Source organism: Paenarthrobacter sp. NPDC057355, from assembly GCF_042667405.1.
Classification (GTDB): Bacteria; Actinomycetota; Actinomycetes; order Actinomycetales; family Micrococcaceae; genus Arthrobacter.
This window is the reverse complement of record NZ_JBHVAL010000007.1, coordinates 54,642-110,094: the sequence shown is the minus strand read 5'-3', so window position 1 is coordinate 110,094 and position 55,453 is coordinate 54,642. Positions and strand designations below refer to the sequence as shown.

54 protein-coding genes (2 of these 54 only partly in view) are annotated in these 55,453 nt (G+C 63.0%); 29 read left to right on the top strand and 25 right to left on the bottom strand.

Annotated features, from left to right (window positions below; all coding sequences use genetic code 11):
• From ACFUOZ_RS10460 to ACFUOZ_RS10450, 3 genes are all read left to right on the top strand, one after another.
• Positions 1 to 1,159, top strand: the 3' portion of a protein-coding gene (locus ACFUOZ_RS10460; RefSeq protein WP_377547635.1) for a sigma-70 family RNA polymerase sigma factor. The gene continues 416 nt to the left of window position 1, outside the view; only the last 1,159 of its 1,575 coding nucleotides appear in the window; its start codon lies off the left edge, out of view; it ends in the stop codon at positions 1,157 to 1,159.
• A gap of 321 nt (positions 1,160 to 1,480) precedes the next feature.
• Positions 1,481 to 7,525, top strand: coding sequence for a hypothetical protein (locus ACFUOZ_RS10455; RefSeq protein ID WP_377547633.1), 6,045 nt, complete (start codon positions 1,481 to 1,483; stop codon positions 7,523 to 7,525).
• 93 nt (positions 7,526 to 7,618) lie between these two features.
• A complete protein-coding gene (locus ACFUOZ_RS10450; protein ID WP_377547631.1) occupies positions 7,619 to 8,047 on the top strand; it encodes a hypothetical protein in 429 nt (142 codons plus the stop codon).
• Between the two features lie 51 nt (positions 8,048 to 8,098).
• On the opposite strand, the gene ACFUOZ_RS10445 is transcribed toward ACFUOZ_RS10450, so the two are convergent.
• Entirely contained in the window at positions 8,099 to 8,464 is a 366-nt protein-coding gene (locus tag ACFUOZ_RS10445) for a hypothetical protein (protein WP_377547629.1), read from the bottom strand.
• A gap of 276 nt (positions 8,465 to 8,740) precedes the next feature.
• On the opposite strand from ACFUOZ_RS10445, the gene ACFUOZ_RS10440 reads away from it, so the two are divergent.
• From ACFUOZ_RS10440 to ACFUOZ_RS10420, 5 genes are all read left to right on the top strand, one after another.
• Positions 8,741 to 10,303 carry a pyridoxal phosphate-dependent decarboxylase family protein gene (locus ACFUOZ_RS10440; RefSeq protein WP_377547627.1) on the top strand — a complete coding sequence of 521 codons (1,563 nt, stop codon included), beginning with the start codon at positions 8,741 to 8,743 and terminating at the stop codon, positions 10,301 to 10,303.
• The gene (locus tag ACFUOZ_RS10435; RefSeq protein WP_377547625.1) at positions 10,300 to 11,634 is read left to right on the top strand and encodes a lysine N(6)-hydroxylase/L-ornithine N(5)-oxygenase family protein; all 1,335 of its coding nucleotides are present in this window, start codon (positions 10,300 to 10,302) and stop codon (positions 11,632 to 11,634) included. Before ACFUOZ_RS10440 ends, ACFUOZ_RS10435 begins: the two co-directional genes overlap by 4 nt.
• Positions 11,631 to 12,221 carry a GNAT family N-acetyltransferase gene (locus tag ACFUOZ_RS10430; protein WP_377547623.1) on the top strand — a complete coding sequence of 197 codons (591 nt, stop codon included), beginning with the start codon at positions 11,631 to 11,633 and terminating at the stop codon, positions 12,219 to 12,221. Before ACFUOZ_RS10435 ends, ACFUOZ_RS10430 begins: the two co-directional genes overlap by 4 nt.
• The gene (locus tag ACFUOZ_RS10425) at positions 12,218 to 14,056 is read left to right on the top strand and encodes an IucA/IucC family protein (protein WP_377547621.1); all 1,839 of its coding nucleotides are present in this window, start codon (positions 12,218 to 12,220) and stop codon (positions 14,054 to 14,056) included. Before ACFUOZ_RS10430 ends, ACFUOZ_RS10425 begins: the two co-directional genes overlap by 4 nt.
• Before the next feature lie 147 nt (positions 14,057 to 14,203).
• Positions 14,204 to 14,983 (top strand): SDR family NAD(P)-dependent oxidoreductase, encoded by a 780-nt coding sequence (locus tag ACFUOZ_RS10420; RefSeq protein ID WP_377547619.1) that lies wholly within the window; start codon positions 14,204 to 14,206, stop codon positions 14,981 to 14,983.
• On the opposite strand, the gene ACFUOZ_RS10415 is transcribed toward ACFUOZ_RS10420, so the two are convergent.
• Positions 14,980 to 15,534 (bottom strand): TOPRIM nucleotidyl transferase/hydrolase domain-containing protein, encoded by a 555-nt coding sequence (locus ACFUOZ_RS10415; protein ID WP_377547617.1) that lies wholly within the window; start codon positions 15,532 to 15,534, stop codon positions 14,980 to 14,982. The two genes, ACFUOZ_RS10420 and ACFUOZ_RS10415, sit on opposite strands and share 4 nt — an antisense overlap.
• Before the next feature lie 37 nt (positions 15,535 to 15,571).
• Complete coding sequence (locus tag ACFUOZ_RS10410; RefSeq protein ID WP_377547830.1) at positions 15,572 to 16,600, bottom strand: FUSC family protein; 1,029 nt, start codon at positions 16,598 to 16,600, stop codon at positions 15,572 to 15,574.
• Between the two features lie 149 nt (positions 16,601 to 16,749).
• Here ACFUOZ_RS10410 and ACFUOZ_RS10405 point away from each other — a divergent pair, with 149 nt between their 5' ends.
• Positions 16,750 to 17,220, top strand: coding sequence for an SRPBCC family protein (locus tag ACFUOZ_RS10405; protein WP_377547615.1), 471 nt, complete (start codon positions 16,750 to 16,752; stop codon positions 17,218 to 17,220).
• The gene (locus tag ACFUOZ_RS10400) at positions 17,217 to 17,732 is read left to right on the top strand and encodes a GNAT family N-acetyltransferase (protein WP_377547613.1); all 516 of its coding nucleotides are present in this window, start codon (positions 17,217 to 17,219) and stop codon (positions 17,730 to 17,732) included. Before ACFUOZ_RS10405 ends, ACFUOZ_RS10400 begins: the two co-directional genes overlap by 4 nt.
• Before the next feature lie 14 nt (positions 17,733 to 17,746).
• Here the strand turns inward: ACFUOZ_RS10400 and ACFUOZ_RS10395 are convergent, their stop codons facing one another.
• From ACFUOZ_RS10395 to ACFUOZ_RS10385, 3 genes are read right to left on the bottom strand one after another with little or no spacing between them, the layout of a single operon-like run.
• Positions 17,747 to 18,166, bottom strand: a complete 420-nt coding sequence (locus ACFUOZ_RS10395) for a VOC family protein (protein WP_377547611.1) — start codon at positions 18,164 to 18,166, stop codon at positions 17,747 to 17,749.
• 9 nt (positions 18,167 to 18,175) lie between these two features.
• Positions 18,176 to 18,799, bottom strand: coding sequence for an FMN-binding negative transcriptional regulator (locus ACFUOZ_RS10390; RefSeq protein ID WP_377547609.1), 624 nt, complete (start codon positions 18,797 to 18,799; stop codon positions 18,176 to 18,178).
• A 24-nt stretch (positions 18,800 to 18,823) separates the two neighbouring features.
• Positions 18,824 to 19,756 (bottom strand): DMT family transporter, encoded by a 933-nt coding sequence (locus tag ACFUOZ_RS10385; RefSeq protein ID WP_377547607.1) that lies wholly within the window; start codon positions 19,754 to 19,756, stop codon positions 18,824 to 18,826.
• Here ACFUOZ_RS10385 and ACFUOZ_RS10380 point away from each other — a divergent pair.
• On the top strand, positions 19,755 to 21,170 hold the full coding sequence (locus ACFUOZ_RS10380) for a PLP-dependent aminotransferase family protein (RefSeq protein WP_377547605.1): 1,416 nt from the start codon (positions 19,755 to 19,757) through the stop codon (positions 21,168 to 21,170). The two genes, ACFUOZ_RS10385 and ACFUOZ_RS10380, sit on opposite strands and share 2 nt — an antisense overlap.
• A gap of 127 nt (positions 21,171 to 21,297) precedes the next feature.
• Here the strand turns inward: ACFUOZ_RS10380 and ACFUOZ_RS10375 are convergent, their stop codons facing one another.
• The gene (locus tag ACFUOZ_RS10375) at positions 21,298 to 22,923 is read right to left on the bottom strand and encodes an MFS transporter (RefSeq protein ID WP_377547603.1); all 1,626 of its coding nucleotides are present in this window, start codon (positions 22,921 to 22,923) and stop codon (positions 21,298 to 21,300) included.
• A 279-nt stretch (positions 22,924 to 23,202) separates the two neighbouring features.
• On the bottom strand, positions 23,203 to 23,991 hold the full coding sequence (locus ACFUOZ_RS10370; RefSeq protein ID WP_377547601.1) for a putative protein N(5)-glutamine methyltransferase: 789 nt from the start codon (positions 23,989 to 23,991) through the stop codon (positions 23,203 to 23,205).
• Between the two features lie 239 nt (positions 23,992 to 24,230).
• Here ACFUOZ_RS10370 and ACFUOZ_RS10365 point away from each other — a divergent pair, with 239 nt between their 5' ends.
• Positions 24,231 to 24,431: a hypothetical protein gene (locus ACFUOZ_RS10365; protein ID WP_377547599.1), complete on the top strand. Its 201-nt coding sequence runs from the start codon at positions 24,231 to 24,233 to the stop codon at positions 24,429 to 24,431.
• 50 nt (positions 24,432 to 24,481) lie between these two features.
• A complete protein-coding gene (locus tag ACFUOZ_RS10360) occupies positions 24,482 to 24,742 on the top strand; it encodes a hypothetical protein (RefSeq protein ID WP_377547597.1) in 261 nt (86 codons plus the stop codon).
• A gap of 91 nt (positions 24,743 to 24,833) precedes the next feature.
• Here ACFUOZ_RS10360 and ACFUOZ_RS10355 read toward each other — a convergent pair whose 3' ends face one another.
• On the bottom strand, positions 24,834 to 27,371 hold the full coding sequence (locus tag ACFUOZ_RS10355; protein ID WP_377547595.1) for an ATP-dependent DNA ligase: 2,538 nt from the start codon (positions 27,369 to 27,371) through the stop codon (positions 24,834 to 24,836).
• 38 nt (positions 27,372 to 27,409) lie between these two features.
• Between ACFUOZ_RS10355 and ACFUOZ_RS10350 the strand changes: the two genes are divergently transcribed.
• The gene (locus ACFUOZ_RS10350) at positions 27,410 to 28,276 is read left to right on the top strand and encodes a Ku protein (RefSeq protein WP_377547593.1); all 867 of its coding nucleotides are present in this window, start codon (positions 27,410 to 27,412) and stop codon (positions 28,274 to 28,276) included.
• A 45-nt stretch (positions 28,277 to 28,321) separates the two neighbouring features.
• On the opposite strand, the gene ACFUOZ_RS10345 is transcribed toward ACFUOZ_RS10350, so the two are convergent.
• The 4 genes from ACFUOZ_RS10345 to ACFUOZ_RS10330 are packed head-to-tail and all read right to left on the bottom strand — an operon-like array spanning position 28,322 to position 32,671.
• The gene (locus tag ACFUOZ_RS10345) at positions 28,322 to 29,158 is read right to left on the bottom strand and encodes a carbohydrate ABC transporter permease (protein ID WP_377547591.1); all 837 of its coding nucleotides are present in this window, start codon (positions 29,156 to 29,158) and stop codon (positions 28,322 to 28,324) included.
• Complete coding sequence (locus tag ACFUOZ_RS10340; RefSeq protein WP_377547589.1) at positions 29,155 to 30,126, bottom strand: carbohydrate ABC transporter permease; 972 nt, start codon at positions 30,124 to 30,126, stop codon at positions 29,155 to 29,157. The genes ACFUOZ_RS10345 and ACFUOZ_RS10340 overlap by 4 nt, the downstream gene beginning before the upstream one ends.
• A 6-nt stretch (positions 30,127 to 30,132) precedes the next feature.
• Positions 30,133 to 31,431, bottom strand: coding sequence for an ABC transporter substrate-binding protein (locus ACFUOZ_RS10335; protein ID WP_377547587.1), 1,299 nt, complete (start codon positions 31,429 to 31,431; stop codon positions 30,133 to 30,135).
• A gap of 58 nt (positions 31,432 to 31,489) precedes the next feature.
• Positions 31,490 to 32,671 carry an aminotransferase class V-fold PLP-dependent enzyme gene (locus tag ACFUOZ_RS10330; RefSeq protein ID WP_377547585.1) on the bottom strand — a complete coding sequence of 394 codons (1,182 nt, stop codon included), beginning with the start codon at positions 32,669 to 32,671 and terminating at the stop codon, positions 31,490 to 31,492.
• A gap of 280 nt (positions 32,672 to 32,951) precedes the next feature.
• Between ACFUOZ_RS10330 and ACFUOZ_RS10325 the strand changes: the two genes are divergently transcribed.
• Positions 32,952 to 33,638, top strand: a complete 687-nt coding sequence (locus tag ACFUOZ_RS10325) for a FadR/GntR family transcriptional regulator (RefSeq protein WP_377547583.1) — start codon at positions 32,952 to 32,954, stop codon at positions 33,636 to 33,638.
• A 14-nt stretch (positions 33,639 to 33,652) separates the two neighbouring features.
• Here ACFUOZ_RS10325 and ACFUOZ_RS10320 read toward each other — a convergent pair whose 3' ends face one another.
• Together ACFUOZ_RS10320 and ACFUOZ_RS10315 are read right to left on the bottom strand one after the other, a co-directional pair.
• Positions 33,653 to 34,384 carry a DUF6766 family protein gene (locus tag ACFUOZ_RS10320; RefSeq protein WP_377547581.1) on the bottom strand — a complete coding sequence of 244 codons (732 nt, stop codon included), beginning with the start codon at positions 34,382 to 34,384 and terminating at the stop codon, positions 33,653 to 33,655.
• A 2-nt stretch (positions 34,385 to 34,386) separates the two neighbouring features.
• The gene (locus tag ACFUOZ_RS10315) at positions 34,387 to 34,899 is read right to left on the bottom strand and encodes a DUF6328 family protein (protein WP_377547579.1); all 513 of its coding nucleotides are present in this window, start codon (positions 34,897 to 34,899) and stop codon (positions 34,387 to 34,389) included.
• A 111-nt stretch (positions 34,900 to 35,010) separates the two neighbouring features.
• Here ACFUOZ_RS10315 and ACFUOZ_RS10310 point away from each other — a divergent pair, with 111 nt between their 5' ends.
• The gene (locus ACFUOZ_RS10310) at positions 35,011 to 35,232 is read left to right on the top strand and encodes a hypothetical protein (RefSeq protein WP_262276945.1); all 222 of its coding nucleotides are present in this window, start codon (positions 35,011 to 35,013) and stop codon (positions 35,230 to 35,232) included.
• Positions 35,233 to 35,315: 83 nt separating this feature from the next.
• On the opposite strand, the gene ACFUOZ_RS10305 is transcribed toward ACFUOZ_RS10310, so the two are convergent.
• Positions 35,316 to 35,486 carry a hypothetical protein gene (locus tag ACFUOZ_RS10305; RefSeq protein ID WP_377547577.1) on the bottom strand — a complete coding sequence of 57 codons (171 nt, stop codon included), beginning with the start codon at positions 35,484 to 35,486 and terminating at the stop codon, positions 35,316 to 35,318.
• A 310-nt stretch (positions 35,487 to 35,796) separates the two neighbouring features.
• On the opposite strand from ACFUOZ_RS10305, the gene ACFUOZ_RS10300 reads away from it, so the two are divergent.
• The 4 genes from ACFUOZ_RS10300 to ACFUOZ_RS10285 all read left to right on the top strand — a co-directional run bounded on the left by ACFUOZ_RS10300 (position 35,797) and on the right by ACFUOZ_RS10285 (position 38,505).
• Positions 35,797 to 36,276 (top strand): Dps family protein, encoded by a 480-nt coding sequence (locus ACFUOZ_RS10300; protein ID WP_274259215.1) that lies wholly within the window; start codon positions 35,797 to 35,799, stop codon positions 36,274 to 36,276.
• Positions 36,277 to 36,315: 39 nt separating this feature from the next.
• The gene (locus ACFUOZ_RS10295; protein WP_377547575.1) at positions 36,316 to 37,275 is read left to right on the top strand and encodes a DNA topoisomerase IB; all 960 of its coding nucleotides are present in this window, start codon (positions 36,316 to 36,318) and stop codon (positions 37,273 to 37,275) included.
• An 80-nt stretch (positions 37,276 to 37,355) separates the two neighbouring features.
• Positions 37,356 to 37,913 (top strand): hypothetical protein, encoded by a 558-nt coding sequence (locus ACFUOZ_RS10290; RefSeq protein WP_377547573.1) that lies wholly within the window; start codon positions 37,356 to 37,358, stop codon positions 37,911 to 37,913.
• A 4-nt stretch (positions 37,914 to 37,917) separates the two neighbouring features.
• The gene (locus ACFUOZ_RS10285; RefSeq protein ID WP_377547571.1) at positions 37,918 to 38,505 is read left to right on the top strand and encodes a TetR/AcrR family transcriptional regulator; all 588 of its coding nucleotides are present in this window, start codon (positions 37,918 to 37,920) and stop codon (positions 38,503 to 38,505) included.
• Between the two features lie 79 nt (positions 38,506 to 38,584).
• On the opposite strand, the gene ACFUOZ_RS10280 is transcribed toward ACFUOZ_RS10285, so the two are convergent.
• The 5 genes from ACFUOZ_RS10280 to ACFUOZ_RS10260 all read right to left on the bottom strand — a co-directional run bounded on the left by ACFUOZ_RS10280 (position 38,585) and on the right by ACFUOZ_RS10260 (position 43,770).
• Positions 38,585 to 38,863 carry an HPr family phosphocarrier protein gene (locus ACFUOZ_RS10280; protein WP_377547569.1) on the bottom strand — a complete coding sequence of 93 codons (279 nt, stop codon included), beginning with the start codon at positions 38,861 to 38,863 and terminating at the stop codon, positions 38,585 to 38,587.
• Positions 38,864 to 38,903: 40 nt separating this feature from the next.
• A complete protein-coding gene (locus ACFUOZ_RS10275) occupies positions 38,904 to 40,940 on the bottom strand; it encodes a fructose-specific PTS transporter subunit EIIC (RefSeq protein ID WP_377547567.1) in 2,037 nt (678 codons plus the stop codon).
• Positions 40,941 to 40,942: 2 nt separating this feature from the next.
• The gene (locus tag ACFUOZ_RS10270; protein ID WP_377547565.1) at positions 40,943 to 41,929 is read right to left on the bottom strand and encodes a 1-phosphofructokinase family hexose kinase; all 987 of its coding nucleotides are present in this window, start codon (positions 41,927 to 41,929) and stop codon (positions 40,943 to 40,945) included.
• Positions 41,926 to 42,717 (bottom strand): DeoR/GlpR family DNA-binding transcription regulator, encoded by a 792-nt coding sequence (locus tag ACFUOZ_RS10265; RefSeq protein ID WP_377547563.1) that lies wholly within the window; start codon positions 42,715 to 42,717, stop codon positions 41,926 to 41,928. Before ACFUOZ_RS10265 ends, ACFUOZ_RS10270 begins: the two co-directional genes overlap by 4 nt.
• 720 nt (positions 42,718 to 43,437) lie before the next feature.
• Entirely contained in the window at positions 43,438 to 43,770 is a 333-nt protein-coding gene (locus ACFUOZ_RS10260) for a hypothetical protein (RefSeq protein WP_377547561.1), read from the bottom strand.
• A 277-nt stretch (positions 43,771 to 44,047) separates the two neighbouring features.
• Between ACFUOZ_RS10260 and ACFUOZ_RS10255 the strand changes: the two genes are divergently transcribed.
• The 3 genes from ACFUOZ_RS10255 to ACFUOZ_RS10245 all read left to right on the top strand — a co-directional run bounded on the left by ACFUOZ_RS10255 (position 44,048) and on the right by ACFUOZ_RS10245 (position 46,664).
• Entirely contained in the window at positions 44,048 to 44,821 is a 774-nt protein-coding gene (locus ACFUOZ_RS10255; RefSeq protein ID WP_377547558.1) for an ANTAR domain-containing protein, read from the top strand.
• Positions 44,822 to 45,036: 215 nt separating this feature from the next.
• Positions 45,037 to 45,492: a hypothetical protein gene (locus ACFUOZ_RS10250; RefSeq protein ID WP_377547556.1), complete on the top strand. Its 456-nt coding sequence runs from the start codon at positions 45,037 to 45,039 to the stop codon at positions 45,490 to 45,492.
• A 38-nt stretch (positions 45,493 to 45,530) separates the two neighbouring features.
• Entirely contained in the window at positions 45,531 to 46,664 is a 1,134-nt protein-coding gene (locus ACFUOZ_RS10245; protein WP_377547553.1) for a glutamate--cysteine ligase, read from the top strand.
• 70 nt (positions 46,665 to 46,734) lie between these two features.
• On the opposite strand, the gene ACFUOZ_RS10240 is transcribed toward ACFUOZ_RS10245, so the two are convergent.
• Together ACFUOZ_RS10240 and ACFUOZ_RS10235 are read right to left on the bottom strand one after the other, a co-directional pair.
• Entirely contained in the window at positions 46,735 to 47,136 is a 402-nt protein-coding gene (locus tag ACFUOZ_RS10240) for a VOC family protein (RefSeq protein WP_026267320.1), read from the bottom strand.
• A 10-nt stretch (positions 47,137 to 47,146) separates the two neighbouring features.
• Positions 47,147 to 47,596, bottom strand: a complete 450-nt coding sequence (locus tag ACFUOZ_RS10235; RefSeq protein WP_377547549.1) for a helix-turn-helix transcriptional regulator — start codon at positions 47,594 to 47,596, stop codon at positions 47,147 to 47,149.
• A 26-nt stretch (positions 47,597 to 47,622) separates the two neighbouring features.
• Here ACFUOZ_RS10235 and ACFUOZ_RS10230 point away from each other — a divergent pair, with 26 nt between their 5' ends.
• From ACFUOZ_RS10230 to ACFUOZ_RS10215, 4 genes are all read left to right on the top strand, one after another.
• Positions 47,623 to 48,240 carry an alpha/beta hydrolase gene (locus tag ACFUOZ_RS10230; protein ID WP_377547547.1) on the top strand — a complete coding sequence of 206 codons (618 nt, stop codon included), beginning with the start codon at positions 47,623 to 47,625 and terminating at the stop codon, positions 48,238 to 48,240.
• 185 nt (positions 48,241 to 48,425) lie between these two features.
• A complete protein-coding gene (locus ACFUOZ_RS10225; protein ID WP_377547544.1) occupies positions 48,426 to 49,442 on the top strand; it encodes a LacI family DNA-binding transcriptional regulator in 1,017 nt (338 codons plus the stop codon).
• Between the two features lie 8 nt (positions 49,443 to 49,450).
• Complete coding sequence (locus ACFUOZ_RS10220) at positions 49,451 to 50,182, top strand: HAD family hydrolase (protein WP_377547542.1); 732 nt, start codon at positions 49,451 to 49,453, stop codon at positions 50,180 to 50,182.
• A gap of 30 nt (positions 50,183 to 50,212) precedes the next feature.
• On the top strand, positions 50,213 to 52,567 hold the full coding sequence (locus ACFUOZ_RS10215; RefSeq protein WP_377547540.1) for a glycoside hydrolase family 65 protein: 2,355 nt from the start codon (positions 50,213 to 50,215) through the stop codon (positions 52,565 to 52,567).
• A 10-nt stretch (positions 52,568 to 52,577) separates the two neighbouring features.
• Here ACFUOZ_RS10215 and ACFUOZ_RS10210 read toward each other — a convergent pair whose 3' ends face one another.
• The gene (locus ACFUOZ_RS10210; RefSeq protein WP_377547537.1) at positions 52,578 to 52,970 is read right to left on the bottom strand and encodes a hypothetical protein; all 393 of its coding nucleotides are present in this window, start codon (positions 52,968 to 52,970) and stop codon (positions 52,578 to 52,580) included.
• 198 nt (positions 52,971 to 53,168) lie between these two features.
• Between ACFUOZ_RS10210 and ACFUOZ_RS10205 the strand changes: the two genes are divergently transcribed.
• Positions 53,169 to 53,504: a hypothetical protein gene (locus tag ACFUOZ_RS10205; RefSeq protein WP_377547535.1), complete on the top strand. Its 336-nt coding sequence runs from the start codon at positions 53,169 to 53,171 to the stop codon at positions 53,502 to 53,504.
• Between the two features lie 119 nt (positions 53,505 to 53,623).
• Here ACFUOZ_RS10205 and ACFUOZ_RS10200 read toward each other — a convergent pair whose 3' ends face one another.
• Positions 53,624 to 55,006, bottom strand: coding sequence for an HNH endonuclease (locus ACFUOZ_RS10200; protein ID WP_377547828.1), 1,383 nt, complete (start codon positions 55,004 to 55,006; stop codon positions 53,624 to 53,626).
• 390 nt (positions 55,007 to 55,396) lie between these two features.
• Here ACFUOZ_RS10200 and ACFUOZ_RS10195 point away from each other — a divergent pair, with 390 nt between their 5' ends.
• Positions 55,397 to 55,453, top strand: the start of a protein-coding gene (locus tag ACFUOZ_RS10195; protein WP_377547533.1) for a MarR family winged helix-turn-helix transcriptional regulator. 465 nt of this gene lie beyond the right edge of the window; 57 of the gene's 522 nt are visible here — the first part of the coding sequence; its start codon is at positions 55,397 to 55,399; the stop codon falls past the right edge of the window.

Sequence of the window (55,453 nt, the reverse complement as noted above, 5' to 3'; positions counted from 1 at the left end):
CAAGGCCTTCAAGTCCCTGCCGGAACGATGCCAGGCCGTGCTGTTCCACCTCGACATCGAAGGGTTGAAGCCGGCCGCCGTAGCACCGTTGGTTGGGCTTACCCCGAATGGTGTGTCCTCGTTGGCCATCCGTGCAAGGGAGGGACTGCGCCAGGCTTATCTGCAGCACCACATCAGCCGAAGCGTTGATGAGGCATGTGACGAGTTCGCCGGCCAGCTCGGCAAGTACGTGCGCGATGCCCTCAAACGCACGTCCAGGGAAAAAGTGGATGCCCACTTGGCAGGCTGTTCCAAGTGCACCGCTTTGCTGATGGAACTGAACGACGTCCAAGGCGGCATGCGTGCCATCCTCTTTCCGTTGGTTGCGGGCGTCGTGTTCACCCCGGCGGCAGCCGCCTCCGTGGGGTGGTCGGGTGCCGGAGCCGCAGCAACTTCGGGAAAGGCCGCGGTTCTTGGCCTCCACGGAATCAGCTGGAAACTCGCGGCGGCAGTTGTGGTCGGCGTCGGGACTGTGGCTGGGGCCCTCACGTTGCTGCCGCAGCCGAACGATGGGCCCGGTGCCGCGATCGCGGAAGCTCCGGTGAGTGTTCCAGCAGTCAAGGAACCAGCGTCACCTGCAGCGCCGGTCGAAAGCGCGGCGCCCCTGCCAAGCGCCACGCCGGTACCGCCACCAGCCCCCGTAAGTCAACCTCCCGCCGTCGTGATTCCGCCCGAAGAACCGCTGCGAAGGAGCGCTGTCGTTGTGGATCCCGGTGTTGTCTCATCGACGACGGCGCCACAGACTGACGCTGCAGCGGCACCTCTGACTCGCACGGTTGAGGCGACGTTCTCGGCAGGCAAGGGCTCGGAACCCCTCGAGAGGGAATTGCACATCCAGTTCACCCTGGATGGTGACGGTTCGCCGGCATCGGGCGAAGCTATCTTCACTTTGCCCGATGGCGCTGCTTTCGTGGAGGGGAAAAACGTGGCGCCTGCGGGCTGGGATTGCAGCGCTTCCGAGGCGCAGCAAATCCGCTGCGTCTCCGATGATCTGGACCAAAACCAGCTTGCTTTCCACCTCACTGTGTTCCTGCCCGGGGACGCGGAGAGTGGAACGCTGGAGTACCAGTTCAGCGGGCAGGGGATCGTTCCCAAGACCTTCATCAATACTTTCCACTAAGCGCTCTCTTCCTAAAGCCTCAAAAGTTTTTCTCGATTTCGCGTCACGAATCGGGAACTTCCCCCACTAAGTGGTTGGACTCGTCTATGCCTTGGCCGGTCCGCGAAAAATATCGAAATTCTGCGTCATGAATCGCTATAGAGATGCACATGTTCACTGGCAGCAGCCTTTCGCATCCACAGCATCACGCGGGGAATTCCGTGCTTGACCGGTCCCGGGTGATCCAAACAGGCAAGAGAGCCCATGAGATATTCACGTCCACGAAAGCTGTTAGCGGGTGTACTCGCTACAGCGATAATTTCCCTGGGGGTGGGCGGTGCCTTGGCGCCACCATCCCTGGCCACAGTTCCCGGGACACCAGGAGTTACGCAGCCTGGAACGGTCGTCTTCACCGAAGACTTTGAAAACGGGACCGACAACACCGCCCTCGGCGCGCAGTCATACTCGGCGGCGGGTTCCACCACGTACGTAGGTGCCACCGGGCAGACGTACACAGGGTCGCCGAGCTGGATCAACGGTATCCGTTGCAATGGCGTCATCCTGAGCTATGACAACACCGACACTCCGCCGTGGGCTATCTCCGGCGCCGGAGGATCCGGTACCGACAACCGCTGCGCCGACGTCGACACACGTCGCAGCTACCAGCATCTTCGCATGCTGGCCCTGGGCATGGGACAACAGTTCACCCCAAGCTCACCCGACACGAACCACGTCACCAGCTCCTTTACGGAGTGCCTCTCCAACAATACGGCTGGCGGCTTCTGCGCCATTCTCCCCGCCGGACCCAATAACGGCGTGATGTTCAAGACGGCCAATCCGCTTGCCACCACCGCCGGCCACTACTACACCTTCGGTGTGGACACGGCTTTCATGAACTGCATGGCAGTCAGTGCCGATCCGTCGTACCAATTCGCCCGCATTGACGCGGACGGAACCGTGACTCCCATCGGTGACCCGGTGAACGGCTGCCAGGCGACGTCCGATCCCAACGTCCAGGCCTATCAGCAGCAGGTTACAAGCGACGTCGGCGGTGTCTTTGGCACGATCACCAAGACGATCAACATCAATTCCATGCTGACCAACCAGGCTTTCCAGTCAACGGGCGCCTCTTTGGGACTTGAGATGTGGAACAACAACGGCACCTCCAACGGCAACGACGGTGCTTTTGACAATGTGCGCCTGGTGGACGTAACGCCCCAGTTGGACAAGTCGTTCTCGCCGGCGCTGGTTGGCCCGGGGCAGTCTTCCACGCTGACGCTGACCGTGACGAACACCAGCGAACTCAACGCCAAGGACGACTGGTCCATCACTGACACCCTGCCTGCCGGACTTAAAGTAGCCGGCACGCCGAACATCGGCGGCACATGTGTCCAGTCTGCGGGTAACCCGTTGGCCACCACCGCGGCCGCGGGAAGCAACGTCATTGCCGTTACCGGCGGAGACCTGGCCAAGGGCATGGCATCCTGCACCATTACCGTGGATGTCACCGCAGATGCCGAGGGTACCTACGTTAATGGTCCTGCGAACATCGAGACCAACCTCAACCCGCCGGCAGACGCCACTCTGGTGGTGAAGGCTCCGCGCATTGAGTTGAGCAAGTCCCTGAACTCCCCCCGTCTGGTTGATTCGGACCAGTTCACCATGGCGATCCACGCCGGTTCGGCTACCGGAGCAGTGGTCAACAACACGGCCAATTCCACCACTGCTGGAACGGGCTCCACGGTTAACGCGGGTACTGGCGTTACCGGCAAATATGTTGCCGACACCGCCACCACGTACTACCTGACGGAATCTGCCTCCAACCTGGCTGATTACGATCAATCGATCACCTGCACGGACGCCAATGGCCTCCAGCAGGGGCTTCCCTCCGGGGCCGCTTTCGACCAGTCCTTCGCGTTGACCCCAGTTGCCGGTGCGGACATCAGCTGTGTGCTGACCAACACGGCCCTGCCGGTTTCGCGGATGGAGTTCAGCAAGTCTGCGGATGCCTCCGCCGTCCAGTCGCCAGCGCAGGTAGGGGACGTCATCACATACACGTTCTCGGCGAAGAACACCGGAAACGTCACCCTCACGGGTGTTGCCATCAACGATCCCCTGGCAGGGCTTTCACCGCTGGCATACACCTGGCCGGGTACTCCGGGCACGTTGCTTCCTGGCGAGACAGTCACTGCGATGGCCACATATGCCACCACGCAAGCGGATATCGATGCAGGTCACGTAGCCAACGCAGCCACCACCTCGGGTAATCCTCCGACCGGCCCACCAGTCACACCTCCGCCTGGCACTACCGACACTCCGTTGACCCCTGGCCCCGCCATGGAATTCAGCAAGTCTGCAGATGCTTCCGGAATCAAGAACCCGTCTGCTGTTGGCGACATCATCACCTACACGTTCACGTCCAAGAACACCGGCAACGTGAAGCTGACCAACGTTTCCATCAACGATCCCTTGGCAGGCCTCTCAGCGTTGACCTACAACTGGCCGGGTGCCGCAGGTGAACTGCTTCCGGGCCAGACTGTAACCGCTACGGCAACATACGCGGTAACGCAGGCTGATATCAATGCCGGTCATGTCGCCAACGCGGCTACCACCACGGGCACTCCGCCCACTGGTCCTGCCGTAACGCCTCCTCCGGGAACAACGGATACTCCGTTGACTCCCGGTCCGGCCATGGAATTCAGCAAGTCAGCTGACGCCTCCGCTGTCGGGAACCCCTCCAAGGTTGGTGACGTGATCACATACACGTTCACGGCCAAGAACACGGGCAACGTCACGCTGAGCAACGTTTCCATCACGGATCCGCTGGCTGGTCTGTCTGCCTTGGCATACACCTGGCCGGGCACCGCAGGAACCCTCCTGCCCGGACAGACCGTTACTGCCACTGCCACCTACGCAGTCACCCAGGCGGATATCGACGCCGGTCATGTCGCCAACAGCGCGACCACCACGGGTACTCCGCCCACTGGTCCTGTTGTGACGCCTCCTCCGGGAACCACGGACACTCCGTTGACCCCGGCTTCGGCAATGACATTCACCAAGTCGGCAGATGCTTCCGGTATCCAGAACCCGTCAGTTGTAGGTGACCGCATCACCTACACCTTCACGGCAAAGAACACCGGCAACGTCACGTTGAAGAATGTTTCCATCACCGATCCTCTGGCAGGCCTCTCGGCGCTGGCTTACACCTGGCCCGGTACTGCAGGAGAGCTGCTGCCCGGTCAGACCGTCACGGCTACGGCGACATACGCCATCACGCAGGCGGATATCGACGCCGGTCATGTTGCCAACACCGCAACAACCACGGGCACTCCGCCCACGGGTCCTGCGGTTACGCCTCCGCCGGGAACCACGGACACCCCGTTGACCCCTGGTCCGGCGATGGTATTCACCAAGTCCGCCGACTCCTCGGCGATCCACGATCCGTCGGTGGTCGGTGACATCATCACCTACACCTTCACCGCGAAGAACACCGGCAACGTCACGCTGAAGAACGTTTCCATCACCGACCCGCTGGCTGGTCTGTCTGCCTTGGCATACACCTGGCCGGGCACGGCGGGCGAACTGCTGCCGGGCCAGACCGTGACTGCTACGGCTACGTACGCCATCACCCAGGCCGACATCAACGCCGGCCATGTTGCCAACTCGGCCACCACCACGGGTACTCCGCCCACTGGTCCTGCCGTGACGCCTCCTCCGGGAACGACGGACACCCCGTTGACCCCGACTCCGGCAATGCAGTTCACCAAGACGGCCGACGCTTCTGCCATCAAGGATCCTTCGACGGTGGGTGACATCATCACGTACACCTTCACCGCGAAGAACACCGGCAACGTGGACTTGACCAACGTTTCCATCACGGATCCGCTGGCCGGTTTGTCCGCCTTGAACTACACGTGGCCGGGAACCCCGGGCACGCTGCTTCCGGGCGAGACCGTGACTGCCACGGCAACGTACGCCATCACGCAGGCGGATATCGACGCCGGTCACGTGGCCAACAGCGCGACCACCACGGGCACTCCGCCCACTGGTCCTGCCGTAACGCCTCCTCCGGGAACAACGGATACTCCGTTGACCCCCAAACCGGCCATGGAGTTCAGCAAGACTGCCGATGCTTCGGCGGTCCAGAACCCCACCAAGGTGGGCGACGTGATCACGTACTCGTTCTCCGCGAAGAACACGGGCAACGTCACGCTGACCAACGTTTCCATCGCGGATCCGCTGGCTGGCCTGTCTGCCTTGGCGTACACCTGGCCGGGCACCGCAGGAACCCTGCTTCCGGGCCAGACCGTGACGGCTACGGCCACGTATGCGGTTACCCAGGCGGATATCGAGTCCGGCCATGTCGCCAACTCGGCAACCACCACGGGTACTCCGCCTACCGGTCCTGCGGTAACGCCTCCTCCGGGAACCACGGATACTCCGTTGACTCCGGCTCCGGCGATGGAGTTCACCAAGACGGCTGATGCTTCGGCGGTCCAGAACCCCACGAAGGTGGGCGACGTTATCACGTACACGTTCGCGGCCAAGAACACCGGAAACGTGTCGCTGAAGAACGTAACCATCACCGATCCGTTGGCTGGCCTCTCGGCATTGAGCTACGTCTGGCCCGGCGCTGCAGGAACCCTGCTGCCCGGCGAGACCGTGACGGCTACTGCCACGTACGCGGTTACGCAGGCGGATATCGACGCCGGTCATGTTGCCAACAGTGCGACCACCACGGGTACTCCTCCCACTGGTCCTGCTGTGACGCCTCCTCCGGGAACGACGGACACTCCGCTGACTCCGGCTCCGGCCATGGAGTTCACCAAGACGGCTGATGCTTCGGCCATCCAGATCCCCACCATGTCCGGCGACAAGATCACGTACACGTTCACGGCCAAGAACACCGGTAACGTCACGCTGAAGAATGTCACCATCACGGATCCGCTGGCTGGTCTTTCAGCCCTGGCGTACACCTGGCCGGGCACCCCCGGCGAGCTGCTTCCGGGCCAGACGGTGACTGCTACGGCAACGTATGCAGTGACCCAGGCGGACATCGACGCCGGCCACGTGGCCAACAGCGCGACCACCACGGGCACTCCGCCCACTGGTCCTGCCGTAACGCCTCCTCCGGGAACGACGGACACCCCGTTGACCCCGGCCCCGGCGATGACGTTTACCAAGTCGGCAGACGCCTCGGCACTCCAGGATCCGTCAAAGGCAGGCGACAAGATCACCTACACGTTGACGGCCAAGAACACCGGAAACGTCACGCTGACCAACGTCATCATCGACGACCCCCTGGCGGGCCTCTCGGCTTTGACCTACGTCTGGCCTGGTGCTGCAGGAACCCTGCTGCCCGGTGAGACCGTGACGGCTACGGCAACGTACGCCATCACCCAGGCGGATATCGACGCCGGTCACGTTGCCAACAGCGCAACCACCACGGGCACCCCGCCTACCGGTCCTGCGGTCACGCCTCCTCCGGGCGAAACGGACACCCCGTTGACCCCAGCACCGGGCATGGAGTTCACCAAGACAGCTGACGCGTCCGCGGTTCATTCCCCGTCCAAGGTAGGCGACCAGATCACCTACACGTTCACGGCCAAGAACACCGGAAACGTCACGCTGACCAATGTCACCATCGACGACCCTCTGGCTGGTCTGTCGGCACTGAGCTACACCTGGCCCGGTGCTGCGGGAACCCTGCTGCCCGGACAGATGGTGACGGCTACGGCAACGTACGCCATCACCCAGTCGGACATCGAGGCCGGCCATGTGGCCAACTCGGCGACCACTACGGGAACTCCTCCTACCGGTCCTTCGGTCACGCCGCCTCCGGGAACCACGGATACCCCGTTGACCCCTGCAGCTGGACTGGAGTTCACCAAGAAGGCTGACGCTTCAGCGGTTGGCGATCCCGCCCACGTGGGCGATCTGATCACCTACAACTTCACGGTAAAGAACACCGGGAATGTGGCGCTGAGGGACGTTGAGGTCAAGGATCGTATGCCTGGTCTGTCCGCCTTGGTCTACACCTGGCCCGGAACCGCGGGTACCTTGCTGCCCGGCCAGTCAGTGACGGCTTCGGCAACGTACGCCATCACCCAGGCCGACATCAACGCAGGCAAGGTCGCCAACACGGCAATTGCGACGGGTGTTCCGCCGAAGGGACCTTCGGTAGAGACGCCACCTGCAACCGCTGTGGTGACCCTTCCGCCGGCTGATGACTCAGTACAGGGCGGCTCCGGAGGGTCACAGGTTGGCTCCGGAGGGTCGCTGGCCAGCACTGGTGTTGTTCTCACCGTCCTGCCCATCAGCCTGCTGGTGGTTGGTGCGGGTGTCTTCCTGTTCCTCGTCGGACGCCGCAAGCGTTCTGAGGTCTAGGTAGCAGAGTGCGCGGTAGCCGGGTTCAACCGCCCGGTTACCGCGCATTCGTCCGTTCATTTCCACATCACGAAAGATCCAGGGAGCCATCACATGAAGAAACCAGTCGTGTGCTTCGTTGGCGTGCTGGTGGCAGCTTCAGCACTCTCCGCTTGCTCTTCGCCGGAGAGCAATCAAGCGGGGAACCCGCCGTCGACGACCACAACACAGGCCGCCACAACAGGCGAGGCAAAACCGGCCAACCCGGGCACGGGCATCATCCAGGCCACCACCATGACCTCTTGCGACACCGCACCTGGAAAGGTCGCCGCCAAGGGTACGGTGACTCCTCCAGCAGGCACCAAGGGGGCAGTCAAGATCACTGTCAGTTGGGTCGACCCGAGTACTTCAGCCGTGCTTGCCCACGGCGAGCAGACCTTCAAGGATGTACAGGCCGGCAAGTCGCTGGATTGGACGGCCACCGCAGAAGTGACCAAACCGGCCAAGGACATCAAATGCGTTCTTGGTGCTGCTGTGCTCTAGCTGCAAGGCACGCCCCGCACGCACAACAGAGAAGCGGCTCACCAGGAACAACTACCTGATGAGCCGCTTCTTTTGCCACTGATTCGCATGCCAGAACAGCAGGGCTGCCGTCATGAGAACAGCCGCCAAAAGGGCATAAGGCGCATTCGAGAGCATCATGTAGGTAAATTGCGCCGACTCGGCAGACTGGTAGGGCTGCGGACCCATCATGCCGCCCGCCGCCGTCGATATGGCCCACAGGCCCAACCACATCAACGATGCGTCCAGAACCCAGAGGGCAATGATGAACGGGTTCACGACCAGGCGTGCCCGGGGCGGGTCGGCGACCTCGGGAACGTGGGGGCTCACTGCTGGGATGGCGTTGCCCTGCTCATCGATTTCGCGGAAGCCGATCCGTTCGTGGACGTGGTCTTTCAAAGGGTCCCCCAACCGTTGACGGGTTTGTCCTAGCACTCTACTCCTCGGCTCCGCCGGGTTCCCGTCTGGCCGAAACCGGACAGTCTGTGGCCAAAAAGGGACGGTATTTTCCACCTAACTTGGCCGCAAAGAAAGTCAATGACGCAGGATTGGGCAGCAGAACCGCGAGAAACCGCCTTCCAAGCGAAATAGGTCACAAAAGTTTGACGGAAAGGGTTACCTAAGTAAGGCTTGCCTTGCTAATAAGCGCCCCAACGCAAACGGAAGGAAGCTGACGTGACATCACCCAGTGTCGAAGAGCGGATAGCTCAGGAGCCGGATTTTGGTTCCAAAGTGGAGCTGGCCCTCGCTGCCACCAACCAGCTGTTCAACGCACGGAATTCGCCCAGCTACGTGGCGCAGGTCCTTCAGGGAGTCAATGCCGTCTCCACGAAGGTTCAGCGGACCGCCCAGCCGTTCACCGGCGTCGGGCATGCAGAGCTCAAGGCGAAGGTCGGCGCTGTGGACCTCGAACGTCCGCTGCCAGACACTGCCGCCGCCCTGGAGGAGCTTGACGAGCTCTATCTCAAGGACTCCATCTACTTCCATGATTCCCGCTACGCGGCGCACCTGAATTGCCCGGTGGTCATCCCGGCTCTGGTCGGCGAGGCCGTGCTCTCCGCAGTGAACTCCTCCATGGACACTTGGGACCAGAGTGCCGGAGCCACCATGATCGAACGCCGGCTCATCGACTGGACAGCGGAGCGCATCGGCTTCACGGCAGAGGCTGACGGCGTCTTCACTTCGGGCGGCAGCCAGTCCAACTTCCAGGCGCTGCTGATCGCCCGCAACCATGCAGTGGCCAAACTCCGCGCAGGAAACCCGGAAGCCCGCCTGCCGCACCTGCTGGACCGGCTCCGCATTTTCACTTCCATGGACAGCCACTTCAGCATCCAGAAGTCCGCATCGATGCTGGGCCTTGGCTTCGACGCCGTGATTGCGGTCCCCACCGCCGAAGACCACCGCATGGACCCCACCGCGCTCGCGGCTGCTTTGGCTGAAGCGCACGACGCCGGACTGGTGCCGATGGCGGTTGTGGCCACCGCCGGGACCACGGACTTCGGTTCAGTGGATCCGCTGTCCGAGCTCGCGGCACTGGTCCGCGCCTACGATTCCTGGCTCCATGTGGATGCAGCCTACGGCGGAGGCCTGTTGGTATCGGGCCGGTACCGCCATCTGTTGGACGGCATCCACTTGGCCGACTCCGTAACCGTCGACTTCCACAAAACGTTCTTCCAGCCGGTCAGCTCCAGCGCGGTGCTGGTCCGGCAGGGTGCCATGCTGGGCCACGTCACCTACTACGCCGACTACCTGAACCCGGAAAGCGCAGCCAAGGCCGAGATCCCCAACCAGGTGGACAAGAGCATCCAGACCACCCGTCGCTTCGATGCCCTCAAACTGTGGCTCACTCTGCGCATCATGGGTGCCGATGCCATAGGCGCACTCTTCGACGAAGCGATCGACCTGACGGGCCGCGTGGGCTCGCTGCTTGCTGAGGACGCAGAGTTTGAGCTTGCCGCAGCGCCCCAGCTGAGCACCCTGGTGTTCCGCTACCGGCCTCTGGTTGACGGTTCAAAGCTCGACGCCGCCGCCGCAGATGCCCTCAACCCCGCCATCCGCTCCGCCATCTTCGCCTCCGGCGAGGCTGTGGTGGCCGGCACCAAAGTGGCCGGACGCCATTACCTCAAATTCACCCTCCTCAACGCCGAGGCCTCCCTGAGGGACATTCAGGAAATCATCGAACTTATCCGCAGGACCGGCGCCAGCCTCCTTGCAAACACTACGGAGGCCGCAGCATGAGCACCCCCAGCAACGGCAGGATCTACGACGTCGCGGGCATCGGCGTCGGGCCCTTCAATCTTGGGCTTGCCGCGCTGAGCGAGCCGCTGGAAAACCTGGATTGCGTGTTCCTTGACCGCCGCGAATCCTTCGACTGGCACCCCGGCATGATGCTTGAGCCGGCGCACTTGCAGGTTCCGTTCATGGCGGACCTCGTGACCCTGGCAGATCCGACGTCGCCCTTCTCGTTCCTGAACTTCCTGAAGCAGACCGGCCGCTTGTACCGCTTCTATATCCGCGAGAACTTCTACCCGCTGCGCGCCGAGTACAACCAGTACTGCCAGTGGGTGGCCGGCCAGCTGGAATCGGTCCGTTTTAGCACGGATGTGCTGGATGTAAGCTACGACGACGGCGTGTACCGGCTTTCGGTGCAGGGCCCGGATGGTGCTGAGGTGCTTCACGCCCGCAAGTTGGTCCTGGGCACCGGCACGTCTCCGTATGTTCCGGACTCCTGTGCAGGGATAGTCGAGGCCGGGGGACTGGTCCTCCACAACGCCGACTACCTGTCGAGGAAGAGTGAGCTGCAGTCCAAGCGCAGCATCACAATTGTGGGCAGCGGACAGAGCGCGGCCGAGCTCTACTACGAACTCCTTCAGGAGATCGACGTCTACGGTTACCAGCTCAACTGGGTCACCCGCTCCGGCCGCTTCTTCCCTCTGGAGTACACCAAACTCACGCTCGAGATGACGTCGCCGGAGTACGTCGACTACTTCCACTCGCTCCCGGGCGAGCAGCGCGATTCCCTGATCAAGAGCCAGAAGAACCTGTACAAGGGCATCAACTCGGACCTGATCGATGACATCTACGATCTCCTCTACACCAAGAGCCTCTCCGGCATGGTGGACACGCAGCTGCACACGCACTCGTCATTGACCGCTGCTGATTGGGACCCGGCCACGGGCAACCACACCCTGCAACTGCACCACGAGGAACACGGCCGTGATTACAGCCTGGAGTCCGAGGCCGTGGTCCTGGCTACCGGCTACAGCTACAAAGAGCCAGCCTTCCTGGCCGGCATCAATGACCGCATCCGCCGCGACGCCAAGGGCCGGTTCGACGTCGAACGCAACTACGGAACCGGCGTCGAACCCGGGGAAATCTTCGTCCAAAACGCGGAACTGCACACCCATGGCTTCGTCACACCGGACCTTGGTATGGCCGCGTACCGTAACTCCGTGATCCTGCGCGAAATCACGGGCCGCGAGATCTACCCGATCGAGCGCAGCGTTGCCTTCCAGCAGTTCGGTGCGCCCGCCGCCGTGGCAGTCGAAACCGCAGGAGCAGCAGTATGAGTTTCGCCTTCCGACCCGTAGACCCCGCGGCCGACGCACCCGTCCTCCACAGCTGGGTAAGCCAGGAGTACGCGCGCTTTTGGGGCATGGTTTCCTCCACAGAGCAGGACGTTGTGGAGGAATACTCGAAGATCGCCGCCTCTGGTCACCACCAAGCGTTCCTGGGGCTCGACGACGGCGTCCCCGCCTTCCTTATGGAGCGGTATCGCCCGGAATCATCGCCCCTGGTGGACGTCTACGAGGTCCAGGCGGGCGACGTCGGCATGCACCTCCTGGTGTCCCCACCCGGCGGCGATCCGCAGAAGGGGTACACCACCGCCGTCATGCAGGCCGTCATGACCGAACTGTTCGCTGACCCGGCAACCCGGCGGGTCGTCGTCGAGCCCGACGCCCGGAACCACAAGATCCATGTGCTCAACGAGAAAGTTGGCTTCCGCCCGCACAGCGTGGTGACCCTACCCGCCGTCGACCCTGCCGAAGACCACAAGAAGGCCCTCCTGAGCTTTTGCACCAGAGCAGATTTCCTGGCCACCCTGACCCCGATTCTGGCCGCGCCCGCCGCGGCGACCAGAGGAGAATCCCTGTGACCACAAGCATTGAAACACCCGTCCAAGAAGCGGCGGCACCCGTTGCCCACCTGACCCCCGAACGTTGGGCTGTTGCCAACCGGCACCTGGTGCGAAAGGCGATCGCCGAGTTCTCGCACGAGCGCATTCTGGTCCCGGAATTGGTGCGGGACGAGGGTGGCGTGGGCCTGTACAAGATCGTCAGCGACGACGACACCGTGGAGTACCGTTTCCGTGCCCGCGTGCTGCAACTTGAGCATTGGTCGGTGTCGGCAGGGTCCATCGCGCGCCTGCGGGACGGCAAGGAACTGCCTATAGATGCCTTGGATTTCATCGCAGAATTCCAGGAGGCCCTCGGCATCAAACAGGAGATGCTGCCCGTTTATCTCGAGGAAATCAGCAGCACCCTGGCCAGCCACGCCTACAAGCAGGGCAAGCCCTTCGGCTCGGCCGAATTGGTGGCAGGGGTGACCAAGGGGGAGGATCGGGCGGCCGACTTCCAAGCGATCGAGCACAGCATGACCGAAGGCCACCCATGTTTTGTAGCCAACAATGGCCGGCTTGGTTTTGGGATTGCGGATTATCACGCCTTTGCGCCGGAAACCGGGGCAGCGGTGAAGCTGCAGTGGATCGCAGTGCACCGCTCGAAAGCCGTCTTCACCTCCAGCGCAGGGCTCGATTACCGCACCCACTTTGAGGCCGAACTGGGCCCGGCAACTTTGGCGTGGTTCCACACTGAGCTCTCCGCTTCGGGCCTGGATCCCGAGGACTACCTCCTGATGCCGGTCCATCCCTGGCAGTGGGACAACAAGCTCACAGTGACGTTCGCGGCAGACATCGCACAGCGCCACATCGTCCATTTGGGTACAGGAGAGGACGATTACCAGGCGCAACAGTCCATTCGTACGTTCTTCAACACCACCTCCCCGGAGAAGGCCTACGTGAAGACGGCGATGTCGGTGCTGAACATGGGTTTCATGCGGGGACTCTCGCCCCAGTACATGAAAGCAACGCCGGCCATCAACGACTGGCTGCAGGAACTGATCGGAAATGACCAGGAGCTCCAGAACCGGGGCCTGGCCATGATCCGTGAAACTGCGGCCATCGGCTACCACAACCACTACTACGAGGCAGCGTCCGCGAAGGGCTCTCCGTACCGGAAGATGCTCTCTGCCTTGTGGAGGGAAAGTCCGCTGCCCTTGCTCAAGAACGGGCAACAGTTGGCCACCATGGCGTCGCTGCTGCACGTGGATCCTTCCGGCGTATCCATGGTTTCTTCCCTCATCGCGCGCTCCGGGCTGGAGCCCACCGAGTGGCTGCGCCGCTACTTCGAGGCCTACCTCGTTCCCCTGGTCCACTGCCTCTACGAGTACGAGCTCGCCTTCATGCCACATGGTGAGAACGTCATCCTGATCCTTGAGAACGGTGTTCCTGTACGGGCAATCATGAAGGACATCGCCGAGGAAATCGTCGTGATGGGGGACAGGCTTGAACTCCCGGAGGACGTCTCCCGGATCAAGGCTGAGATCCCGGCGGAAGAAATGGTCCTGGCCATCTTCACCGACGTGTTCGACTGCATTTTCCGATTCCTGTCAGCGATCCTCGTTGAGGACGGAACACTGCGCGAAGACGAGTTCTGGGAAACTGCCGCATCGGTGCTGCGGGAGTACCAACAGCGCCACCCGGAGCTTGCCCAGCAGTTCGCCATGCATGATCTGTTCGCTGCGGACTTCGAGTTGTCTTGCCTCAACCGCCTGCAACTGAGGAACAACCAGCAGATGCTGGACATCTCTGACCCGTCCGGCGGTCTGCAGATGGCGGGACGCCTGGCCAACCCCTTGGCCAAGTTCGCCTAGCAGCCCCGCCGAGATGGCATTTGATGACAATCCGGAGCTTAAACATTGTCACTAAATGCCACCTCGCGCGGGGAGGTTGGGGGTGCGGGGGGGTGCAGCGGGGAGGTGGGGGTGCTCGCTGGTTGGGAGGGCCGCTAGTCTAGGCGCATGACCACTCGAGCCAATGAACTTACAGCCCTGGTAACGGGAGCAACTGCCGGGCTCGGTGCCGAGTTCGCCCGTCAACTGGCCGAATCCGGGCACCACCTGGTCCTGGTGGCCCGCGACGGGCAGCGACTTAAGGACAAAGCCGAGGAACTTGAACGCGACTTCAGTATCTCGGCGGAGGTGCTGTCCGCGGACCTGACCACCGACGTCGGGGTTTCAGCGGTTGCCGACCGTCTCAGGGACGCAGGCCGACCCGTCGACGTGCTGGTCAACAACGCGGGCATCGGCCTCTTGAAGTCCTTCGAGAACAACGACCTGGACGAGGAACGCCGCCATTTGCGCCTCCACGTCCAGACGCCCATGGAGTTGTCCCACGCTGCGCTGGAAGTAATGCTGGCCCGCGGAAAGGGCCGGATCATCAACGTGGCCAGCGTGGCCGCGTTTGCAAACAGGGGCACGTACTCGGCGGCCAAGGCATGGCAGGTAACCTTCAGTCGCTGGGCCAACATTACGTACGCGAAGTCGGGGGTCCAGGTCACTGCCGTTTGCCCGGGCTTCACCCACACCGAGTTCCACGACCGCATGGGCATGGACAAGTCCGTGGCCCCCCGTTTCCTGTGGTTGACGGCCGAACGGGTTGTTCGCGAGGGTCTGGAGGACAACGCCAAGGGCAAGGGCGTGTCCATCCCCACCAAACGCTACAAAGTGGTCAGCTTCTTCGCGCGGGTCTTGCCGGCCAAGCTGACGTCGGGACCTCCGCGCCGACCCCTGGAGCCCTAACTCCCACACGCGAAGGCTTCAACAAGCCGCGTGAGTGGCTCGGGCGCCTGCCCCGCGGGCACGGCAGACACCAGCAGGGGTGCGTAGCGGATCTTGTTGCCGCTGCGGCCACCGAAGAAGCGCCGCAGCTGTGCAGGAACCGGTTGCCCACGCTGCGAGGGCTGGCGTTGGAGGAGCCTGAAAGATGCGAGCTCACCCTGGGCTTCGATCACACCCAGCACAGCCTCGATGCCCAGGCTACGGATCAGTTCGTCCTCCAGGTCGGCCCGGCAAACGTAGAAGCCGAGTTCGTCCAAGGGTCCCGAACCTACTCCGGCGCGGGCCAGCGCACGGGCAATACCGCGGGACTCGCCCTCGTCGCACAGCCCAAGGAGTCGATGGTTGGCACCGGCCGGACCATAGCGTTCCAGGAAACGGACGATGCTGGTGGCACCTCCCATGGGCACCACCGTTACCTGCTCGGCGTGCAGGTCATGGCCGCATTGACGGGCGAGCACCTCGACCGCCAGGCGGTCGCTTTCGCCTTCGACAAGGACAGTCGTCGCCTGCATTGAACCAGTATGGCCCAGGTGTCAGGGTTTCAGGCGCTCACCGGCGCCGCTGAACCACCACGGCCACCGCGATCCCCACCACGGCACCCACAAAGGTCTCGATGGCACGCTCCATCACCAGCACACCCGGATCCATCGGCGCGGCAAGCTGCGCGATCAGCAGGACCACCGGAGTGAAGAACACCATCGCCCATCCGTAGTGCCGGGCCATGAACAACTCCGTGGGGAACTGGCACAGCATCACCACGACCGCAAGGACCACGGCGCCGTGGCCCGGAAAGTACTGCAGCGGAGACAGCGGAGTGGGGAAAAGCACGACGGCGACCACCACCAACCCGAGGAACGTCCCCACGATGCGGTGGATACCGCGGTGGACCCGGCTTGGGAGGTCGGCCCCTGCGAGCGGGACAGCTGCCGCAGCCATGGCCCAGTGCGGATGTCCGCTTCCGCTGAGCACGCCAATGGCGCCAGCCAAACTCACCGCAAGGGAGTAGCGGGCTGCATGGACAAGGGCGGCTGTTCGCAGCGGTCCCCGGAGGGCTGGAAGATCCCTGCCGGCTCCAGTGACCCAGGTGCGGCGCCGGAACCAGCCGGCAAAGCCGACCACCATCGAAAAGGCGGCCGATGCCGCTCCGACGAGCACCGCCGTCGTGAACGGGACGCTGGTGGGGACCGAAGCGCAGGCGCCCAAGGCCAGAATGCCGAAGAACGGTCCGATCGGTTTCAGGCGGACGCGGTCCGAATACAGGGATCCGGCTCCCGCGAACAGCGTGGCTACCAGCACCAGCCACCACGAATGGATGTGGTTGACGGAGAGGAGCACGCCAATCGTCAGGCCGCCAACGAGGATCAACGCGGCCTGGGCCTGGTGTTTGAGCCGGAGTTGGTGGCTTTCAGTGCGGCCGTACATCCCCGTCAGGGCGCCAAAGACGGCATACAGCATGAGCTCGGGGCGGCCTACGAGAATCAGGAAGAGCCCCGGCACTGCAACGCTCAGGGCGACACGGACGGCGGACAATCGGTCATTGTTTGCCGGACCAAGCCGGTGGAGTTCGCGGGCATGCATTAGGAGTGCGGGCACGGGCGAACACCACCAATCGTTCAGGGTTTGTTTTCGAAGTTATCAGGGCAGTCAGCCGAGCCGCCATAAGCCCGGTCACAACCCGTAGTGAATCGAGGAGCCCGGAACAGGGCCAGTTCTGGGAAGATCGAGGTATGCCCGTCGTTTTTGTCTGCCGTACCCGTTCCAGCATGCCGCCACAGGAGTTGTTTGACCTGTCACGGAACATCGATGCCCATGTCGGTTCCATGACAAAGAGCCGCGAAAGGGCCATCGCCGGCACCACCACCGGCCTCATCTCGGAAGGTGAAACTGTCACTTGGCAGGCCTGGCACTTGGGCGTCCGGTTCCGCATGACCAGCCGCATCGTGCGGATGGAGGCGCCGTCGTCGTTCACTGATGAACAGGTGAAGGGTCCTTTCAAGTACCTCCGCCACACCCATGAGTTCCGGCCGGACGGCAGCGGCACGCTCATGGTGGACACCGTGGAATTCGCTGCTCCCTTTGGTCCGCTGGGCCGCCTCGTGGAGAAGCTGGTTCTGGGCCGCTATCTTCAGAACCTCATCGAGAAACGCAACGGGTTCCTGGTGGCCCAAGCGCCGCCGACGCTGGACCCCCGACCATGATCAGGCTCGCGCACGCTGACGACCTGGTGATCCTCCAGGAGATCGAACGTGCCGCGGGCCAGGCTTTCCGGACGCTGGGAATGGACACGGTGGCCGATGACGAGCCGCTGTCCATAGAGGAGCTGGGCAGCTACGCCGCCGCCGGACGTGCCTGGGTGTCCGTGGACGGGCTGGATTATCCGGTGGCGTATCTGCTGGCGGACGTCGTTGACGGTGAGGGCCACGTCGAACAGGTCAGCGTCCATCCGGACTACGCGCATCAAGGGCTCGGCCGGGAGTTGCTGCACGCCGCAAGGGTGTGGGCCCGCGGACACGGCATGCAGCGCCAGACCCTCAGCACCTTCCGGGACGTGCCATGGAACGCCCCGTACTACCGGCGCCTTGGGTTCGAAGTGCTCGACGCCGGCAGCTGGGGTCCGGAGCTGGCACGCCTTATGGAGCACGAGGCCGGGTTGGGGCTGACCCGTTGGCCGAGGGTGGCCATGTGGCGCCCGGCCGTTCCCCCGACGTAGCTACTTTGGCCGCGCTATTCAGCCACCAGTTCGACCTCGTAGCTGTCAGTGTTGAGCAGGTAGGCGGCGTAGTGGTCCGGTCCGCCGGCGTGCGGGTACTTCGACTCAAACATCTCATACCAACCCGCATCCGCTCCGAGCGCCCGGATCCTGTCCACGTCCTCGCGGGTGCCTGCATGAAACGCCACGTGGTTCACCCCGGGATCCGTCCGGCGATGGGCCGTGCCTGTTATGGCGTCGGTCTGCTCCACCACCACATACGTTCCATCGAGCTTCCAGCTGCACCCCGTGGGCCACTCCTGGAACGGTTCGTAGCCGAGCTGCCCCAGGAGCCAACCCCACTCTTCCCTGGCGCGCTCAAGGATGGGCACCCAGATCTCCAGGTGGTGGATGGATCCCCTGGGGCCACGGGTTTCGGCAGCTTCATCACGCATGCGCCGAGTCTACGAGGTCCGGGCGCGTTCCACATCCGCTGCGCTCGCGGGCTTACCTGCCGCGCGGAGTCCCGCGATGACGCCACCGACGTCGGCCGAGGTGCGGTTCTGGCTGAGTTTCGTCTTGGCTTCCACCCGGGTAATCACAAGTTCGACGCCGACAATCGCCCTCAGCTGCCCGGCGATGAACCGCTCGGGAGCTTCATCGACGGACCACGGCCGGTCCATGCCGGACTCGTGCTGATCCGAAAGGCGACGGACGTGCCTGCCCAGCCAGTCGGCGTCGTCGTGGATAACAAGCTCTCCGTAGACGTGCGCTGTGGAGTAGTTCCACGTTGGCACCACCCGGCCGTGTTCTGCCTTGGAGGCGTACCACGACGGCGAAATGTAGGCGTCCTCCCCTTGAACGATCATCAGTGCCTCACCTGAAACGGGGGAGGACCACTGGGTATTGTTGCGGGCCATGTGTGCCTGAAGGGCGCCGTGCTCACCCACCGATGGTTCGTAGACGAACGGCAGGAGGGTGGCGAGCAACCCGCCATGGGACATGGTGACCAGGTTGGCGGCGCCGCTGCGGGTGAGAAGAGCCGTGAGGGCTTGGTCAGAGGCGGCGAAATGCGCTGGGGTGTACATTGCTTTCTTCCTTCAGGTTTCGCTTCAGGATTTCGACGGCGGGTTGAGCCGGACGCGGACTGCGGCGCCTGCGCAGAGGATCACCGCCAGTCCGCCCACCACAGTGGTCCAGGTCATCGACTCACCCAGCAGGAGGGCGGCCCAGGTGATGGTCATGACCGGCTGGACCAGTTGTATCTGGCTGACCTGCGCCATGGGTCCGATCGCGAGTCCGTGGTACCAGGCGAAGAAGCCCAGGAACATGCTCACCGCTCCGAGGTAGGCGAAGGACAACCACTGGACGGGGGATGCCTGGGGCAGTCCGGAAGCAAGCGCTGCCAGCGTCAGGACAATCATTACGGGTGAGGCGACGATCAAGGCCCAGGAGATTGTCTGCCAGGCGCCCAGCTCGCGGGCAAGCAGGCCACCCTCCGCGTAGCCGATGGCTGCTGCGAGTACGGCTCCGAGCAGCAGGAGATCGGCCCAGTGGAGCGAACCGAAACCGCCTGATTGGACCAGTGCGAAGACCAACGCGGCCGCAACGCCCACGGCGGTGAGAATCCAGAACAAGGGCCGTGGGCGTTCCCTGCCACGGATCACCGCTATCGTCGCGGTTGCCGCAGGCAGTAGCGCAATCACGACGGCGCCATGGCTGGCGGAAGTGTTGGTCAGGGCGAAGGTGGTCAGCAAAGGGAATCCTGCAACGATTCCGCCAGCCACGACAGCCAGCCGGAACCATTGAATGCCCCGGGGAAAGCGCTGACGGGTCAACCCCAAGGCCATGGCCGCGAGCACGGCAGCCACCACTGCCCGACCCGCTCCAATCAGGAGGGGTGACATCCCCTCCACGGCCACGCGCGTGAGCGGGACAGTGAAGGAGAAGGCAACGACGCCGAGGAGGCCCCACCAGACGCCGCTGGAAGTACGGGCGGATACCACTGGCTGAGAAAGTAGAGTAGCGCTACTATTGTGACTCATGAATAACGATAGCAGTTCCCGGATCGTCCTGCGACTAAAAGAATGGATCGCGGGCGCTGCTCCGGGAGTAAAGCTGCCATCCACCCGGCAACTCGTGGCCGAATACCAGGCCAGTCCTGTCACGGTCCAAAAGGCGCTGCGGACTTTGACCGCGCAGGGGCTCGTTGAGAGCCGACCAGGCGTGGGGACCTTTGTTCGCGCCTACCGGACCGCACGGCCCTCCGACTACGGCTGGCAGACGGCTGCCCTGCGCTCAGCACACACGGCGAAGCCACTGAACTCCGCCGCCATGCGGAGTGCCTCCAATGACGTCATTGCCTTCCACTCCGGTTATCCCGACCGCGAGCTCCTCCCGGAAAGGCTGGTCCGCGCAGCGTTGACCCGGGCAGCACGGGGTGACGCGGCCTTATCGCGGCCGCCGGCGCAGGGCATTCCGGAACTGCAATCCTGGTTCGCGCACGAGCTCAGTACCTCGACGCCGGTGGGTGTCACCCCGCCCCAGCCGAGCGACGTCGTCGTACTTCCCGGGAGCCAAAGCGGACTCAGCTCGATCTTCCGCGGCTTGGTGGGGCACGGCCAGCCGTTGCTGGTGGAGTCGCCAAGCTACTGGGGTGCGCTGCTGGCCGCGGGGCAGGCCGGTGTGAACGTGATCCCGGTTCCCAGCGGCCCTGAGGGCCCGGATCCGGACGAACTGGACAGGGCATTCGAGGAATCGGGAGCCCGGTTGTTCTACGCACAGCCCAACTTCGCGAATCCCACGGGCGCACAATGGTCCGCGGAGCGCGGTGAGGAAGTGCTGCGGATCGTCCAGCGGCACGGCGCCTTTCTTGTGGAGGACGACTGGGCGCACGATTTCGGCATCACCTCACCATCGGTTCCGCTTGCCGCCAAGGACGACTCGGGGCACGTGGTCTATATCCGCTCCCTGACCAAGAGCGTCTCGCCCTCCATCCGCATCGCCGCGATCATCGCGCGCGGTCCTGCGCGTGAACGGATAATGGGTGCCCAGGCGGCGGAGTCGATGTACGTCAGCGGCCTGCTGCAGGCGGCCGCGCTCGACGTCGTGACGCAGCCCGGCTGGCAAACGCACCTCCGCGGACTCAGCCACCAGTTGCAGTCACGGCGCGACCTGCTGGTGACGAGCCTTAGGGAGTACGTCCCGCAGGCGCACCTCAGTCACCTGCCCAAGGGCGGCCTCAACCTGTGGCTCCGGATGCCGGACGGGTTCGACGTCGACCGGCTCACCAAGGATTGCGAGGCTGCCGGAGTGCTGATCGCAGCCGGAACCGAGTGGTTTCCCGCGGAACCGGAGGGGCCGTACATCAGGCTCAACTACGCCGGGCCGAACCCGGGCCGTTTTCCGGAGGGGGCGCGGATTATCGGGAAGGCTGTCGCGGCCCAACTGGGGTCTTAACGCCCGTAGCCACCAGCACCAAGGAGAGCGCCTTGGGGCTGGTGGCTACAGTGGGCGGCGGACTGCCGCGAACTATCCGTGTCGCTTGGGTAAGCGTCGCTGCGCAGAAGTTGCAGGCAAACGGTTCCTACGCGGGGGTCATGTCCTTCTTGCCCGAGCCGAACACGGCGTCATCGATGGGCTGGCCGTCGAACGGCATCTCTTCCAGGTTGATGAGCGGGTTGGTGTCCTGCGTCTCCACAAGTTCGCGGGCTTCGGCCTGTGTGTCCACGCTGGGCATGGAGCCGGGCAGGGGACGCTGGGCCGATTCACGCAGGAAGTAGATGGCGATGGCACCAACGATGGACGTTGCCATCAGGTAGTACGCGGGCATCATGTCGTTGCCCGTAGCCTCGATCAGGCCCTGGACGATGAACGGGGTGGTTCCGCCGAAGATCGCCACTGAGAAGTTGTAGGCGATGCCCATTCCGCCGTAGCGGCTGGACGTCGGGAACAGCGCAGGCAGTGCCGACGCGAGGTTCGCAACGTAGAACGTCACCGGGAACGCCACCAGGGCCAGGCCGGCCAGCGTGGACCAGATGTCACCGATGCCGATCAGCATGAAGGCGGGGACTGCGAACAGGACAGTGCTGCCCGCGCCGATCCACAGGACCGGACGACGACCGATACGGTCCGAGAGTCGGCCCGTGAGCGGGATGCACACGGCCATGATCACCAGGACCGGGATGGTCAGCAGGGTGCCGTGCACGGGGTCGTAACCCTTGGAGTCCGTGAGGTACGTCGGCATGTAGGAGGTCAGTGCGTAACCGACCGTGTTGGCAGCGGCGGCAAGGATCATTGCCAGCACGATCTGGCGCCAGTACGCCTTGATGATGCCGACAGGACCCTTGGCAACAGCGGCATCGTGGGATGCCGCGTCCTTGGCGGTTGCTTCCTGGGCGTCCAGGGCGGCCTGGAATTGGGGGGATTCCTCGATCTTGCTACGGAAGTACACAGCGATCAGGCCCAGCGGACCAGCGATCAGGAACGGAAGCCTCCAGCCCCATTCCTCCATGGCAGCCTGTCCAAGGGTGAGCTGCAGGATCGATACCAGGGCGGCACCCAGGGCGAAGCCGATGTAGCTGCCCATATCAAGGAAGCTCGCGAAGTAGCCACGGCGCTTGTCCGGCGCGTACTCGCTCACGAAGGTTGTGGCACCGGCGTACTCGCCACCGGTGGAGAAGCCCTGGACGAGCTTCAGGATCACCAGCAATGCGGCGGCCCAGATGCCGATCTGCGCATAGCCGGGAAGAAGGCCGACGGCGAACGTACTTGCCGCCATCAGCATCAGTGTTGCGGCGAGCACCTTCTGGCGGCCCACCTTGTCGCCGAGCCAACCGAAGACGACGCCGCCGAGGGGGCGTGCGATGAAGGTTGCGGCGAAAGTGCCCAGAAGGAAGAGTGTCTGGACGGACTTGTCAGCCTCGGGCAGGAAGACCGGACCCATGGTGGTGATGAGGTAGCCGAAGACGCCGACGTCGTACCATTCCATGGTGTTGCCGACGATGGTTCCGCCGAGTGCTTTGCGCAGCATGGGCTTGTCCACCACGTTGACGTCCGATTCTTTCAACCGGCGCTTCGGGCGGAGCTTTGCCTTCTTTGCTGCGTTCTTTATTGCGTTGGTGGCGGCCGGGGTGTGGCCTGCCGATGCTGTGTTTCCGGCGGCGTTCCTTGCGCCATCCGGAGAGACGGTGTTGCTTTGGTCTGTGGGCATTTGGGCTTCTCCTAGGGAGGTCATTTGCTTGCGACTTCTGCTGCCCCGCTCTGGGCAGGGTTTCAATTTTACGCGGTTTCGGCCCGAAACCCGAGTTGAGATCCGATTTTTGGCCCTCTCAGGGGTGCAAATTGCCTAGCTGTGTTGCATCTCATTACCGGCTTTTGCCCTGCAAGGACGCGGATGTCGGGCGGTTTTTGCCCCGCGAAGCGCGTTGTTACCAAATTGTTTAGCTATGCCCACTTAACGGGACTGAATCGGGCACTGTTAAGTGACGAATCATCCCTGGCCGGGAGCGGCCCCCACCACCAGTGTGGCATCGAGATCCGCGTCCGTCACCACCTCCGGAGTCAACCCGGCCTGCGCGAGGAGCCCCGCCGTGGTGCCGGCCTGCTGCCGGGAGGTCTCGATCAGAAGCAGCCCGCCCGGGGACAACCACACAGGCGCGCCCAGCGCAACGCGACGCTGGACGTCCAAGCCGTCAGGGCCGCCGTCGAGCGCTGCCGCGGGTTCATGGACCCGCGCTTCGGGCGGCATCATGCTGATGGAACGGGTGGGGACGTACGGGGCATTGACCAGGAGCACGTCAACGCGTCCCAGCAGCCGGCGGGGGAGCGGCTCGAAGAGATCGCCCAGGTAGGCAGCGCCGCCACGAGGCCCCAGGTTCCGTTGCGCGCATGCCACGGCGGCTGGGTCGATGTCGGCCGCGTGCAGTTCGCAAGCGCCCAGAAGATCGTAAAGTGCGGCACCTATGGCGCCGGAGCCGCAGCAGAGATCGACGACGACGGCGCCGGGTTTGGTGGTTAACGCTGCCTGTCGCACCAGGAACTCCGTGCGACGCCGCGGCACGAAGACGCCCGGGCCAACGGCCATACGGGTCCCGCAGAAATCCACCCAACCGAGGATGTGCTCGAGCGGAAGGCCGCCAACCCGCAGGTCCACCATGTGGCTTAGTTCGTCCGGATGGTGGGCGGCCTCGATCAGGAGCCGGGCCTCGTCCTCGGCGAAAACACAGCCGGCATCGCGAAGGGCGGCGACGATCGACTTGCTCCGGCTCACGAGAGCCATGCTAATCGGGGGGTTCACAAATGTGCAGGATGATGGTTAGGGTATGACGCATGGGAACACTGATTTTTGAGTAGACCGGCCCGTGCTCTTCGAAGTGAGCATGCAGCTGCGTTTCAGATGACAAAAATCCATGCCTGTTGAGGCTTGCCTCCACGCCGTTCCCGTTGTCGACGCCTTTTCTTGAACCAAACGCCACGGGATACGTGTCTCTTCAGGACTCACACACTTTAGGAGTCCATATGACTGCCAACCCTTCAAACGACAACAAGCAGCCCGCATCCGGCGGCATCAAGTCAAAGCTGACCGACGCCCAAAGGGCAATGCTTGCCAGCAAATCCGGCGGCGGCGCTCCGGCCGGCTGGCAGAGCACCGGCAAGGGGCACAAGCCCACATCGGCCAGCGGCAAGATGGCCAAGACAGAGAAGAAGGTCCGCTGGTAACTCCGGCGGACAAGCCCATAGGAAAACACGCGCACTGGAAAGGAAGAACCATGACTGCGAATCACAACGCTGAGGGCATCGATCCTGAGGTTGCAAGCCACTTGGTGGAGTCCATGGACATGGCACCGATGCCCGAGCCAACAGGCGTTGCCCTGGCGCTGGGAGCTGACCAGGGCAATCAATGGCCGGACGGCAACGGCAAACGCCGGCACCCGAAGGACCGCGACCAAGCCCATGGCCGTATGGGCCAAGGAGCGGCGGTAACGGCGATCCACAGGACCAGCCGTCCGCAGATGCCGCACTCGTCCTGACCCCTCACCCGCACCCAACCGACCACCCCGCCAGCCCAACTGGGTAACAGCACTTGTTCCATTGGACGCCCAGTGGAACGTTTGCTGTTACCTAGTTGGGCTGGCTGACGTCGGAAGGGGACTTGTCCGGGCGCCACCCACGCCACACCGGATGGCGCAGCCTGCCAGGACCTGTCCAATTGCCGAAAGTCACCTCGGCCACCAGCTCCGGTTTGACCCAACGCGCACCGGCGGCGTCCTCCCTCGGAATGTCCTTGAAAGGTGAATCGTCCACCGCCAACGGTTCCAGCCGCTCCATGATCTCCCGCAGCTGCCAGTCCTTGAACCCCGTGCCCACCCTGCCTACATAGTGCAAGGCGTCGCCGTCCGGGATGCCCAGGAGCAACGCACCGAAAGTCCCGCTCCGGGCCCCGGCTCCCGGACGCCAACCGCCCACCACCACTTCCTGGCTTTGCTCCAGCTTGAGCTTGATCCACGACCCGCTGCGACGCCCCACCGTGTAACGGCTGTCGGCCTTCTTGGCCATAACCCCCTCCAGGCCCAGATCGGCAGCGCTGGCCATGAGGTCCTCGACGTCGTGGTCCAGCACGGCGGAAACGTGAAGCGGGCAGCCCGCGGGCAAACGCTCCGCAAACGCCTCCAGCTTCTTGCGCCGCTCGAGCAGAGGCAGCCCGCTCAAGTCCGTTCCGGCGTCGTACAGCAGATCGAAGAGCATCAGCTGTACCGGAACCGAGGCCCGTGCCCGCTCGATGTCCGCAGCCTTGACCAGGTTCATGCGCAGTTGCAGCCGGCCAAAGTCCGGCCGGGACCCCTTGCCCAGGGCGACGATTTCGCCGTCGGCCACAAAATCGCCATCGGGCCAGCAGGCACGGTCGGTGAGCTCGGGGTAGGTGGCTGTGAGGTCGTTCCCGTTGCGGCTCATCAGCCGGATCCGCCCCTCGGTTCCGGTGATGATGGCCCGGATGCCATCCCATTTGAGTTCATAGAGCCAGTTGCCGCCGCGGAGATCGGCAGTTGTTCCGGACGTAGCGAGCATGGGTGCGTAGTCCCGCAAGGGTGGCGGCTCAGGCTCACGCGGCTTGGCAGCAGGCTTGGCAGCAGGCGTTGCTTTGACGTTCCGTTTGCCGCCCGGCTGCTCCTTCATCAGGTGGATCAGCCATCGGTCACCCGTATTGATCAGGGCCAGCCGCTTGGTCCCGCCGAGGCCACCGCCGGGCTCGCCCGTGAGCGTGGCGATGACTTCCTTGTCATCGCGCCATTTCTCGCACGTGAACTCGCCGCGGTCCCAAATGGTCATGGTTCCGGCCCCGTACTCGCCCTTGGGAATTACTCCCGCGAAGGTCGCATACTCCATCGGGTGGTCCTCCGTATGGACGGCCAGGTTGTTCCGGTCCGGCGTTTCCGGGACTCCGCGCGGCAGCGCCCAGGAAGCCAGGACCCCGTTGTGTTCCAGCCGCAGGTCCAGGTGATACCGACGCGCGTGGTGCTCCTGGATCACGAAGATGCCACCGGGCGGTGCCGGGTCGCCGGGTTTGGGCTGCCCGGCTGACGTTGCGCTGGACACCGCTGTGGAAGCAGCCGACGACGACGGAAACGGCTCCGGGGTTTTGTCCGGATCGCGCATCCCGACGTACTTGGCGAGACGGTTCTCCACCGTCACCACACGCTCCCTGGCCCCGACCGAGCTGCGGGGAGTACCGCCGTCGTCCGTCCCGTCCTCGGTGTGGGGTGGCAGGTGCCGTTCCGAAATAGGCGCAAAGCAATCCTCGCCCGAACTGACCCGCTCCATAACCTCCCTGTAGTCAAGGTGCTCCAGCGAAGGGTCCTCGAGCTCCTCCCACGTGCGTGGTGCGGCGACCGTTGGAAACGCGCGGCCGCGGAGGGAGTAGGGCACGATAGTGGTTTTGTTGCCGCTGTTCTGGCTCCAGTCCACCAGCACCTTGCCCTTGCGCAGGGACTTCTTCATGTCGCTGACCACGAGGTCGGGGTGGTCGGTTTCCAGGGCCCGCGCGAGCTCGTGGGCGAATGCGGACACCTGCTCGGACTTCAAGGTGCCGTCCAAACCGGTGTACAGGTGGATGCCTTTGCTCCCGCTGGTGACGGGAACGGGATCCATGCCCATGTCCTGCAGGATGGAGCGTGCCAGCATGGCAACTTCCACGCACTCCGGCAGGCCCGCGCCGGGGCCTGGGTCGAGGTCGAGGACGAAGCGGTCTGGCCTCAACGGCGTCCCGGACGCGTCCACCTGCCACTGCGGAACGTGGATCTCCAGGGAAGCGATCTGGGCCATCCAGGTGAGCGTGGCCAGGTTGTTCACCATGGGATAAACGTTGGTGTGGTCCGAATGCTGGATGGCGGCCCGCGGAATCCACCGGGGTGCGGAATCCTCGAGATTCTTTTGGAAGAAGACCTGCCCCGGGTGTTCCGCAGTGCCCACGCCGTTCACCCAGCGCTTGCGCGTCACCGGCCTGTTGGCCGCGGCCGGGATGAGGAAAGGGGCCACGGTGGCGTAGTACTCAAGCACCTCAGCCTTGGTGGTGCCGGTCTCCGGGTAGATGATTTTGCCCAGATTGGTCAGGGTGAGTTCGTGGCCTTCCACGTTGACGCGCTCCTGCTGCTTGCCTGCCACCTCTTCTCCTCCGCTGTGTTGTGCTGTTGACTGGGTGTATGAGGGCTATATGGAAGGGATCTATCGCGTTCGGTCTGGTCAACGTACCAGTGAAGCTCTACAGTGCCACGGAGGATCACGATATTGGCCTGCACCAAGTCCACAATAAGGACGGCGGACGCATCAGGTACCAGCGCAAATGCGAAATTTGCGGCGAAGTAGTTGCCTACGAGGATATTGACAAGGCCTACGAGGAAGAAGGCCGCACCGTGGTCCTCACGGCCGCGGAATTGAAGTCCCTGCCGGAGGAAAACAGCCGCGAAATCGAAGTGGTGGAGTTCATTCCCGCCGAGCAGCTGGACCCGATCATGTACGAGCGCAGCTACTTCCTGGAGCCGGATTCCAAGTCGCCCAAGGCCTACATGCTGCTGCGGCAAACACTGGAGGACACGGACAGGATCGCGATCGTCCAGTACGCGCTGCGGCAGAAAACGCGGCTCGGTGCCTTGAGGGTGAGAGGTGACGTGCTGCTGCTGCAGGCGCTCCTTTGGGGTGATGAGGTGCGTGAAGCCAAATTCCCGTCCCTGGAAACGGACATCAAGATCTCGGACAAGGAATTGGAAATGTCCTCGGCCCTGGTGGAATCCATGGCCCATGATTTCGACCCCGACGAATACACCGACGACTACCAGGCCCAGCTGAAAACGCTCATAGAGGCAAAGCTGGAAAAGGGCGAGGCCCTGGATACCGAGGCCACCTTCGGCAATGTCGAAGGCGAAGGCGAGGGCGGCGACGTCATCGACCTGATGGAGGCACTGAAGCGAAGCCTGGACAAGAAACGCGGCAAGGAAAAAGCGTCCGACGACGACGCTGCCGCCAGCAAAGCCGACAGCAAGCCAAAGGCGCGGGCCAAGAAAAAGGCGTGAACCGCCGTCGGGCGCCTTGAGGGGCGCCCGACGGTCGGTCCAGCGTCAGCCCTTCACAGAACCGGCGGTCAGTCCCTGGACAATGAACTTGCTGGCAAAAGCGAAGATCACCAGCGTCGGTACCACCGTCAACACCGCGGCAGCGGACATGGAACCCCAATCGATGTTGAAGCTGGAGATGAAGCCGGCCAACGCCGTCGGGATGGTTTTGTTGCTGTCGCTGTTCATCAGGGTCACCGACAGGAACAGTTCGTTCCAGCAGTTCACGAAGTTGAACACAAAGCTCGCCGCGATACCGGGCAGCATCACGGGAACAATGACCCTGAAGAGCGCGCCCATCCTGGAACAGCCATCGATCATTGCGGCCTCTTCCAAAGCGTCGGGGACGTTCTCGAAGAAGCCGCGCAGCATGATGGTGCAGAACGGGATGCAGATGGCGATGTAGATCAGGATCAAGCCTGTCTTGGAATCCACCAAGCCGAAGTCGGTCATCATCAGGTACAGCGGTCCCAGGGCGATGAACCCCGGGATCATCTGCGTAATGAGGAACGCGCCCAGAACGGCACCTCGCCCGGAGAACTGGAACCGGGCCAGGACATACGCGGAGAGCAGTGAGATGAGCGTCGCCACCGACGCCGCAACCAGCGCCACCACCAGGCTGTTGAGCATGTACTGGCCGAAGTCGGACTTGGTGAAAAGCCCGACGTAGTTATCGAACGACAACTGCCGCGGCCAGTAATCCAGGGGCAGCGAGTAGATGGCCCCCGGCTCCTTGAGGGACGTCACCACGATCCAGTACAGCGGAAAGACAGTGACGATCAGGCAAAGGCCAAGGAAAACCACCTTCGAAATGCGGCCCGCGAGTGTCGGAGTGTTGATCATCGGTCTGCCTTTCGAAAGCGGACGGCCATGAGGTAGAAGGCTGCGAAAAGCATGAGGGTGACCATGACGATCAATCCCAGGGCGGACGCCTTGCCGTAGTCGCCTTCCTGGGTAATTTTGATCATGTAGGTGGTGATGATGTGCGTTTGGTCGGCCGGACCGCCACCGGTCATCGCGAAGATGATGTCCGGGAAGTTGAAGATCCAAATCACCCGCAACAGGATGGTCAACGCCAGCGTGGTGGAGATGCTCGGCAGCGTGATGCTGAAGAACGTCCGAACCTTGCCTGCACCATCCAAAGCGGCGGCCTCGTACATCTCGTCCGACACCGACTGCAGGGCGGCGAGGATCATGATGGCGAAGAACGTCACGCCGTACCAGATGTTGGCGATGATGATCGCGGTCATCGCGAAGCCGGGATCTGACAGCCACGGAATGGGCGAGCTGATGAGCCCGGCCTTCATCAGGAGGTCGTTGACTACGCCAAACTCCGCGTTGAACATCCACCGGAACAGCATGCCGATGAGGAAACCGGACACGGCCCAGGGGAAGAAGATCATGGCCTGGTACGCCCCGCGCATCCGGAAGCGCCGCTTCAGGAACAACGCCACCGCGAACCCGATCACCACTTGCGGGACCAGCGATCCCACAACCCACACCATGGTATTGCGGACGATCGTTCCGAACTCGGGAGCATCGAACAGGCTCTGGAAGTTCCCGAAGCCAATCCACGAGGTATCGGAAAGATCATTCAGGTTCCAGTTCCGGAACGCCATCTGGCTGCCGGCGATCATGGGGTAGTACGTGAAGATCCCCACGAACACCGCGGCCGGAGCAAGGAAGGCCAGCAAGGTCATTGCTGTCCGGCCGTTGAAGCGTCTTTTGGACGAGCTGCCCCTGCCCGGCTCCGGCCGCGCGGCTTTCCGCCCCGAAGGGGGCGGTGCGGCCTGCTTGACGTCGAGAGTCACCGGAGGTTACCCCTTCATCTTTTCGGTCCAGTACGTATCCCAGCTGGACAGCAGTTCGTTCGTGGACATCTGGCCCGTGAGGACCCGCTGAAGTTCGCCGTCGGACTTCTTGATCCATTCGGTCCACCAGGAGACGCTGCGCGGCTGGATTGCCGAAACGTACGTATCCGGGTTCTCCGTCATCTTCACGTAGGCAGCCCAAGGGCCCGTGCTGTAGAAGGTGTCCTGGGCTGCGGACTTCTGGGTGGGTACAAGACTGTTGTCCTTGCTGAACGTGGTGGCAGCGTCACCCTGTGCCAAGTACTTGATGAGCTTGACGGCCTGGGGCTTGGACTTTGAAGACTCAGCGATGCCCCAGCCGGCCGAGGCCACGGGCTGGATGGCCTTGCCGCCCGGCCCCACCAGGAGCGGGGCGACATTCCACTGATCCTGCTTGATGGCTTGGGACTCCTTGACGGTGGCGATCACTTCGGGGTCCTGCAGCAGGAAGGCCGTGGAGCCGTTGCTGAAGCCCTGCACCATCTCGGGGTAGCCCCATGCTACGGACGACGGCGGGGAGCCCTTCTTGAACAGGTCGATGTAGAGATCCATGGCCTGCTGGGCCTTGGGCGAGGAGAAGATCGTCTTGCCATTGGTCAGCTTGAAGGCGTTCTCCCGGTCGATCTCGTCCGCCACGTACGCCTCGATAATGGCTACGGCGTTGGAGTTGGCGTTGGTCCCTCCGCGGAAGGCGTATCCAAACTTGTTTTCGGAGGGCTTGTTAAGGGCTTCGGCCTGCTTCGCCATCTCCTCCCAGCTGCTCGGAGGACCATCGAAGCCGGCCTGCTTGACCAGATCCGTGCGGTAGAAGAGGGAAAGGCCGTAGAAACCGTAAGGGATGTAGTAGGTCTTGCCGTTCTGCTTGGAGTACGTGACGGCGTTCTCGGTCAGGTTGTTCCATCCGTCCCAGCCATCAAGGTCCTTGGTCATATCGTAGAGCCAGTTGTTGGCGCCGAAAGAGCCCACCGTGATGTCGCGGGCCTCCACGACATCGATGCCCTTGCCGGACTGGAGCATTTGCTGGATTTTCTGGTCCGCTTGATCCGTAGGCGGCGAGATCAGGTCCACCTTGATGTCGGGGTTTGCCTGCTCAAAGCCTGAAATGAGTTTCTTCAGGGTCTCCGTGCGGGTGGGGTTGGTGAGGCTTTCCACCATCTTCAAGGTGACCTTGCCATCGGCCGCCTGCTGCTGGCCGCCTCCACACCCGGCAAGTGCAAGAACTGCCGCCAGGCCTGCTGCCGCAGACGCCATAATTCTCGATTTCACGTGGGTCCTCCGTTGATTGGTTGAGTGTTTGCACCGGCTGAGCGGGTGCGGGTGGGGTCTAGAGGGAGCGGGCGAGCCGGACAAGTTCCGGAACCGCCTTCTCCGCGAAGATTTCGTAGTCCTTCGGGGAGTTGTACAAGTGGGCGGAAAGCCGCAGGTATCCCTGCCCGTTGAAAGTGGTGATGGCTGTTTCGATGTCCAGGTGCTCCGATATGTAGCCGCGGACTGCGTGGGAATCCTCGTGGGTGGTGGCCAGCCCGTCCGGCAGGCGGATCAGGCGCAATGGCCCTACAGGCATGCCGACGTCGACCGTCGGGTTCTGGCCTGTTGCATTGGTGAAGGCCTCGCCGATCAGTGACTGGCCGTAGTCGCAGAGTTCCTTGGCGTAGGTCCGGAAGGTGTCCCAACCGTATCGCTCTTCGATGGTGTCAAAAGCTGTTCCGGCTGCCATCCAGGAGGTCACATCCTGGGTACCGACGTGGTCGAAGTTTTCCGGAAAGGTATAAGGGAAGCCCCAGGAGTCGATCAGTGGTTCCAACGAATCTGCGTGTGTTCCCCGCGCCACCAGGGCTGCCGTTCCGCGCGGCGCACAGGCAAACTTGTGGAGATTGCCGACCCAAAAACCTTCAATGTCGGGAACCGGAAACTCCAGTACGCCCGGAGCGTGGGCTGCGTCCACCAGTACGGGAACTCCCAGGAGGGAAGCCTCGCGGGCAATGTCTTCAACAGGGAAGGCGCGGGCCGTTGCGGAGGTGATCTGGTCCACCACGATCAGGGCCGTCCGGGGAGTCACTTCGGCCATTACCAAGGCACAAACTGTCTCTGCGTCCGCATCGAGGGGGATTTCCGCGATCCGGACGCGGCCACCGGCTCTGCGGGCTACGCGTTCTGCCCCTTGCAGTACCGCCCCGTACGCATGGTTGGTGGTCACGATCTCCGCGCCGGGAGCAAAATCCAGCGAGTTGTACACCGTGCTCACTCCGGCGCTGGCGTTGTGGACCAGGGCAAGGTGCTGGGGATCCACACCGAGGAAAGCTGCGACTTCCCTTCGCGCCGCGGCCACCAGATCGTACTGGCTCATGAACCACGGGCAGGGGTTCAGGTCCATCTGTTCCTTGAGTCCTAACTGTTGCGCCTGGGCGGCCCGGGGAACGGAGCCATAGGAGCCGTGGTTGAGGTGGACCTTGGACGGGGTGAGGCTCCAGTCAGCCATGGCGGGTTGGCCCTCGGGGGTCAACATCGGGCGGGGGACTGTGAGGGGTGCTGGGATCACGGCGTCCTTCGTCGGGAGAAATAGGGCAACGCTCTGTAAGTTACATCACAGATACTGCCGAGACAACGGACAATCCAAAATAGTCATAAGATGACTTTGGCGTTTCACGTCCCCTCATCTGCTTATCGGGCCTCTGTATGCGCAAGAGATACGATGTCTTGGTACGAAGGCATGACAATGCTGCCACTCCGCCGCCCGTGCAGTTCGGTGCGGTAGCGTGATACCGGGATCTGAAGGAGGGGACGTATTGGGTGCTGTTGAAACCGCTATGCAGGGCCTGAGGAACAAGATTGCCTCAGGTGAACTTGCCGCTGGCCAGAAGTGTCCTCCTGAAGCCGAGTTGTCCGCCCAGTTGGGTGTTTCAAGGAGCTCCTTGAGGGAAGCAGTGCGAGCCATGTCCGCACTGGGAGTCATGGAGTCCAGACATGGTTCGGGAACCTATATCTCGTCCCTGGAGCCAACGGTGATCCTTCAGAACTTTGCGCTGTTGGTGGATTTGCTGCCACTGGACGGCTTGCTGGAACTCTTCGAAATCCGCAGGCTCATGGAATCCCACGCCGCGGCTGCCGCGGCAGCCAACGCTACGCCTGAAGTGCTGGCGAAGCTGACGGCCCTCGTGGAAGGCATGGAGGCCACTGACAGCCCGAGTGAGTACTCCGAGCTGGATTCACAGTTTCACGAGGAGATCTGCAGGGCGAGCGGGAACTCCACGCTCAACGCCCTGGTCAGGCTTTTTCGCTCCCGGGGCGGCCACTTTCACATTTTCGACGGCGAGGACGGTGCGGCCGTGCGCGAGGACAGCACTACCGGCCACAGCGCAATCGTGGCTGCGATCGCGCGGCGGGATCCGACCATGGCGGCGACAGCTACTGCCGCCCATATCGCCCAGACGGAGATCTGGCTCAGGAAGCTAAGGCCGGAGCCCCGGCTTTAAGCTATGGACTGCCTTTACGAGCCCGTCTCATAATGTGGTTCTGCTACCGGCTTGGACTCGGGTGATCCCCGCTCCCGCAGGTAGACGGATGCTCCCACCAGCACCCCGACGGCCAGGAATTCGCTCTGCCAGTTCTGGAAGGATTCGAACCAGAACTGGCTTGAGGCGATGTACTCCCAAGTGGAGACCTGCGACAGGCCATGGCTGAGTTGTTCCTCGTTGTAGGCGGCGGTTCCACCGATGGCGTGCAGGGCAAAGGATGCCAGGAACAAAAGCGCCAGCAGTCCCGAAAGCGAGTGCTCGTAGACCTTCAGGACCCAGCCGCCCCGCCTTACGGGCCACGGTGTCTTTGCCGTTGGCTTGGCGTTGCGGGGGTCCTCGTCCTGGGGAGCTTTCTTGCCCATGGGTTTGGATTCCGAGGAACCCTTCTGGAAGAGGAAGACAGTGAGGACCACGTACATGGCCATCTGGAGGAATTCCGACTCCCAGTTCTCGAAGACGGCTTCCACGAAGTGACCGGTACCGAGATACTCAAGGACGCCGACGGCGGATCCTCCGTGGGTTTGCTGCTCCTCGCTGTAATCCGCGGCGCCTGAGAGGATCATGCCGCCGAAGAAGACGGCGAACAGTGCGAGATTGGCCAACAGAAGGCCGTGGTCCTTCATCCAAGTGCGGACCGAACCGCGCTGACCCAGCTGGCCCCGGCCCCCGCTCGATGTCTCACGGCTTTGGACGGATCCAGGCATGTTCACTCCTCCTTGGTGTTTCCGTTGCCATTCATGCCGCGGTGGTAGAGCCACAGGGGCATCCCAACCACCAGCAACAGCAGCATCAGAACTATGAAGCCCCCGGCCACGATGCCTGCGATCCGCCCGGCCGTAAAGTCGAAGACCAGGGTGGCGGAGCCCACAATCAGCAACGCGACACCTCCCAGCGCCCATTTGGTGACAACGTCGGCGCTGGAAACGAGGGTGGTCTTGAGCCCGCGGCGGAAGAGCCGCCGGTGCACGCTGACGGGGATGACAATGAGCACGGTGGTAACGGCTGCCACCATGACGTTGAAGAGGTAAAGGCCGCGCTGCCAGTCATCCAGTTCGCCGAAGCGCGATTGGAAGGGAAGCGTCAGCAGGAATCCGCCCAGAATTTGGACGCCGGTTTGGAGAACGCGCAGTTCCTGAATGAGCTCCATCCAGTTGCGGTCCATACGTTCTTCCGTGGACTCGTTCCTGCCGATCCTTGGAACTTGCTCCTGCTCTGCCATTCCTATGCCTCCGCAGCAATTGGTGGACGCCGGGGGTGTGCCGGACTACGGTCGGACTGTCAGCATTCCTCGATATTTTTCGGGGCCTCAAAGGAATTCCAAGGAGGAAAAATGAGTCACGACGAGCATCGGGTTGACCCGGACAGCGAGCCCGGCGGGTACGGTACGCCGACTCCCGAACAGGAACTGCCTGGTAGCGGCAGGGGGAGTGAAACTCCTGAGCGTCCCGCCGAAGGCGTTCCCGAAGTGCCGGGCGACGACTTTCCAACACCGCAGGATCCGGATGCGGCTCCGCCTGCCGCGGCGACAGGGCAGGAGTCCGGGGAAGGGTAGGTGCACCGGAGGGCCGATCCCGCGCCCAGCTGGTGAACGCAGGGAACAGCCCTCGTTGATCTGTTGGAAGTCCCCGCCGCGCTCTATACCGTATGGCCCCGGCGGCTGGACATGAAGCTCAGCAGCCAACCGATGGCCGCGATGACGAGGAGGACAATGCCCACCCACAGTAACCAGCTCAGGGCCTGCGAGAAGCCGCCCACAAGAAGAAGAACAATTGCCACTACACCAGCAATGATCAGAAGCGTATTCATGGTCAGCACATTCCTTTCCGGGGAATCTTCGATGAATCCGGGATTCCCGATTATGCATTCCGGGTTACTTCGATTTGGTTATGCCGGTACCAGGAGGCGTTTCCGCAGCCTCGAAGTGCCTATTTCGCTACCAGCCAGCGGGCTTCGTCGCCAGATGAAGTTCGCCGGTCGTGAACACTAACACTCATCATTGTACTACTAAGCACCCTTATGAAAGGCTTATCGCAGTCGTCACCTGATGATTGGGCAGTTGCCGCAGACGTTTTGCGGCACATTTTTTGGCTCACATGAACGTCCATGAGAGGAACACATGAAAGCGTCACAGCAGCTTGCAGACAACCTTCAAATCGTCTTGACCGACCTCATCGAGCTGCAGCTCCAGGGGAAGCAGGCACACTGGAACATCGTGGGACCGAACTTCCGCGATCTCCACCTCCAACTGGATGAGCTCGTCCTGGCAACCCGTCAGTTCGCTGATGACACCGCCGAACGCATGCGCGCCCTCCATGCACTGCCGGACGGACGCAGCGCGACCATCGCCAAGGGAACCCGCCTCGAGGAATTCCCTGCCGGCCTGGTGAGCACCAAGAACGCCGTCAAGCTGGTCACCGACCGCGTGGAGCGTGCCGTGCAGACCATGCGCGACGTTCACGACGAGGTTGATGAGGAAGATCCGACGACGGCGGACCTGCTGCACGCGTTCATCGCCCGTCTTGAGCAGCTGGTCTGGATGATTAATGCCGAGATCATGAACGCCGGCGCGGCTGTGACGGACCCGGACGAGGCCTGAGCAAAACCCCGTAGGCTCAGCAAAGACAGGGCCCAGACCGTGCCACGGCTGAAGAGAAGCGACCTTTCCAAGCCCGGCATCGTCCGCCGGAAGGTTGGAACGGGGTTCAGTTACCGCCATCCCGACGGGAGTTTGGTCAGCAAAGAGGATCGCCAGCGCATCAATGCGCTGGCGATCCCGCCTGCGTGGACCGACGTGTGGATCAGCCCCTACGAGCACGGGCACATCCTGGCCACCGGGGTGGACGCCGCCGGGCGGAGCCAATACATTTACCACCCCGGGTGGCGGGAGCGTAAAGACACCGAAAAGTTCATCCGAGCGGCCAAGCTTGGCCTTGTTCTGCCATCGGTCCGCCGCAACGTAACGGTCCATCTCCAGGATGACGCGGACCCTCGACAGCAGACGCTCGCAGCAGCAGTGCGGTTCATGGATCTTGGCGCGCTGCGCGTGGGATCCGAGGTCTACATGAAGCAAAACGGATCGTATGGCCTCACCACGCTCCGCTGCCGCCATGCGCGGGTTGAGGGGCCGGATGTGTTCCTTAAATTCCCCGGCAAGAGCGGCCAGCTCTGGGACACCTCCATCCATGACCCCGCCTTGGCCGCCTTCTTGGAGCCGCTGGCGAATCGTCCCGGCAAGGAGCGGCTACTGGCCTACCAAGCGAACGGGACCTGGGTCTCGGTGGATGCTTCCATGATCAATGAGTATCTCCGGGGCATCGCCGGAGAGGCCTATACCTCCAAGGATTTCCGGACCTGGAAAGGCACTGCTGCCGCCGCCCTCTGCCTCATCAAGTCCGGGCACAAGGGAACTCCCAGGCAGGCAATCGTGCGGGCCATCAAGGAAGCGTCGGAGCTCCTTGGCAACACTCCGTCAGTGGCCCGCTCGTCCTATGTGGATCCGAGGATCATCGAGGCGTACCTCTCGGAAGAGCTGAAGGAGGTCAAGCCTACGGAAGCCTCGATTGCCGCCTATTTGAATGGCGAAACCTCCACCTAGCAAGACAAGAAGCGGCCCTGCGATTTTATGAGTACACTCGTACTAATAAAATTCATGGACATGGTGTTTGGGGGCCCTCAATGATTCTGCTGGCAATCGTGGTGTGTGAAGTTGCGTTCTGGGTGGCGATCCTCGCCGGGCTCACAGCGCGATATCTACTGCGCAGCCCCCGCCTTGGCGGGATTCTCCTGATCCTTGCTCCCGTCATCGATGCTGTCCTGCTTGCCTTGGTCGCCGTCGATCTGCTTGGTGGTGCTACGGCCTCGTGGCACCACGGACTTGCTGCGGTCTACATCGGCGTCTCCGTCGCCTACGGCAAGCGCATGGTGGCCTGGGCCGATGCGCACTTCCAGCATCGGTTCGGTGGCGGACCCGCGCCGGAAAGACTCACAGGAGCCCGTTACACCATCAAGTGCTGGCGGGATGTGCTTCTTACTGCGTTGGCGGTTGTCATCGCTGCGGCGACACTGGGAGCGATTATCTTCCTCGTCAACGACGCCGAACGAACTGCAGCCCTCTCGGATTTCTTCCGAATCCTGGGAATCATTTTCGTCATCGACTTCCTCTGGGCTGTGAGCTACTCGATTTGGCCGAAGAAGGCCCCGCTCCCTTCGCCGGCTGCTACGGGTTCGCGCTGAACCGATGCCCCGAAGAATCGACGCAGAGGCACGGAACGCAGCAATAGCAGAGGCTTCTTTACGTGTTCTTGAGCGCGATGGCCTGACCGGCCTGTCAGTACGCGGGGTGGCAGCGGAAGCAGGCATAGCCGCAGCTTCGTTGCGCCGGGCATTTCCCACCCAGCATGCCCTTCGGGAATACTGCCTGCAACTCATTGAGGACCGGGTCACCGCCAGGGTTGTTGCTCTGGAGCTCACCGGCCGAGCGCTGGTGGATGGGTTGCTGCTGCAGTTGCTCCCTCTGGACCAGGAGCGGCGCCTCGAACTGGTTGCGCAAGTCCAGCTCGGCGTCCTTTCGCTGACGGATAGTGCACTGCGTCCTGCCGCGATCAGGCTCAGTACCGCCGTCGACCGCGCGTGCACCGCGGCTCTGCAGATCCTGAGCGAAGTGGGCCAATTCCATCACGGGCGCGATCCCGAGTATGAAGCACAGCGGCTGCGTGCGCTCCTAGATGGAATCGCGATGCACGGTCTGTGGAGCGGCGAACTGCCCGAGGCGGGTCCGATGCTCAGCATGCTCACCCGCCATCTCGACGAACTCGCCGGCCCCTAGCAAGACAGAGAGAGCCTGGCGACACCCATATCCGGGTGTCGCCAGGCTCTTTTCGTGTCGCTGAGGAGTTTGAGTGTCCCTACTCGGCGTCGTGGTCCGTTTCGAGGATCTTCACTAGGGTGTCCAGTGCTTCGTCCGCACCGTCGCCTTCTGCGCGAAGCACCACCACGTCACCGTGGGAAGCACCCAGGCTCATGAGGGACAGGATGCTTGCGGCGTCCATGGCGTCGTCGGCCGGCTCTCCCTGACGGGCGATGGTGACGTCGATATCCAGGTCTCCCGCGGCTTCGGCGAAGATGGCTGCCGGGCGGGCGTGGAGGCCGACACGGCTTGCGATGGTGGCTGTACGTTCTGGCATTGGTGCTCCTTTGGTGGTGGTGGGTGGCTTCGTGGGAAGTCTAGACGCTGACGGTTGCCGGGGTGGCTTCTGCTTCGACAGGCTTCTTCACTGCCCAACGCTTGAGGGCGACTACCAGAAGCGCGGTGATGACCACGCCGACGGCGATCGAAAGGAAGAACAGCAGGAAGTTGTCGATTGCGAAGAAGACGAAGATGCCGCCGTGCGGTGCCTTGGAAGTCACCGCGAAAGCCATGGACAGGGCGCCCGTTACCGCGCCGCCCACCATGCTGGCAGGAATGACGCGCAGCGGGTCGGCTGCCGCGAAGGGGATGGCGCCTTCGGAGATGAATGAGGCCCCAAGGAGCCACGCTGCCTTGCCGTTCTCGCGCTCAGCGAGGGAGAAGAGCTTCTTGTCCAGAACGGTTGCCAGGGCCATGGCCAGCGGCGGAACCATGCCTGCCGCCATCACTGCCGCCATGATCTGCCAGGGAGCCTGGTTGGTGATGGAAGCCGTTCCGAGTCCGGCGACTGCGAAGGAGTAGGCAACCTTGTTGACCGGACCGCCCAGGTCGAAGCACATCATGAGGCCCAGGATTACGCCGAGGATGATGGCGCCTGCGCCGGTCAAGCCGTTTAGTCCAGTCGTCAGGGCGTTGCTGAGGGCAACGATCGGAGCGCCAAGGACCAAGAACATGAGCCCGGACGCAACCAGGGAAGCAAGAAGCGGAATGATCACCACGGGCATGAGGCCACGGAGCCAGCGCGGAACATCGAGCTTGCCGATCTGGTAGGCGATGTAACCGGCCAGAAGGCCGCCCACAATGCCGCCCAGGAAGCCTGCGCCCATGAAACCGGACACTGCACCGGCGACGAAGCCGGGAGCGATGCCCGGCCGGTCGGCGATGGCGTAGGCGATGTAGCCCGCCAGCGCCGGAACGAGGAAGCCGAGGGACAGTGCGCCGATCTTGAACAGCACGGCACCCAGATAGGCGCCCAACGGGCCCCAGGCAAGTGCGGGATATTCGGTAGGCAGGTTGAACAGGTTGTTCTGGGCCAGCATCTTGTCTGCAACCGACGTTATCTCGTAGCTGCCCATCATGAAGCCAAGGGCAATCAACAGACCACCACCGGCCACGAACGGAATCATGTAGCTGACACCGGTAAGGAGGGCGCGCTTCAGCTTCTGGCCGATGTGCTCACCCTTTTCCTCTTCGGCACGCTCTGCCTGCTCCTCGGCACCGAAGTGCGGGACGCGGCGTGCATGCGGGTCCTCGGCGGCCGCGAGTGCTTCCTGGACCATCTTGGTGGGCTCGTCGATGCCACGCTTGACCGGCGCGTTGATCACCGGCTTGCCGGCGAAGCGCTCCTTGCCGCGGACGTCGACGTCGACGGCGAAAATTACCGCGTCAGCCGCAGCAATCACGGCCGGATCCAGCGGCTTTGCGCCGGAGGAGCCCTGCGTCTCGACCTGAAGGTCAACACCCATCTCCTGTGCTGCGGCAACCAAGGAGTCGGCTGCCATATAGGTGTGGGCGATGCCGGTGGGGCAAGCGGTCACTGCCACGATGCGCTTGGGTGCGGCAGCCGCCGTCGTGCTCGCTGCGGGTGCCGCTTCAGGGGCAGGTGCCGCGTGCGCAGCGGGCTTGTCCGCCAAAGCGCCGTCAACCAACTCCACGATCTCCTGCTCGGAGGATGCCGCGCGCAGCGCTGCCGTGAAGTCCTTTTTGATGAGGGAACGGGCCAGCTTGGAGAGCAGCTTCAGGTGTTCCTGGTCGGCGCCGTCCGGGGCCGCGATGAAGAAGATCAGGTCCGCCGGGCCGTCCTTGGCACCGAAATCCACCTTGTGGGACAAGCGCGCCATGGCGAGGGCGGGTTCGGTGACGGCCGCTGAGCGGCAGTGCGGGATGGCGATGCCGCCGGGGACGCCGGTGGCGGTCTTCTGCTCGCGGGCGAAGGCGTCGGCGAACAGGCCTTCGACCTCGGTGGCACGGCCAGCAGCGGCAACCTTGCCGGCCAGGACGCGGATGACGTCGGCAGGGGAGTCGCCCAGGTTCTGGTCGAGGGTGACCAATTGGGGTGTGATCAGCTGGGTCACTGTTAGTCCTTCCGGAGGGCCGTGATGGTTACGGCGTCGGGGGTTGTCTGGTGGACTGCCGGGACAGTGGAGCCCGGCAGCGAAGCGGCAGCGGCACCATGTGCCACGGCTTGACGGAGGCAGTCCTGAGCGGAGCCGCCCTGGGTTGCGGCCAGCAGGTAGCCGGCCAGGGATGAATCCCCGGCGCCTACCGTGCTGACTGCCTTTATTGGCGGATGCGTGGCAAGCCACGCTCCGTCTGCGGTCACCAGGACTGCGCCCTTGGACCCCAGTGTTGCGAGAACGGCACCTACACCGCTGGCGACGACGGCGGCAGCAGCTTCGGCGGCTTTGGCCGGGTCTGCTTCCAGTTGCTCAGCTGTGGAGACGTCCGTGAAACCGGCGGCGGCGGCAAGCTCTGCGAGCTCTTCCGCGTTCGGCTTGAGGAGGTCCGGCTTTCCCAGGGAATCGCCCTCCAAGGCCGCAGCAAGCGGGGCCCCGGAAGAGTCGATGGCGATGCCTGGAGCGGCCGTTCCATCCGCGGCCGACCTGAGTCGGCGTGCGATTGTGGCATAGAAGTCCGCAGGGACTCCTGGTGGGAGTGAGCCTGCGAGAACCACCCAGCTGGCGCCACGGGAGCGTTCCAGCAAAAGCCCGATCAGGGCCTCCTGCTGTTCACCGCTCAGCTCCGGGCCGGGTTCGTTGATCTTGGTGGTGACGCCGTCCGGTTCGGTGAGCGTGACATTGCTGCGCAGCGCCTGACCGATGGGAAGGGCCGCAAACGGAACGCCGCCGTCGTGCAGTCCGGAAAGGACGGGGTCGGCATCTGCTCCCGGAAGGACTGCCAGCGTTTCGAGGCCGGAGGCCACGAGGGCCCGCGAAACGTTGACACCCTTTCCGCCGGATTCCTGGTGGACGGCGACGGCGCGCTGTACCTCACCGCGGGCCAGGGCGCCGGGAAGTTCGACGGTGCGATCCAGGCTGGGGTTGGCCGTGAGGGTGACGATCATGCGACCACCACGTCTACGCCGGCGTCGGCCAAAGCCGCCGAGAGTTCAGCCGAGGGCTGCTGGTCAGTAATCAAGGTGTCAACATCCTTCAAGGTGGCGAACTGGACCAGGGTTTCGGCATCCAGCTTGGACGAGTCCGCCAGAGCCACAACGCGGCGGGCGGACTTGACGAAGGCCGCTTTCACGGCGGCTTCCTCTGGGTCGGGCGTACTAAGCCCGAAGACGGCGTGGATCCCGTTGGTGCCCACGAAAGCGATGTCCGGCCTGAGCCGGTAGGCGGCTTCGACTGTGGACTGCCCGACGGCGGCCTGCGTCAGTCCGCGGACACGACCGCCGAGGATCTGGAGCGCGACGCCCTGCGTTGAGGAGAGCTTGCCGGCGATGGGGATGGCGTGGGTGATGACCACCAGTTCTTCATTGCTGTTGGCGGGAAGGGTCCGCTGGGCGAGCAGGTCGGCGAGGGTCTCGGTGGTGGAGCCCGCGTCCAGAAGGATGCTGCCGGTGGTGGGTTCAGGAATCAGGGCGAGGGCGGCGTTGGCGATGCGGAGTTTTTCGTCCTGGCGCTGCACCGCACGCTCGAGGATGCTTTCCTCGCGGGTGCTGAGGCGGTCCGAGGGGACGGCCCCGCCATGGACCCTGCGGAGGTTTCCGGAAACTTCAAGGGCTGCGAGATCGCGGCGGATGGTCTCAGTGGTGATGCTGAAACGATCGGCGAGGTCGGTGACGCTCACCCGTCCGCGCTCTGCGACGAGTGCGGAGATCAGTTGTTGGCGTTCTTCGGCGAACACTTACCCTCCATTGCGGTAAAGCCGGATTTTCGATGCAGCCACTTGCGTGATTGCTGTCACAACGATGTGGAATTGATTGACTCTATCTTTGTTTGTGTTGGTAAGTCAATAGAAACCAACATAAACACAGATCGGGCTTGGCTCATGGGGTTGCTTTCGGGCACGAAAAAAGGGCATGTCGCGCTCCCTGTAGCGCGACATGCCCTCGTATCGGATCCTGACTGGGGGATTTCTGCCGGGATCCGGTCTGTGGGTGCGAACCTTTCCTAGGTGGACGGGCTATTACCTGGTCCCGGGTTCCCGGGCCCGGCGGGCGGTGGGACCTCCGGGTCAGGGGTGGGCTCCGGAACCGGCGGTGGGCCAGGTTCGGGCAAAGGAACGGGCTCGGGCGTCGGTCCAGGCTCCCGGGGTGGGGCTGGTTGAGCCGGGTCTGGAAAGCCGCTCTCCATCAAGCGCTCGTCCTCCGGGGCAAGTGCGCTGGCCGAAGGCTTTCCGGGGCGCTGGAAGGGTACCGGCTGGAGTCCCATCCGGAGCTCCTGTAGTCGATGGGCAGGTTGTCCGGATCCGGCGGATCGGGCAGCTTGTGCCGACCGGACTGTCCATGCTGGCCAAGGCCCCGCGCCTTGCTCGATGACTCCCTCTTGTGTGATTCGGCGTGCATGCTATCCCTTTCGGTAGCTCCAGAATTACTGCTGCTTTTCCGTGGCCGCTTCGTTGCGGTCAATCAGGAATTTCCATCCGGAAGCCGCAATGGCATCCAAGGATGCGTGTGTTGATGAGAACCTCGTACATACGCAGCTGGCCCCCTGGCTTCAACACCAAAGGCGTCTGTATCCTCCGAAGTTCGCAACTTCTGGTCTTCATGGGTTCGCCGCAGTGAAGGTACTGACCGCCGAACTGAAGTACGCCTTGGGTGATGCCGGGCCGGTTGAGTACCGCAGCCACTCGTTGCACCGAGGCGATCTGCTGGTAGGAGTACCTGCAGGCATGGCATTCATACGCCACATCCACCATGTTGGGCGCCGGTGGATAGTGGGATTGGATCGAATTCACCAGGAGATGCTTGTCCGTATTGCACCGGGTGCACCACAGGGGCTCGTCAGGCGGTTGGTGAGCTTCGTCCGGAACTCTGGACGCTGGCTGGGCCGGCATGGGTCTGTACCTCGGCATCAAAAAATGCGGGTCGCCCGTCTGCATGAGCTGTAAAGCCTGTCCTGGGAATGCGGGACCGTAGCTAGATTGTGCACATAGGTGCACGGCATATGCAAGGATTCTGGTGTCATTCCCTGAAGGGGTGACGGGGAGCTTCCCCCCGATCGTAAACTAAGGCATGGACGAAATGAACGTTGAATTGGCGCTGCCTGATGCCGCATCGGCGCCCGACGATGTTTCGGTACCTGAACGGCTTCAGGACCTTGTAATTGACAGCGAGGATGTCGGTGGATTCCTCGGAGACCTCGCTGTATTTTCGGCTGCGGCGGTGTCTGCGGCTGTCGGCATGAACGTGCATTGCGGCATCACCTTGAGCCGGCGAAGGCGAACGGCCACGGTGGCAGGCAGTACTCATGAAGCCAGGCTGATCGACGAAGTCCAGCAGGCTTACGGGGATGGTCCCTGCTTGGAGGCAATGCGGTCGCACACCACCGTGCATGTGCCTGATACCGCCGCAGAGGAGCGTTGGCCGGAATACTGCAAAGTCATCGCGGACCGCGGTCATCTTTCAGCCCTCTGCGTTCCCCTGGAGCTGGATGAAGGTGCCACGGCCGCCCTGAACTTCTTTGCTCCGCAGGCCGGAGCCTTCAGCGAATCCACCATCAAGGACTGCGAACTCTACGCCAGCCAGGCGGAACGCTCGCTTCGCCTGGCAGTCAGGATCGGCGTGAAGCAGCAGCACGCGGACGATCTCAAGGACGCGATGCAGTCGCGGACCGTCATCGACCTTGCCTGCGGCATCATCATGGGGCAAAACCGCTGCACCCAGGACGAAGCGTTCCAGATCCTCAAGAAGGCTTCCAGTACCCGGAACCAGAAGCTGCGTGACGTTGCCGAGGGGCTGGTCAAGAACGTGGCAAAGGAATCGCCCGTCGCGCATTTTGAGCCCTGACCGGGCGGTGGCCGCGGGCCCGTGGCCATCCTGTGACTTGTGACCCACGCCACTGGTGAACTACATTTTAGGTGGGTTAAGCAGATAGCCTTTGGAGCCTCATGACGTGGTGCCATCCCGGATGGCCCAAAAACTGCACTCCGGCCGCGGTCACTATCGACCGGCCCGCAGCTTCAACGCATGTCCGCTCCTGGTTGTAGCAAAGGAGAACAGCAATGACGCTTGGATCCCTTCCTGTCCCTAAACCTTCCCAAGAGTCCACTACTGCGCCCGCTGTGACGGAAGCGCGGCCTTGGTGCACGGTATGTGCAACAGATTCCTACATTTTCGTGGAGACGGTGGTGGAAGCAGAACCACACCAATCGGAAGTAGTCGACGTCAGCTACACCTGCAGTGAATGCGATACGTTCTACGCCCACCCCGTCCGCCTGGCGACGCTGGTTCCGGAAATCCAACAGGAATTCCTTTCCACCGCCGCGGCAGGCCTGTGGTTCAGCTGCACCCATTGCGGCGATCCGATGACACTTGGCCGGCCCGCGGAACGGGTGATCGAGGCTCCCCGGAGCACCGAAGACCCGGAAAGCCCGAACCTCCTTGAGGTGTACCTGCAGACCCAGGTGCTGCACTGCCGCTGCGGTTTCCAAATGGAGGTTCCACGCCACGTTGGATAGCCGCCGCTTCTGAATAGTCCATGGTGGGAGGGGTGGCTGTGCGTACGTTTGGAGTGGAAGAGGAACTGCTGATCGCCGATCCTTCGGACGGCACACCGTTGGCCCTCGCGGCCGACATCCTGGATGTGGCTGGTCAGGGCGTGGATGCCATGGACGAGGCCGCCTCGCTGAAGTCCGAATTCAAGCAGGAGCAAATCGAAGTCAACTCCCGCCCGTGCCGCACGGCGGCCGAACTCAGGGCTGAGATCCGTGCCGGCCGATCCTTGTCCGACAAGGCAGCAAGGACGCTGGGTGCCAGGGTGGCGGCCCTGGCCACCCCGCCGGTTTTTCACGCGACACCCACTGCGGGAAATCAGCGCTACACGGCCATGGGCGCGGAATTCGGCCTGATTTCACGCGAACAGCTCACCTGCGGCTTCCACGTCCATGTATCCATTGAGTCGCCTGAGGAAGGTGTCGCGGTCCTGGACAGAATGCGTCACTGGCTGCCCGTCCTGCTGGCATTGAGCGCCAATTCGCCCTTCTGGATGGGTGCAGACACCGGCTTTGCGAGCTACCGCACGCAGATCTGGAACCGCTGGCCCACGGCAGGTCCGATGGACGTCTTCGGCTCCGCCGACGGATACCGGAACGTGTTGAATGCGCTGCTGGGCACCGGTGTGCCCATGGATGAGGGAATGATCTATTTCGATGCCCGCTTGTCCCGGGGCCATCCCACCGTTGAACTCAGGATCGCGGACGTGTGCCTTTACGCCGAGGATGCACTCACCCTGGCCGTCATCGCGCGAGCGCTGGTGGAGACTTCGGCGGCTGAATGGCGGCGCGGCGAACCGCCGTCGAACGCCATGACCCACGTGATCCGCATGGCCAACTGGAAAGCCAGCCGTTTCGGCATCAACCGCGAACTCCTGCACCCGCTGGAGCAGACCCCTGTCGCCGCCCCGGAGGTTGCCGGCGCCTTGTTGCGCCACATCAGGACGGCCTTGACCAGGACCGGAGACCTGACTGTCGCCCGGGCGGGAGTGGCCAACATTCTCCGCCGCGGTTCCGGCGAGCGGCTGCAGCGCCAGGCCTATGCGCGCCGCAAGCGCCTCTCCGACGTCGTGACCGCAGCCATCGCGTCCACGCACCAGGACGGTGAACTTTCCGACGCCGGCTTGCTGACCTTCTGACATCGAGAGGTTCGACGACGGCGTACCGGTGCGGCGCCGTCGTCGAACCTTATGTCCGGGGCCGGGGCAGTCAGCCCTGATTGATGCGGATCATGTTGCCGGAGGGGTCGCGGAACGCGCAGTCGCGCGGTCCCCATGGCTGGTCGATGGGCTCCTGGAGGACCTCGGCGCCGGATGCGCGGAGCTTCTCGAAAGTGGCGTCGAGGTCGTCCGTGCTGAAGACGAGCATGGGCATGACGCCCTTGGTGAGGAGTTCCTGGATGGCGTCGCCGTCGGCCTGGGAGCGGCCTGCATGCGGCGGGGAGAGAACGAGTTCGAGGTCCGGCTGGGCGTCGCTGCCCAGGGTCACCCAGCGCTGGCCGTCGGAGCCGACGTCGTTGCGGACCTCCAGGCCAAGGGCGTCGCGATAGAAGGCGAGCGACTCATCGACGTCGTTGACGGTAACGTGTGCGTACTTCAATGAAATGTTCATGAACCACACGCTATTGCAGCTGTGACGTGGGCGCTTCTTCGATCCTGCTCAGGTTGTTGCTGCCTTTTCTGTCCGGGCGCGTGTGCTGTTTGGCGATGCAGTTCGGCATGGCCTTGACCGCCTGGTGCTCGCGGGATCGGTACTCGCTGGGTGTGATTCCCACGATTTCGGTGAAGCGGCTGCTGAAGGAACCCAGGGACGTACAGCCGACCTCCATGCAGGCGTCGGTCACGCTGGTTCCTGCGCGCAGGAGGGCCATGGCCCGCTCGATCCGCCGCGTCATCAGGTAGTTGTAGGGTGATTCCCCATAGGCGGCCTTGAACTGGCGGGAGAAATGCGCCGGGGACATGAGGGCGCCGGCGGCCAAGGTGGGCACATCCAAGGGACGCGCGTACTCGCGGTCTATGAAATCGCGGGCGCGCCGCAGATGGGCCAGGTTGGCCAATTCCTGCGGAGTCATGGCGTCAGTCTACTAGGCTCGTGCCCATGGATTCAGTGGTCTGGTCAAAGCCCGAAAACCAGCGCAAAGGCACCCCTCTGCTGGTGATGCTTCACGGATACGGCACCAGTGAGCAGCGCATGGTCAAGCTGTTTGATCACCTGCCCGCGGAGTTCTCGTGTGCGGCGCTGCGTGGACCCAAGGTCATTGGTGATGACTATGGCTGGTTCCTGTTGGACTACTTCCTCACCAACGACTTCGCGGATGTGATCGCTTCGACCAATGCAGTGTTCAACTGGATCAACTCAGTGAAGGACAACCACAGCAGCGTCAGCTTGCTGGGGTATTCGCAGGGCATGGCCATGGCCAGCACCCTTCTGCGTTTACGGCCGGAGTCCTTCAAAGCGACTGTGGGACTGTCCGGGTTCGTCCTGGACAACGACCTCCTGTCGCTGAGTGAATCGTTCGACACCCCGCCGCCCTTCTTCTGGGGTAGGGACAAAGCGGATCCCGTCATCAACGAGGACGCAATCGCCTACACAGAGGAATGGTTGAACGCCAACACGGCACTGACGGCGCGGACCTACCCCGGGATGGGACACAGGATCGAGCCGGCCGAACTGGTCGATGTCAGTGCGTTCCTCAAGTTCTACGTGCTCGGTTAGCCGAGGATTAGAAGGCATTCCCGCCCCGCGATCAAACCCGTGGTGAGATTCGCGTCACATTCTCGCATTCAACCGCACTCTATTGAATGACAAAATTGTAAGCGCTTACACTTTTGGCTGTTGTCCCGCTCCGGGACATGCGCCAAGGCGTCAGGCGGGAATGGAAAGGGTTGAGGCCGTGTTGCATGGTTAGGACTGACAGGGCGACCATCCAGGACGTAGCCGTCCTCTCGGGATTGTCTATTTGCACGGTGTCGCGTGCGCTCAGGAAGCTCCCCAACGTTTCCGATAAGGCCCAGGCGAGGGTGGCCGAAGCCGCAAGCAAGCTCGGTTACAAAGCCTCAGCCGCTGCCTCCAGATTGGCCGGTGGAAGTACAGGGTCCGTAGCCATCGTCGCCCCCACCGCCACGTCGTGGTTCTTCGCACAATCCGTGGAGGCCGCGGAGGAAGTTTTGGGTGACAGCGGCTACGACACTGTCCTGATCAGCCTCCGGAACAAAGCCAGTGTCCGCAGGCAGTTTTTCGGGAACCTTGAAAACCTTGCCCAAAGGGTGGATGGGCTGCTGTTGCTCAATATTGACGCCACCCCCGAAGAGATGGAAGCGTTGGAAGCCTGCGGACTTGCGGTAGCCAGCGTAGGCTTGCGAAATGTTCCGTGGGACAATGTAGGTATCGATGACGAACATGCGGCCTGGCAGGCAACCCAACACCTGCTGGACCTGGGCCATTGGGATCTGGCGGTTCTCTCGAGTGCTGAACCCGTTCTGACCGACGTCCCCAGATTCCGCGGCTTCCGGCGCGCGCTGGATGAACACCACCTCACCGTCCATCCGGACCTTGTGGTCTCCTGTGATCCCAGCATCGACGACGGGCGACGCGCGATGGCTGAGCTCATCACCCGAGGCGCGCGACCCACCGCGGTGTTCGCCCATTGCGACGAAGCTGCATTCGGCGCCATGACCGCGCTCCGCGAATACGGTTTGTCCGTGCCGAAGAATGTGTCCGTGATCGGTATTGACGACCACCCCATGAGCGGGTTCCTCGGCCTCAGCACCGTGGCGCAACCGGTGGCTGACCAAGGCGCCTTCGCAGCGAACCTGCTGTGTGAACGACTCCTGAATAACGAAACCCCCCATCAACCCTCCCACCACTTGCTCGACACCAAGCTCATCGAACGCAAAACCACGCGCCACAAGCGCTGAACGGAACCATGCACATGACTGATCTTCGTAATGCCTGGACAGGCGCCTCAGCCCTTTTGTTCGACCTCGACGGCGTGCTGACGCCCACTGCAGTGGTGCACGAGCATGCCTGGCAGGAACTGTTCGACGGTTACCTGGATGGAATCGGACACAAGGAGGGCTACCAGGAAAGCGACTACTTCGACCACATCGACGGCAAACCGCGCTTCGATGGTGTCCGGGACTTCCTGGCCTCCCGCGGCATTACCCTGCCCGAAGGTCCAACCGACGACGCGCCCACGAACGAGACAGTCCAAGGCTTGGGCAACCGCAAGAACGCCATCTTCAACGAGATCGTGGACACCCGTGGCGTCGAGCCGTACGAGGGATCCGTCAAATTCATCAACGCGGCCCTGGAACGGGGACTCAAAGTGGCCGTGGTTTCCTCCTCGCGGAATGCTCCGGCTGTGTTGAAGGCTGCGGGACTTGACCACCACTTCGAGGTGGTCGTCGACGGCCAGGTGGCCGCCGCCGTCGGACTTCCCGGCAAACCGGACCCGGCAACGTATGTGTACGCAGCAGGTCTCCTGGGGCTGCCTGTGGAGGAATGCATCGTGGTGGAAGATGCTGTGTCCGGGGTGCAGGCCGGCGCGGGAGCTCCGTTTCATGCCGTGATCGGCGTGGACCGTGGTGCAGGACGGCAAACTCTGCTGGACGCAGGCGCCACGCTCGTGGTCGATGACCTTTACGAACTTCTCTGACCCTACTTTTTCGAAGGATTTCAACTGCCCATGGCACTCATCAGCTCCGATCGGCTGCGTTTCCCCTGCGAGCCCTGGAAGCTTGTGGAAAACATTCACGTTCCCGGTGACGAGGGAACTTTGGAAACGCTGTTTGCGCTTGGCAACGGCCATCTTGGCATCCGTGGTTCGCATTCCACGGCCGGAGACGGGGAACTTCCCGGCACGTTCATCAATGGTTTCCATGAGATCTGGGACATCAAGCACGCCGAGAATGCGTACGGCTTTGCCCGGACGGGGCAGCGGATTGTGTACGTTCCGGATGCCAACAACTTCACGGTTTCCATCGACGGTGAAGCCCTGAGCCTGGCCGAGTCCACGGTTCTGGACTACCAGCGCAGCGTGGACTTCTCCACAGGCGTGTATGAGGAGCGCATTGTGTGGTCCTGCCGGTCCGGCGCTACGGTCACCACCTTGGAGCGCCGCGCCGTCGGGTTCGATTCCCGTGGATGTCTTGGCCTGGAACTGTCACTGTCCGCGGACCGTGACGTGTCCGCAGACATCACCTCCGGCGTCGTGAACCGTCAGGACCAGCCTGTTGAGGACCATTCGGTCCACGATCCCCGACGCTCGGGCCGGCACGCAGGCCGTGTACTGCTGCCACTGCACCTGCACGGCGCCGATGGTTCGCTGCGCCTTGCCTGGGAGACCTCCGAGTCCCGCCAGCGCGTAGCCATGGCTGTGGACCACTGGATTTCCGCGGAGGGCCAGCCCTTCGAAACGCTGGTGGCGGAGGACGAATCATCCGTCCGTTACGTTTTGGCCATCCACGACGGCGACACTTTCCGTCTCGAGAAGTCGGTCAGTTACGTTGTGGCCGGCTCTTCTGACGCGGAAGACCGAGGCGAGAGCCTGGCGGCGGACGCCGAAGCCAACCTCGTGCCGTTCTCCGAGGTCCTTGCCCAGAGCAAAGCGCACTACGACGAATACTGGACCACGGCGGATGTCTCCATCGGCGGCCAGCCGGAGATGCAGCAAGCCGTGCGTTGGGGCTTGTTCCAGTTGGCGCAGGCTACTGCCCGTGCCGGCGTGGCTGGTATCCCGGCCAAGGGGGTTAGTGGTTCCGGCTACGAAGGCCACTATTTCTGGGACCAGGAGGTCTACCTCCTGCCTTACCTGACATACACCAACCCGTGCGGTGCCAGGAAGGTCCTCGAATCACGGCATGCGATGCTGCCGGATGCCCGCGTCCGCGCCAAGGAGCTGAGCGTGGACGGTGCCCTGTTCCCGTGGCGCACCATCAACGGCCTGGAAGCCAGCGCCTACTACGCGGCGGGAACGGCCCAGTTCCACATCGCAGCGGCCATCGCCTTTGCTGCCAACCGCTACCAGTGGGCAAGCGGCGATGAGACGTTCAGCGCGGAGCTGGGTGCAGACCTTTTAATCGAGACGGCGCGCATGTGGGCTTCGCTGGGCTTCTTCGGCAAGGACGGCATGTTCCACATCCATGGCGTCACCGGGCCGGACGAGTACACGGCGGTGGTCAACGACAACCTCTACACCAACGTCATGGCGCGCTTTAACCTCCGGGCCGCGGCCGCACTGGAGCATGAGGGCATCGCCGAAACCGAGCGCATGGTCTGGAGGCAGGCCGCCGAAAGGATGTCGCTGCCCTACGATCCGCATCTTCAGGTGTTCAGCCAGGACAACGACTTCATGACGTTGGAGCCCTGGGACTGGAACACGCCAAAGTCGAAGTACCCGCTGTTGTTGAACTTCCACCCGTTGGTGATCTACCGGCACCAGGTCCTCAAGCAGGCCGACACGGTGCTGGCCATGTTCCTTCAGTGGCAGGATTTCAGCTCCGAGGAGAAGCAGCGCGCGTTCGACTTCTACGATCCCATCACCACCGGCGACTCCACTCTTTCCGCGTGCGTCCAGGGAATCATGGCAGCCGAAGTTGGGTACGGCGACGTCGCACTGAAGCACTTCACCGAGGCATTGTTCATTGACCTCGACAACTCGCACGGCAACACCATAGATGGCGTCCACATTGCTTCCACCGGCGGTATCTGGAGCTCCCTGGTCTGCGGTTTCGCCGGCATGCGGGACCAGGGCGAGGTGCTGCGCTTTGATCCTCGACTGCCCGCTGAGTGGGAAGGGCTGTCCTTCAGGCTCAAGGTCCAGGGGCGCTTGCTCGCCGTGGACCTGGCACAGGGGTCCATCGCGCTTACCCTTGTGGACGGTCCCGGTTACACTGACCAGCCGCTGCAGGTGAAGGTGCGGGACCATGACGTCACCGTCGGTGCCGAGACCGTTACGGTGTCGCTGGACGATGTTCCGGTTCCGCCGCCGTCGATCTTCCCCAGCGTCTTCCCGACGGCGGGACTTCCGATCATTCGGTAGCCGCCAGGGGCTACGCGGCCCCCTGGCGGGAGGCGTCCGTCGCCGGCGCATCCTTGCCCGGCGTAGGCATGCGGTCTTCCTTGGTTCGACGCCGGTCCAATTCGCTGTTGATCAGTTCCAGGAGCGCTTGGGCCGGCTCGGACAGGTGGTGGGTGTCAGGGGAGCCCAGCTGGTCGCAATGGAGGAGCACGTGACGGATCCGCTCGAGTTCGCGGGAAGGCACCAAAGGCCAGCGGTGAAACAGTTGCCTGACCGCTATCGCCCCCAGCAGGGCGTCGGGTTTGTTGGCTGCGCTGTGGGTTCCGTGCGGGGTTGCTGCTGCTCTTCGTCGAGCCATAGAAGCCGCGGAAGCCGCTGCACCGTGGGTTTGCAGAATGTTGGCTTTGAGGGGATTGGGGGCCATCAGGACCTCCCTGTTCGAAGCGAAGGTAGCCGGCTGCCTGACTTAAATGTAGCTTACTGAATGTGAGTTATGTCATGTCAATCATTACGGCGGGCAGCTGACTCCCGGATGACCGAAGGTCCGGTAAATGAGCTAATTGGAGGCAAGCAGCCCGTTGTGGGCAACGGCTGCTCACTGCCGGATTGCTAGTCTTGACTCATGACCCGTCGCCTCGCTGCCCTTACTGCCGTTCCTCTGCTGCTGCTGCTCGTTGGATGTGGAGCGGTGGAGGAAGCGGCTACGAACGCAGCCAGTGATGCCGCCTCAAAGGTGGCCACTGCCGCCGCCGACGAAGTAACCAAGCAGGTTTGCGCTGCGGTCCAGGACGGCGTGGTCAGCGTTCAAGACAAGCAACTGCTCGCCGGACTGGTCTCGGCCGCCAGTTCTGCCGGTGTCCCTGCGGAGATTACGACGCCGTTGAACCAGATCGCGGAGGCAGGAGACGACGTGCCGGCCGAATCCGTTAAGGCACTCAAGGACGCCTGCGCGCCGTAGCGGTCGGTCCTACCTGTCAGGCGCCGAATCGTCTACAGGAGATACTTTGGCGCGCGCGAGACGGCGGCGTTCGGTTTGAGCCGTCCCTGCCTTGGAGCTGTGGCGGAGACTGGGCGTGTCTAGATCGCCGCAGCCGGAAATGGAAGCCCTTCGCCGTCGAAACCCGGAGTTCGTGCATATCCCGGTAGGGGTGGGGCTGTGGATTGGTAGTCGTGCCCGGTGGGGGTTTGGAGTGTGAGGGTGTGGCGGGTTCCGGTGGTGGGTTGGCCGGGAGTGGTGGTCCAGCCGGGGTTTTCTTTGCTGTGGTTGCAGGCTTCGCAAAGCCCGGCGCCGTTTTCCAGGGTGGTGGGCCCGCCCTGGTGCCAAGGGATGATGTGATCGGTGTGGCGGATGGGCGCGTCGCAGTAAGGGGTCCGGCAGGTGTGGTCGCGGGTTTCGATGAAGCGTCTGAGCCTCGGTGGGAAGAGTCTGGCTTTGGAGTCGGTGCTGATCAGGTCCCCCGTGGCCGGGGCGGTGTAGAGCCGGCGCAGCCACAGACTGTACTCAGAGTCCACGGCGGGCTTTTCTCCTCCTGAGGTGGCCTGGACGGGGTTCGTCAGTTCCCTTGCCCACTGGGCCGGGACGATGCCATAGCCCTGGAGCCGGGCCGGTTCACTGTCGCCCTGGAACAGCGTACGGTCGGTCATGACGAGCTGAATCTCAACCCCGTTGATCCCGCCGGGCTTGCCCGTGAGGCGTTCAACCAGGGTGTCGGCCATGACCTGGCCACGGGAACGTTCCACGGCACCGGGCCGCGCCCGGGCCGTGTCCGCAGCCTTGGACAAGGCCGCAAAAACCGCCACGCCTTGGGCCACCGGAAGCAGCGCGGTCAGGACGGTCATGGTGTCGGGGGCAGGCCGCAGGCTCACCGTCCGGTCGGCAACGGCCCGGCCCGCGCGTTGGGCGACTGTCCGCGGATCCCTACGGTACGCGGCAGCCCTCGCGGCGGCGACAATGACCTTATCCCCGGCTCCCTCAAACGTCCCGGTGTCAGCTGCCAGTTCGGCATCTACGCCGGCACGGTCCTCCACCGAAAGGCACGCTGTCTCGCGCGCCAGCAACGTGGCCCGCCACTCACTCAACTGACCCGACTCCAGGGCAGCCATGGTGTGCGGCATCTCCGCCACCAACGCCTTGGCCAATCCGAACAGCCGGGCTCCGCGGTTCGGGGACTCCCGCCGCGCCAACGCCACCTCAGCCCCAACGCCCCGGCCCTGCTCCGCCACGGGAACACCCAGCGCGGCCTCACAGGCGCGCTGGGCCGTATCAAAAGCAACAGCAACCCTGGCCTGCAACCCACAGATAGCAGACTTTAAAGCCTCCAACTCTCGAAGTTGAGCTATCAGCTCCCCGGTATCGGCGCTCAAGGGAAACGAGCCGATGGCAACGATGCAATCAGCTATGCCAGACAAGGGCGCGGCAGTTCCTTTCGCCTCCCCGACGTGTATCTGCTTCATGACCATCTGCTCCATGCCCCGACTCTTCCAGCCGGCAACAGGCGCCATAAGGCCCAACCGGCCCTATGTGGAAAACCCCGCTACCGCCCGGCCAGCACGGCAACCAACCACACCTCGGGCCGCAGACCGAAGCCGGAGAAACCGAAGGCCTTCAGCGGCGCCGGATGCCTCCGCAATAGGCGTCCCGCCAAAGACGCCGACGCCGATCATCGAACCAACGATGCAGACAACCAGGCTGGCCGTCACAGTGATTTGCCGCCTGAAATCGGGTCTTCCGGTTGCTATGTGCTGAGCCTCTTTCCGTACGGGATGTGCGGTTTCATGCATTCACGGGGTCCGTGACTTAGTATCAGATTGCTAGTGAAGCGAGCTTTACGCTTATCGAAGGAACATCGGATGGACACGGAAGGCCACGCAAGGGGCTATTGGTACGGAAAAGACCCTGGTCAGAAG

Coding starts and splice junctions, on each gene's coding strand:
- ACFUOZ_RS10320 (WP_377547581.1), bottom strand. CDS start 34,384: ATGCCTGGATCCGTCCAAAGCCGTGAGACATCGAGCGGGGGCCGGGGC.
- ACFUOZ_RS10255 (WP_377547558.1), top strand. CDS start 44,048: ATGGACGAAATGAACGTTGAATTGGCGCTGCCTGATGCCGCATCGGCG.
- ACFUOZ_RS10200 (WP_377547828.1), bottom strand. CDS start 55,006: ATGGTCATGAAGCAGATACACGTCGGGGAGGCGAAAGGAACTGCCGCG.
- ACFUOZ_RS10215 (WP_377547540.1), top strand. CDS start 50,213: ATGGCACTCATCAGCTCCGATCGGCTGCGTTTCCCCTGCGAGCCCTGG.
- ACFUOZ_RS10390 (WP_377547609.1), bottom strand. CDS start 18,799: ATGTACACCCCAGCGCATTTCGCCGCCTCTGACCAAGCCCTCACGGCT.
- ACFUOZ_RS10235 (WP_377547549.1), bottom strand. CDS start 47,596: ATGACTCCGCAGGAATTGGCCAACCTGGCCCATCTGCGGCGCGCCCGC.
- ACFUOZ_RS10330 (WP_377547585.1), bottom strand. CDS start 32,671: ATGTTGACCCCCGAGGGCCAACCCGCCATGGCTGACTGGAGCCTCACC.
- ACFUOZ_RS10395 (WP_377547611.1), bottom strand. CDS start 18,166: ATGCGTGATGAAGCTGCCGAAACCCGTGGCCCCAGGGGATCCATCCAC.
- ACFUOZ_RS10305 (WP_377547577.1), bottom strand. CDS start 35,486: ATGAATACGCTTCTGATCATTGCTGGTGTAGTGGCAATTGTTCTTCTT.
- ACFUOZ_RS10300 (WP_274259215.1), top strand. CDS start 35,797: ATGAAAGCGTCACAGCAGCTTGCAGACAACCTTCAAATCGTCTTGACC.
- ACFUOZ_RS10315 (WP_377547579.1), bottom strand. CDS start 34,899: ATGGCAGAGCAGGAGCAAGTTCCAAGGATCGGCAGGAACGAGTCCACG.
- ACFUOZ_RS10450 (WP_377547631.1), top strand. CDS start 7,619: ATGAAGAAACCAGTCGTGTGCTTCGTTGGCGTGCTGGTGGCAGCTTCA.
- ACFUOZ_RS10415 (WP_377547617.1), bottom strand. CDS start 15,534: ATGCAGGCGACGACTGTCCTTGTCGAAGGCGAAAGCGACCGCCTGGCG.
- ACFUOZ_RS10240 (WP_026267320.1), bottom strand. CDS start 47,136: ATGAACATTTCATTGAAGTACGCACACGTTACCGTCAACGACGTCGAT.
- ACFUOZ_RS10375 (WP_377547603.1), bottom strand. CDS start 22,923: ATGCCCACAGACCAAAGCAACACCGTCTCTCCGGATGGCGCAAGGAAC.
- ACFUOZ_RS10270 (WP_377547565.1), bottom strand. CDS start 41,929: ATGATCGTCACCCTCACGGCCAACCCCAGCCTGGATCGCACCGTCGAA.
- ACFUOZ_RS10280 (WP_377547569.1), bottom strand. CDS start 38,863: ATGCCAGAACGTACAGCCACCATCGCAAGCCGTGTCGGCCTCCACGCC.
- ACFUOZ_RS10405 (WP_377547615.1), top strand. CDS start 16,750: ATGCCCGTCGTTTTTGTCTGCCGTACCCGTTCCAGCATGCCGCCACAG.
- ACFUOZ_RS10225 (WP_377547544.1), top strand. CDS start 48,426: ATGGTTAGGACTGACAGGGCGACCATCCAGGACGTAGCCGTCCTCTCG.
- ACFUOZ_RS10310 (WP_262276945.1), top strand. CDS start 35,011: ATGAGTCACGACGAGCATCGGGTTGACCCGGACAGCGAGCCCGGCGGG.
- ACFUOZ_RS10220 (WP_377547542.1), top strand. CDS start 49,451: ATGCACATGACTGATCTTCGTAATGCCTGGACAGGCGCCTCAGCCCTT.
- ACFUOZ_RS10370 (WP_377547601.1), bottom strand. CDS start 23,991: ATGGCTCTCGTGAGCCGGAGCAAGTCGATCGTCGCCGCCCTTCGCGAT.
- ACFUOZ_RS10250 (WP_377547556.1), top strand. CDS start 45,037: ATGACGCTTGGATCCCTTCCTGTCCCTAAACCTTCCCAAGAGTCCACT.
- ACFUOZ_RS10430 (WP_377547623.1), top strand. CDS start 11,631: ATGAGTTTCGCCTTCCGACCCGTAGACCCCGCGGCCGACGCACCCGTC.
- ACFUOZ_RS10365 (WP_377547599.1), top strand. CDS start 24,231: ATGACTGCCAACCCTTCAAACGACAACAAGCAGCCCGCATCCGGCGGC.
- ACFUOZ_RS10205 (WP_377547535.1), top strand. CDS start 53,169: ATGACCCGTCGCCTCGCTGCCCTTACTGCCGTTCCTCTGCTGCTGCTG.
- ACFUOZ_RS10345 (WP_377547591.1), bottom strand. CDS start 29,158: ATGATCAACACTCCGACACTCGCGGGCCGCATTTCGAAGGTGGTTTTC.
- ACFUOZ_RS10210 (WP_377547537.1), bottom strand. CDS start 52,970: ATGGCCCCCAATCCCCTCAAAGCCAACATTCTGCAAACCCACGGTGCA.
- ACFUOZ_RS10230 (WP_377547547.1), top strand. CDS start 47,623: ATGGATTCAGTGGTCTGGTCAAAGCCCGAAAACCAGCGCAAAGGCACC.
- ACFUOZ_RS10350 (WP_377547593.1), top strand. CDS start 27,410: ATGAGGGCTATATGGAAGGGATCTATCGCGTTCGGTCTGGTCAACGTA.
- ACFUOZ_RS10385 (WP_377547607.1), bottom strand. CDS start 19,756: ATGAGTCACAATAGTAGCGCTACTCTACTTTCTCAGCCAGTGGTATCC.
- ACFUOZ_RS10400 (WP_377547613.1), top strand. CDS start 17,217: ATGATCAGGCTCGCGCACGCTGACGACCTGGTGATCCTCCAGGAGATC.
- ACFUOZ_RS10290 (WP_377547573.1), top strand. CDS start 37,356: ATGATTCTGCTGGCAATCGTGGTGTGTGAAGTTGCGTTCTGGGTGGCG.
- ACFUOZ_RS10410 (WP_377547830.1), bottom strand. CDS start 16,600: ATGCATGCCCGCGAACTCCACCGGCTTGGTCCGGCAAACAATGACCGA.
- ACFUOZ_RS10420 (WP_377547619.1), top strand. CDS start 14,204: ATGACCACTCGAGCCAATGAACTTACAGCCCTGGTAACGGGAGCAACT.
- ACFUOZ_RS10360 (WP_377547597.1), top strand. CDS start 24,482: ATGACTGCGAATCACAACGCTGAGGGCATCGATCCTGAGGTTGCAAGC.
- ACFUOZ_RS10435 (WP_377547625.1), top strand. CDS start 10,300: ATGAGCACCCCCAGCAACGGCAGGATCTACGACGTCGCGGGCATCGGC.
- ACFUOZ_RS10380 (WP_377547605.1), top strand. CDS start 19,755: ATGAATAACGATAGCAGTTCCCGGATCGTCCTGCGACTAAAAGAATGG.
- ACFUOZ_RS10285 (WP_377547571.1), top strand. CDS start 37,918: ATGCCCCGAAGAATCGACGCAGAGGCACGGAACGCAGCAATAGCAGAG.